The 57,592-nt window shown below is 43.0% G+C and carries 54 protein-coding genes, 8 tRNA genes, 2 rRNA genes, 1 pseudogene and 1 riboswitch (1 of these 66 cut by a window edge); of the genes and pseudogenes, 52 read left to right on the top strand and 13 right to left on the bottom strand.

Annotation, left to right across the window (positions count from 1 at the left end):
• The 10 genes from P6709_RS11500 to P6709_RS11455 all read left to right on the top strand — a co-directional run.
• Positions 1–180, top strand: a 23S ribosomal RNA gene (locus tag P6709_RS11500); the annotation flags it as partial.
• Positions 181–465: 285 nt separating this feature from the next.
• Positions 466–581 (top strand): 5S ribosomal RNA (gene rrf / locus P6709_RS11495).
• Between the two features lie 5 nt (positions 582–586).
• A tRNA-Asn gene (locus P6709_RS11490) sits at positions 587–661 on the top strand.
• A gap of 6 nt (positions 662–667) precedes the next feature.
• A tRNA-Thr gene (locus P6709_RS11485) sits at positions 668–740 on the top strand.
• Positions 741–753: 13 nt separating this feature from the next.
• Positions 754–828, top strand: a tRNA-Glu gene (locus P6709_RS11480).
• A 3-nt stretch (positions 829–831) separates the two neighbouring features.
• Positions 832–907: transfer RNA gene (locus P6709_RS11475), tRNA-Val, on the top strand.
• Between the two features lie 4 nt (positions 908–911).
• Positions 912–987 (top strand) — tRNA-Thr (locus tag P6709_RS11470).
• A 24-nt stretch (positions 988–1,011) separates the two neighbouring features.
• A tRNA-Tyr gene (locus tag P6709_RS11465) sits at positions 1,012–1,095 on the top strand.
• Positions 1,096–1,160: 65 nt separating this feature from the next.
• Positions 1,161–1,235: transfer RNA gene (locus P6709_RS11460), tRNA-Gln, on the top strand.
• Between the two features lie 3 nt (positions 1,236–1,238).
• Positions 1,239–1,311 (top strand) — tRNA-Lys (locus P6709_RS11455).
• A 268-nt stretch (positions 1,312–1,579) separates the two neighbouring features.
• Here the strand turns inward: P6709_RS11455 and P6709_RS11450 are convergent.
• The 7 genes from P6709_RS11450 to P6709_RS11420 form a co-directional block, all read right to left on the bottom strand.
• Positions 1,580–2,191 (bottom strand): precorrin-2 dehydrogenase/sirohydrochlorin ferrochelatase family protein, encoded by a 612-nt coding sequence (locus P6709_RS11450; RefSeq protein ID WP_278241057.1) that lies wholly within the window; start codon positions 2,189–2,191, stop codon positions 1,580–1,582.
• Positions 2,172–2,927: a sirohydrochlorin chelatase gene (locus P6709_RS11445; RefSeq protein ID WP_278241056.1), complete on the bottom strand. Its 756-nt coding sequence runs from the start codon at positions 2,925–2,927 to the stop codon at positions 2,172–2,174. Before P6709_RS11445 ends, P6709_RS11450 begins: the two co-directional genes overlap by 20 nt.
• Positions 2,928–2,945: 18 nt before the next feature.
• Positions 2,946–3,722, bottom strand: a complete 777-nt coding sequence (gene cobA / locus P6709_RS11440; protein WP_278241055.1) for a uroporphyrinogen-III C-methyltransferase — start codon at positions 3,720–3,722, stop codon at positions 2,946–2,948.
• A 78-nt stretch (positions 3,723–3,800) separates the two neighbouring features.
• Positions 3,801–4,400 (bottom strand): adenylyl-sulfate kinase, encoded by a 600-nt coding sequence (gene cysC, locus P6709_RS11435; RefSeq protein ID WP_278241054.1) that lies wholly within the window; start codon positions 4,398–4,400, stop codon positions 3,801–3,803.
• Between the two features lie 10 nt (positions 4,401–4,410).
• The gene (gene sat, locus P6709_RS11430; protein ID WP_278241053.1) at positions 4,411–5,559 is read right to left on the bottom strand and encodes a sulfate adenylyltransferase; all 1,149 of its coding nucleotides are present in this window, start codon (positions 5,557–5,559) and stop codon (positions 4,411–4,413) included.
• Positions 5,560–5,576: 17 nt separating this feature from the next.
• Entirely contained in the window at positions 5,577–6,656 is a 1,080-nt protein-coding gene (locus P6709_RS11425) for an inorganic phosphate transporter (protein ID WP_278241052.1), read from the bottom strand.
• Positions 6,657–6,674: 18 nt separating this feature from the next.
• Positions 6,675–7,385: a phosphoadenylyl-sulfate reductase gene (locus P6709_RS11420; RefSeq protein ID WP_278241051.1), complete on the bottom strand. Its 711-nt coding sequence runs from the start codon at positions 7,383–7,385 to the stop codon at positions 6,675–6,677.
• Between the two features lie 86 nt (positions 7,386–7,471).
• Positions 7,472–7,578, bottom strand: a riboswitch (SAM riboswitch).
• A gap of 275 nt (positions 7,579–7,853) precedes the next feature.
• Between P6709_RS11420 and rocF the strand changes: the two genes are divergently transcribed.
• The 14 genes and pseudogenes from rocF (at position 7,854) to P6709_RS11350 (ending at position 24,733) form a co-directional block, all read left to right on the top strand.
• Positions 7,854–8,756 (top strand): arginase, encoded by a 903-nt coding sequence (gene rocF / locus P6709_RS11415; RefSeq protein ID WP_278241050.1) that lies wholly within the window; start codon positions 7,854–7,856, stop codon positions 8,754–8,756.
• 252 nt (positions 8,757–9,008) lie between these two features.
• On the top strand, positions 9,009–9,572 hold the full coding sequence (gene sigW / locus P6709_RS11410; RefSeq protein ID WP_278241049.1) for an RNA polymerase sigma factor SigW: 564 nt from the start codon (positions 9,009–9,011) through the stop codon (positions 9,570–9,572).
• A 14-nt stretch (positions 9,573–9,586) separates the two neighbouring features.
• A complete protein-coding gene (locus P6709_RS11405; RefSeq protein WP_278241048.1) occupies positions 9,587–10,219 on the top strand; it encodes an anti-sigma factor family protein in 633 nt (210 codons plus the stop codon).
• 192 nt (positions 10,220–10,411) lie between these two features.
• On the top strand, positions 10,412–11,251 hold the full coding sequence (gene cdaA / locus P6709_RS11400; protein WP_278241047.1) for a diadenylate cyclase CdaA: 840 nt from the start codon (positions 10,412–10,414) through the stop codon (positions 11,249–11,251).
• On the top strand, positions 11,244–12,647 hold the full coding sequence (locus P6709_RS11395; protein WP_278241046.1) for a CdaR family protein: 1,404 nt from the start codon (positions 11,244–11,246) through the stop codon (positions 12,645–12,647). Before cdaA ends, P6709_RS11395 begins: the two co-directional genes overlap by 8 nt.
• A 52-nt stretch (positions 12,648–12,699) precedes the next feature.
• Positions 12,700–14,049 carry a phosphoglucosamine mutase gene (gene glmM, locus P6709_RS11390; protein WP_278241045.1) on the top strand — a complete coding sequence of 450 codons (1,350 nt, stop codon included), beginning with the start codon at positions 12,700–12,702 and terminating at the stop codon, positions 14,047–14,049.
• A gap of 495 nt (positions 14,050–14,544) precedes the next feature.
• On the top strand, positions 14,545–16,347 hold the full coding sequence (glmS, locus tag P6709_RS11385; RefSeq protein ID WP_278241044.1) for a glutamine--fructose-6-phosphate transaminase (isomerizing): 1,803 nt from the start codon (positions 14,545–14,547) through the stop codon (positions 16,345–16,347).
• A gap of 295 nt (positions 16,348–16,642) precedes the next feature.
• On the top strand, positions 16,643–18,196 hold the full coding sequence (locus tag P6709_RS11380) for an RNA-directed DNA polymerase (protein ID WP_278241043.1): 1,554 nt from the start codon (positions 16,643–16,645) through the stop codon (positions 18,194–18,196).
• Positions 18,197–18,280: 84 nt separating this feature from the next.
• Positions 18,281–18,520, top strand: a pseudogene (locus P6709_RS11375) (cyanophycinase); the annotation flags it as partial.
• A 126-nt stretch (positions 18,521–18,646) separates the two neighbouring features.
• On the top strand, positions 18,647–19,846 hold the full coding sequence (locus P6709_RS11370) for an MFS transporter (protein WP_278241042.1): 1,200 nt from the start codon (positions 18,647–18,649) through the stop codon (positions 19,844–19,846).
• A gap of 77 nt (positions 19,847–19,923) precedes the next feature.
• Positions 19,924–20,760, top strand: a complete 837-nt coding sequence (locus tag P6709_RS11365) for an arylamine N-acetyltransferase (protein ID WP_278241041.1) — start codon at positions 19,924–19,926, stop codon at positions 20,758–20,760.
• 23 nt (positions 20,761–20,783) lie between these two features.
• Positions 20,784–21,056 (top strand): hypothetical protein, encoded by a 273-nt coding sequence (locus tag P6709_RS11360; protein WP_278241040.1) that lies wholly within the window; start codon positions 20,784–20,786, stop codon positions 21,054–21,056.
• A gap of 344 nt (positions 21,057–21,400) precedes the next feature.
• Positions 21,401–22,453 carry an endo-1,4-beta-xylanase gene (locus P6709_RS11355; RefSeq protein ID WP_278241039.1) on the top strand — a complete coding sequence of 351 codons (1,053 nt, stop codon included), beginning with the start codon at positions 21,401–21,403 and terminating at the stop codon, positions 22,451–22,453.
• Between the two features lie 15 nt (positions 22,454–22,468).
• Positions 22,469–24,733, top strand: coding sequence for a glycosyltransferase (locus tag P6709_RS11350; RefSeq protein ID WP_278241038.1), 2,265 nt, complete (start codon positions 22,469–22,471; stop codon positions 24,731–24,733).
• Between the two features lie 79 nt (positions 24,734–24,812).
• Here the strand turns inward: P6709_RS11350 and P6709_RS11345 are convergent, their stop codons facing one another.
• On the bottom strand, positions 24,813–25,271 hold the full coding sequence (locus P6709_RS11345) for an ASCH domain-containing protein (RefSeq protein ID WP_278241037.1): 459 nt from the start codon (positions 25,269–25,271) through the stop codon (positions 24,813–24,815).
• A gap of 125 nt (positions 25,272–25,396) precedes the next feature.
• On the opposite strand from P6709_RS11345, the gene P6709_RS11340 reads away from it, so the two are divergent.
• The gene (locus tag P6709_RS11340) at positions 25,397–25,747 is read left to right on the top strand and encodes a DUF2200 domain-containing protein (protein ID WP_278241036.1); all 351 of its coding nucleotides are present in this window, start codon (positions 25,397–25,399) and stop codon (positions 25,745–25,747) included.
• A gap of 97 nt (positions 25,748–25,844) precedes the next feature.
• On the opposite strand, the gene P6709_RS11335 is transcribed toward P6709_RS11340, so the two are convergent.
• On the bottom strand, positions 25,845–26,024 hold the full coding sequence (locus tag P6709_RS11335) for a hypothetical protein (RefSeq protein WP_278241069.1): 180 nt from the start codon (positions 26,022–26,024) through the stop codon (positions 25,845–25,847).
• A gap of 170 nt (positions 26,025–26,194) precedes the next feature.
• On the opposite strand from P6709_RS11335, the gene P6709_RS11330 reads away from it, so the two are divergent.
• The 8 genes from P6709_RS11330 to P6709_RS11295 all read left to right on the top strand — a co-directional run bounded on the left by P6709_RS11330 (position 26,195) and on the right by P6709_RS11295 (position 32,810).
• Positions 26,195–26,788: a YdeI/OmpD-associated family protein gene (locus P6709_RS11330; protein ID WP_278241035.1), complete on the top strand. Its 594-nt coding sequence runs from the start codon at positions 26,195–26,197 to the stop codon at positions 26,786–26,788.
• Between the two features lie 36 nt (positions 26,789–26,824).
• A complete protein-coding gene (locus tag P6709_RS11325; RefSeq protein WP_278241034.1) occupies positions 26,825–27,790 on the top strand; it encodes an MBL fold metallo-hydrolase in 966 nt (321 codons plus the stop codon).
• Between the two features lie 162 nt (positions 27,791–27,952).
• Entirely contained in the window at positions 27,953–28,432 is a 480-nt protein-coding gene (locus P6709_RS11320) for a DUF2975 domain-containing protein (RefSeq protein ID WP_278241033.1), read from the top strand.
• Positions 28,433–28,579: 147 nt separating this feature from the next.
• A complete protein-coding gene (locus P6709_RS11315) occupies positions 28,580–29,566 on the top strand; it encodes an aldo/keto reductase (protein ID WP_278241032.1) in 987 nt (328 codons plus the stop codon).
• A 216-nt stretch (positions 29,567–29,782) separates the two neighbouring features.
• Positions 29,783–30,382, top strand: a complete 600-nt coding sequence (locus P6709_RS11310) for a TetR/AcrR family transcriptional regulator (RefSeq protein WP_278241031.1) — start codon at positions 29,783–29,785, stop codon at positions 30,380–30,382.
• Between the two features lie 155 nt (positions 30,383–30,537).
• Positions 30,538–31,206 (top strand): hypothetical protein, encoded by a 669-nt coding sequence (locus P6709_RS11305; RefSeq protein WP_278241030.1) that lies wholly within the window; start codon positions 30,538–30,540, stop codon positions 31,204–31,206.
• A gap of 108 nt (positions 31,207–31,314) precedes the next feature.
• Positions 31,315–32,238, top strand: a complete 924-nt coding sequence (locus P6709_RS11300; protein ID WP_278241068.1) for a TraB/GumN family protein — start codon at positions 31,315–31,317, stop codon at positions 32,236–32,238.
• A gap of 200 nt (positions 32,239–32,438) precedes the next feature.
• Positions 32,439–32,810 carry a VOC family protein gene (locus P6709_RS11295; protein ID WP_278241029.1) on the top strand — a complete coding sequence of 124 codons (372 nt, stop codon included), beginning with the start codon at positions 32,439–32,441 and terminating at the stop codon, positions 32,808–32,810.
• Between the two features lie 74 nt (positions 32,811–32,884).
• Here P6709_RS11295 and P6709_RS11290 read toward each other — a convergent pair whose 3' ends face one another.
• The 3 genes from P6709_RS11290 to trhO form a co-directional block, all read right to left on the bottom strand.
• Positions 32,885–34,375, bottom strand: a complete 1,491-nt coding sequence (locus P6709_RS11290; RefSeq protein WP_278241028.1) for an FAD-dependent oxidoreductase — start codon at positions 34,373–34,375, stop codon at positions 32,885–32,887.
• Between the two features lie 184 nt (positions 34,376–34,559).
• Positions 34,560–36,770: a catalase/peroxidase HPI gene (gene katG / locus P6709_RS11285; protein ID WP_278241027.1), complete on the bottom strand. Its 2,211-nt coding sequence runs from the start codon at positions 36,768–36,770 to the stop codon at positions 34,560–34,562.
• A 204-nt stretch (positions 36,771–36,974) separates the two neighbouring features.
• The gene (trhO, locus tag P6709_RS11280; protein WP_278241026.1) at positions 36,975–37,931 is read right to left on the bottom strand and encodes an oxygen-dependent tRNA uridine(34) hydroxylase TrhO; all 957 of its coding nucleotides are present in this window, start codon (positions 37,929–37,931) and stop codon (positions 36,975–36,977) included.
• Positions 37,932–38,218: 287 nt separating this feature from the next.
• On the opposite strand from trhO, the gene P6709_RS11275 reads away from it, so the two are divergent.
• The 7 genes from P6709_RS11275 to P6709_RS11245 all read left to right on the top strand — a co-directional run bounded on the left by P6709_RS11275 (position 38,219) and on the right by P6709_RS11245 (position 44,634).
• Positions 38,219–38,848, top strand: coding sequence for an HAD family hydrolase (locus tag P6709_RS11275; protein ID WP_278241025.1), 630 nt, complete (start codon positions 38,219–38,221; stop codon positions 38,846–38,848).
• 132 nt (positions 38,849–38,980) lie between these two features.
• The gene (locus P6709_RS11270) at positions 38,981–39,367 is read left to right on the top strand and encodes a hypothetical protein (protein ID WP_278241024.1); all 387 of its coding nucleotides are present in this window, start codon (positions 38,981–38,983) and stop codon (positions 39,365–39,367) included.
• A gap of 236 nt (positions 39,368–39,603) precedes the next feature.
• Positions 39,604–40,362 carry a class I SAM-dependent methyltransferase gene (locus P6709_RS11265; protein WP_278241023.1) on the top strand — a complete coding sequence of 253 codons (759 nt, stop codon included), beginning with the start codon at positions 39,604–39,606 and terminating at the stop codon, positions 40,360–40,362.
• 180 nt (positions 40,363–40,542) lie between these two features.
• The gene (locus P6709_RS11260; protein ID WP_278241022.1) at positions 40,543–41,637 is read left to right on the top strand and encodes a Fe(3+) ABC transporter substrate-binding protein; all 1,095 of its coding nucleotides are present in this window, start codon (positions 40,543–40,545) and stop codon (positions 41,635–41,637) included.
• A gap of 119 nt (positions 41,638–41,756) precedes the next feature.
• Entirely contained in the window at positions 41,757–43,400 is a 1,644-nt protein-coding gene (locus P6709_RS11255) for an ABC transporter permease (protein WP_278241021.1), read from the top strand.
• The gene (locus P6709_RS11250) at positions 43,400–44,110 is read left to right on the top strand and encodes an ABC transporter ATP-binding protein (RefSeq protein WP_278241020.1); all 711 of its coding nucleotides are present in this window, start codon (positions 43,400–43,402) and stop codon (positions 44,108–44,110) included. Before P6709_RS11255 ends, P6709_RS11250 begins: the two co-directional genes overlap by 1 nt.
• A gap of 134 nt (positions 44,111–44,244) precedes the next feature.
• Positions 44,245–44,634: an RDD family protein gene (locus tag P6709_RS11245; protein ID WP_278241019.1), complete on the top strand. Its 390-nt coding sequence runs from the start codon at positions 44,245–44,247 to the stop codon at positions 44,632–44,634.
• Between the two features lie 102 nt (positions 44,635–44,736).
• Here the strand turns inward: P6709_RS11245 and P6709_RS11240 are convergent, their stop codons facing one another.
• A complete protein-coding gene (locus P6709_RS11240; RefSeq protein WP_278241018.1) occupies positions 44,737–45,867 on the bottom strand; it encodes a M14 family metallopeptidase in 1,131 nt (376 codons plus the stop codon).
• 191 nt (positions 45,868–46,058) lie between these two features.
• Between P6709_RS11240 and P6709_RS11235 the strand changes: the two genes are divergently transcribed.
• From P6709_RS11235 to P6709_RS11180, 12 genes are all read left to right on the top strand, one after another.
• Positions 46,059–46,343: a phospholipase gene (locus tag P6709_RS11235; RefSeq protein WP_336618997.1), complete on the top strand. Its 285-nt coding sequence runs from the start codon at positions 46,059–46,061 to the stop codon at positions 46,341–46,343.
• A gap of 276 nt (positions 46,344–46,619) precedes the next feature.
• On the top strand, positions 46,620–47,201 hold the full coding sequence (locus tag P6709_RS11230; protein WP_278241017.1) for a TVP38/TMEM64 family protein: 582 nt from the start codon (positions 46,620–46,622) through the stop codon (positions 47,199–47,201).
• A gap of 372 nt (positions 47,202–47,573) precedes the next feature.
• A complete protein-coding gene (locus P6709_RS11225) occupies positions 47,574–49,670 on the top strand; it encodes an acyltransferase family protein (protein ID WP_278241066.1) in 2,097 nt (698 codons plus the stop codon).
• 416 nt (positions 49,671–50,086) lie between these two features.
• On the top strand, positions 50,087–51,007 hold the full coding sequence (locus P6709_RS11220; protein WP_278241016.1) for a DMT family transporter: 921 nt from the start codon (positions 50,087–50,089) through the stop codon (positions 51,005–51,007).
• 70 nt (positions 51,008–51,077) lie between these two features.
• A complete protein-coding gene (locus P6709_RS11215; protein ID WP_278241015.1) occupies positions 51,078–51,263 on the top strand; it encodes a hypothetical protein in 186 nt (61 codons plus the stop codon).
• Positions 51,264–51,400: 137 nt separating this feature from the next.
• Entirely contained in the window at positions 51,401–52,936 is a 1,536-nt protein-coding gene (locus P6709_RS11210; RefSeq protein WP_278241014.1) for a flotillin family protein, read from the top strand.
• 93 nt (positions 52,937–53,029) lie between these two features.
• A complete protein-coding gene (locus P6709_RS11205) occupies positions 53,030–53,284 on the top strand; it encodes a hypothetical protein (protein ID WP_278241013.1) in 255 nt (84 codons plus the stop codon).
• Positions 53,285–53,391: 107 nt separating this feature from the next.
• Positions 53,392–54,177: a molybdate ABC transporter substrate-binding protein gene (modA, locus tag P6709_RS11200; protein ID WP_278241012.1), complete on the top strand. Its 786-nt coding sequence runs from the start codon at positions 53,392–53,394 to the stop codon at positions 54,175–54,177.
• The gene (modB, locus tag P6709_RS11195) at positions 54,178–54,834 is read left to right on the top strand and encodes a molybdate ABC transporter permease subunit (protein WP_278241011.1); all 657 of its coding nucleotides are present in this window, start codon (positions 54,178–54,180) and stop codon (positions 54,832–54,834) included.
• 109 nt (positions 54,835–54,943) lie between these two features.
• Positions 54,944–55,612: a response regulator transcription factor gene (locus tag P6709_RS11190; protein WP_278241010.1), complete on the top strand. Its 669-nt coding sequence runs from the start codon at positions 54,944–54,946 to the stop codon at positions 55,610–55,612.
• Complete coding sequence (locus P6709_RS11185) at positions 55,609–56,973, top strand: sensor histidine kinase (protein ID WP_278241009.1); 1,365 nt, start codon at positions 55,609–55,611, stop codon at positions 56,971–56,973. Before P6709_RS11190 ends, P6709_RS11185 begins: the two co-directional genes overlap by 4 nt.
• Before the next feature lie 118 nt (positions 56,974–57,091).
• A protein-coding gene (locus P6709_RS11180; protein ID WP_278241008.1) for an ABC transporter ATP-binding protein crosses the window boundary here: on the top strand, positions 57,092–57,592 show its 5' portion. 411 nt of this gene lie beyond the right edge of the window; 501 of the gene's 912 nt are visible here — the first part of the coding sequence; the start codon lies at positions 57,092–57,094; its stop codon lies off the right edge, out of view.

The following is a 57,592-nucleotide window of genomic DNA, read 5'->3' as shown; positions in this document are numbered from 1 at the left end:
GGTAGCTATGTGCGGACGGGATAAGTGCTGAAAGCATCTAAGCATGAAGCCCCCCTCAAGATGAGATTTCCCACACGCAAGTGGTAAGATCCCTGAAAGATGATCAGGTAGATAGGTTCGAGGTGGAAGCATAGCGATATGTGCAGCTGACGAATACTAATCGATCGAGGACTTAACCAAATCGAAAAAGGTGTAGGCGACTGCCAAGCTTTGAGAGGCGTTGGAAGCTCGACTGACGTGACGCATTTTGTCACAGCAGGCGAGGTGAAACGACCGAAAAGCTAGGAGCCGAAACTGGATTCAACATGGTGATTACTCGAAAACGCAGCGTTTGTTTTGATGTCTTATCCAGTTTTGAAAGAATGAGCAGCATAGTTACTGCGTTTTTTATTCTTTCTTGCAACTTAGTATTGAATTTTGAGGCAAAATTGGTATAATAGTTTTTGTCCAAGGCAATAGTAAGCGTCTAGTGATGATAGCGAAGAGGTCACACCCGTTCCCATGCCGAACACGGAAGTTAAGCTCTTCAGCGCCGATGGTAGTTGGGGGTCTCCCCCTGCGAGAGTAGGACGTCGCTAGGCAATGTTCCGCAGTAGCTCAGTGGTAGAGCTATCGGCTGTTAACCGATCGGTCGTAGGTTCGAGTCCTACCTGCGGAGCCAATTACTGCTTCCATAGCTCAGCAGGTAGAGCACTTCCATGGTAAGGAAGAGGTCGCAGGTTCAAATCCTGTTGGAAGCTTAATCTTTTTATCGGCCCGTTGGTCAAGCGGTTAAGACACCGCCCTTTCACGGCGGTAACACGGGTTCGAATCCCGTACGGGTCACCAGATGGAGAATTAGCTCAGCTGGGAGAGCATCTGCCTTACAAGCAGAGGGTCGGCGGTTCGAGCCCGTCATTCTCCACCATCTTGCCGGTGTAGCTCAATTGGTAGAGCAACTGACTTGTAATCAGTAGGTTGGGGGTTCAAGTCCTCTTGCCGGCACCAGTTTCACTTTATGTATACACATATGGAGGGGTAGCGAAGTGGCTAAACGCGGCGGACTGTAAATCCGCTCCTTCGGGTTCGGCAGTTCGAATCTGCCCCCCTCCACCATTTTTTTTACTTAATTGATTCATGGCCTTTATCGATTTTGGGCATACTTAAGTAAATTGACTCATTGGGCTATAGCCAAGCGGTAAGGCAACGGATTTTGATTCCGTCATGCGTTGGTTCGAATCCAGCTAGCCCAGCCATATGAGCCATTAGCTCAGTCGGTAGAGCATCTGACTTTTAATCAGAGGGTCGTAGGTTCGAATCCTACATGGCTCATCATAAAATCTCTCATCCTCATGTGATGAGAGATTTTTTTCGTTTAGAAAAGAGGCTGGGACAAAAAATGTCTCAGCCTCTTTGATCGGTTCGCTGCACTCCAGGCGGACGCAGGGACGGCGCTGAGCCTTTCCAGGACGTTGCCCTGTAAAGACTCAGCTTGCCGTCATCTCCTGCTGGAGTAGCCATCTTCGGCTCCGCTCACCTCTTACTAGTAATAATTACTGTCTCTATTTTAAAACTTTTTTAAAGTTTTGTGCCAACCTCTTTACTTTTTCATGGCATATAACTCATTCCATTTTTTCTTTTGTTCTTCTTCACTTATGCGATAGGGGTCTTCAAGGAGTTCCCACAGAAGGTCGCTTTTTTCTTCAAATGAAAGAGGAAGCTGCTTGATCAGCTCTCGGCATCGCTTTAAAAAAGCAGTATAGGGTTCCCAGCTGGAGTCAAATTGTGCTTCAAGCTCTTTTTTTAGTTTCCGTGTCAGTTTTGGGCTTGACCCATTCGAGGTCACGGCTACCTGCAGATGCCCGCGTCTGATCGTTGCGGGGAAAGTAACATTGCCTTCTTCAAATTCATCCACTACGCAAACGAGCTGGTGGGAGGGAAGGGATGCAGCCAGAGCGTGATTGGCCTCTCGGTTATTCGTTGCGAGAATCACGAGCACCGCTTCAGCAAAATCAGATGGTGTGGCTTTTCTGTAGATAAGCGTATAATTTTTTTCTTCTGAAAGCTGAATGACTTCTTCAGACATTTCTGGTGCAACAAATGTAATCAAAGCATTTTCCCCATGGAGGACCCTGGCTTTTCTAGCCGCAATCCTTCCGCCGCCGGCAATAACTACTTTTTTTTCAGTGAGATTAATGATTAACGGCTGCATAAGGCGCTCCTTGTGTATTGGCCCGGTCAATGACAATCTGCTGGATTACCTTGTGTTTGGCTAATGAATCGGTACAGGAAATCTTATACCCAAGCTTTTGGTTCCGCTTCACTTTCTGCTGCACTTCACTTAACAAAAGACCGCCAAACAATAGATAAGGGACAACGATGATCCGACCTTTTGCTTTTGCAGTAATCATTTCCAGCCCCTGGTCAAAGGTAGGTTCTATCGCTGCAAGATAGCATACATCTATATCTGCTATGCCAAGTCTTGTTTTGATCCCGGCTGTTATTTGTTCAAACGCAATGCGGGTCTGCGGATCACTGCTTCCTCTGCCGACAAGTAAAATAGAATCCGATAAAGAGATGGAATCATTTATATGGCGTTTGACGAGTTCTGCTATAGCATCCAGAATCACTTCCTGAACACCTAGGGCATCTGCAGTTGTGATGGATATGTCAGGATAGCGGTTAAGCAATGGTGCCAGTTCATTTGGTATGTCCTGTTTAATATGGCCGGCTGTGAGGAGGAAAACAGGCACTATTTTAATCTCCGTGGCTCCTCTTTCTACACAGCGGCGGAAGCCCTCTTCAATAAAGGGTTCAGTAAGCTCTAAAAAGCTTATTTCCTGTATGGGCGCGTTTACGTGTTCCATGACTGCTTCTAAAAATTGCCTGGCTTCCTCTGCCCCTTTTTTGGATCTGGTGCCGTGTCCGATGTATAGAATGGCTTTCATCATCATTCTCCTTTTTTATTACCCGTGTACAGCTGGCAAATGTGGAGCGACCTCTTCTTTAAACCAGTTCAGGTTGTGATGGAGCTTTACGACTTCTCCAATAATAATCATGCTGGGATTTGAAATGCCGGATTCTTTGACTTTTTCCTCAATATCAGAAAGTGTGCCTGCTACTGTCTGCTGCTCTGAGAGGGTTCCCCAATGGACGAGAGCAATCGGAGTATCAGGTGATTTACCGTGCTGCATCAGATTGCGGCATATATCCGGCAAATGAGAGACGCCCATGTAGACACAAATCGTGTCCACTGCCTGTGCAAGATGCTGCCATTGATGTTCAGCTTCGCGGTCGCCTGCCTGGTGACCGGTAATAAAGGCGAAGCTCTTGCTTAAGGTACGGTGTGTTACCGGTATTCCGGCATAGGCAGGAGCGGCAATACCCGCTGTAATTCCGGGAATAATTTCATAAGGTACATCGTTTTTTGCACATTCTTCAGCTTCTTCACTGCCGCGGCCGAATACAAAAGGATCGCCGCCTTTTAAGCGGACAACGTTCAATCCCTTCTTAGCATATTTAACAAGAAAGTGGTTGATGGTTTCCTGCTTCATCGTATGATAATGCGGAAGTTTTCCGCAATAAACCAGCTGTGCATCAGGTTTTGCAAAGTCGAGCAATTCGGGATTCACGAGGCGGTCATATAGGATCACATCGGCCTGTTGAAGATAGCGCATGCCTTTGACCGTAATCAATTCAGGATCACCGGGACCTGCTCCTACTAGAAATACTTTTCCTGTCATCCTTTTTCTCCCCTTTCCTTATTTAAATTTCCGTGTCTTTTTAGCTTTAGGACAATTTTAACATATTACAGGGCGTCTTTAGAGGATTGATTTTCTTCGTAAATAATCCAGCACCTGATTTACGGATTCCTCCACCGTCGTCTGGTCTGACCGTATAGTGATTTCCGGTGCAGATGGTTTTTCGTAGGGGGAGTCGATCCCGGTAAAATCTTTAATTTCGCCTCTGCGTGCTTTTACATACAGCTGCTTAGGATCACGCCTCTCACATTCATCCAGAGGGCAGTCGATGAAAACTTCAATAAATTCATCCCTTTCAAATAACGCACGCACTTGATCCCGATCGGATTGAAAGGGGGATATGAAGGCAGTCGTGACCACCTTGCCGCTGTCCACGAAAAGTTTAGCGACTTCTCCAATTCGGCGAATGTTTTCAGTACGATCTTCATCTGTAAAACCGAGGTCTTTATTAAGCCCGTGCCGGATATTGTCCCCGTCCAGTACGTATTCACTGATTCCATGCTTATATAATGCGGCAGAAACAGCATTTGCGATCGTGGATTTGCCTGAACCTGAAAGGCCTGTAAACCAGAGTGTGCAGCTGCCGTGCGCATGTTGAACACGCCGGTCGAGCTTCGTAATGGCGGCTGAATGCCAGGTAAGATTCGTTGATTTTGTCATGCTTTCCCTCCTATGAAATGGCTTCTTGCCTGATTCCTTCTATCAGTACATTGACTACTTCTTTTCGGCTGAAAGTGGAAGGGGGGAGTTCGCCGGCCCGTAACATTTCCCTGACCTTCGTTCCCGAAAGAATGACTCGGTCTTCTTTTCCGTGCGGACACGTTTTATCTGAAGCCATTCCTTCACACTTGTTGCAGTAGAAGCTGTGTTCAAAAAAGAGCGGTTTGATGCCAAGTTCTTCTTCTGTGAACTCGCTGAAAATATGCTGGGCATCATACGTTCCATAATAATCCCCAACCCCTGCATGATCCCGTCCTACAATAAAATGGGTGCACCCAAAATTTTTGCGGGCAATGGCATGGAAGATGGCTTCTCTTGGCCCTGCGTATCGCATAGCAGCGGGATACACTCCGAGCTGAACACGTTCCTTTGGATAATAATGATCAAGCAGCACCCTGTAGCTTTTTAAGCGGATATCTGCTGAAATGTCGTCTGATTTTGTTTCCCCAACTAGCGGATTTACAAAGAGTCCATCCACTGTTTCAAGTGCCGCTTTTTGAATGTATTCATGAGCACGGTGAATGGGGTTGCGGGTTTGAAACCCGACTACTGTTTTCCAGCCTTTTTCTTTAAATAAAGAACGGGTTTCTTTTGGCTTAAGCCATACATCCCCAAACACTCCTTTTTCAGGGTGCTTAGTCAATACCACATCGCCTCCAACATATACAGGGCCGCGCTCAAATAGCCGTTTTACGCCTGGATGAGCGGGGTCGTCTGTTTTATATACCTGAAGAGCTTCTTTTTTTAAATCGGGGGTGAACCATTCTGAAACTGTTATGACTCCGTACGTCTGGCCATTGTGAACCAGCTCAATTTGTTCTCCCTTTTTTAACGTTTCTGCATAAGCGGCGGAAACAGGAAGCGTAATGGGGATGGACCAGACTGTGCCATTTTTCAAACGCATATTCCGGACGACCGATTCATAATCCTCTTTTCCTAAAAACCCGGTCAACGGACTGAATAAGCCGACACTGATCCCTTCTAAATCGCTTAATGAAATACTGTCAATTTGAAGCTCCTTCTCTATAGGCGATAAATCCTTCGTTGGTTCATAGGCTTGAATGAGGGTTCCTCCATGAGGCTCAGGCAAGTATGTCATTTTACATCACCATTCCTTTATCGTTTATTTTCTGCTCCGGCATCAGCCGGGATGGTTAAGACAGGAGCCGGACGTTTTAATAAAAACAGTACACCCAAAACCGAGATAATCACTCCGACCAATGCGACGACGGGGTAAAAATTCTGTTCAATAAGCAGTAAGATCATCGTATAAGATAACACCATCGACAGAACCGGCGATACGACCCAAACGGTGAGCATCTGTACGACAATTGATTTTTTTAACACCGCTTTTCCATGCTTGGCAAAACCGATGCCAATAATGGAAGAAGTCGTGATTTGTGTTAAGGGAACCGGAATTCCAAACAGGGAAGCGGCTGTTACAATGCTTGCCCCGGTGCCTGAAATCACACAGCCTTCTTCAAGCTTGAGGGATGTGATCTTTTTTCCGTTGGTCTCCATCACGCGGTGGCCAAGAAAAAGTGCGCCGAGTGCGACAAACAAACCGCCCCATAAAATTCCGTCGCCTGTGGTCAATAAACCGGCTCCGACAAGAGGCCCCACTGCATTTGCGACATTATTCATTCCTGCTGAAAAAGCTTCAAATAAGCCCATAACAATTACGGCAGGCGCTAAATATTTTGCTGCATTAGGCTTTGCTATCCAGCTCTTTACTTTTTTCAATTCCAGGCATTTTGCAGCGGCAATCGCAATGAAGAATGCTGCAACGGGTGTCAGCAGCCAGAAGGACATAATCCATAAAAGCTTTCCGAAAAATACAGAGTGGTACACGATCCCGGCGCCCACAACAGATCCAACAGCTACTTCGCTGGTGGAGAGCGGGATGCCAAAGATATTTGCTAAAAATAACGAGAGGGCAGCGGATGCCAGCACGATCACCGCAATGGTCACAGTAAACGTATCGCTTGGAACGATGCCGCTGCCGATGGTTTTTACTACTTCCCCACCACCGAGCCATGCGCCAAAAAAGACCGTTACAGCGCATAAACCAAGTGCAATTAACCGGCTTTTAATGACACCCGAACCATAGGCAATCCCCATGGTCGCGGCTGCACCGCTCGCTCCGATGTTAAAAGCAAAAAACAGTCCGATTGAGATCGCGATGACAGAGAGCATCGCACCGACCTCCTTTCATTAAGTATGCAAGCCGCATTCTGTCTTGCTGTTTTGCTGCCATCTGCCGGCGCGGGAATCTCCGTCTGCTGACACGGCACTTGTACAGGGGAAGCAGCCAATGCTTGGATATCCTTGTTTATGCAGTGCATTGAAGGGTAAATCATGTGCCTCAATATATGTCCAGACTTCTTCCCAAGTCCAATGGATAAGGGGACAGATTTTAATGTTTTGAAATTTCTCGTCCTTGTTAAGAAATTCGGTATGTGCTCTTGTCGGCGATTGTTCCCGTCGCAGACCCGAGATCCATGCTTTCTTTGACCCCAGTGCTTCTTTTAACGGAAGAACTTTGCGGATATGGCAGCATTGATTCGGGTCTTTTTTCCATAAGGCTGAACCATAGGCTTCACGCTGCTCATCAAGGGTGAGTGACGGTTTTTTAAGCTCAATATTCAGGGTTGGAAAACGCTCCTTTATTTTAGCGATGACGTCATAGGTTTCCTGAAAATGAAGGTCGGTGTCTAAAAAGACAATATGAGCATCAGGTTGTACTCCGGCAATAAGATCAATCAATACAACCGCTTCCGCCCCGAAGCTTGAAGCATACACAATGTCCGTTTCCGTATAAGCTTTATACGCCCAGGTCAGTACTTCTTTTGCCCCTTTTGTCTCCCGGTCAATGATGAAGGCATCCGAACATGGCTTCCATTGTTCGTAGCTGACAGCATTCATATGCGCCGCTCCTTTCCTTTATAGAAGGATAAGATTCAATAAAAAAACGCTTTTCCATTAAGGAAAAGCGCATGATCTATGTCTGCACCTTATCTTCCAAAATGGCTTTCATTTTGCTGGAATTGGCACCTTGCAAAAATAGCAGGTTGCCGCGGCATCGACGGGCCAGTCCCTCAGCCGCTCTGGATAAGCTAGTTATGAAGTTGTTGAGAATAATCCTACCATACCACTATGAATAGTCAACCTTAAATAAATAGTAAATTTAAAATATTTTTAAATTAAGAATATAGACCCAGCTATTTAGCTGCTCTCTTAAAGTCCTTTATATCCTCCCTAAATACTATGATTTTCTTTTACACTATGTTCCTGCCGCATATATATGCATGACTCTGCTTGGTTGAGTCACTTGTGGTGAAAGCGTTACAATGACAGTGGTTAAAAGAAATAACGTTAAGGGGGATCCGTTTTATGGAAAAGAAAAATATTTCACTCATTGGAGTACCGATGGATTTAGGGCAGATGCGAAGAGGCGTCGATATGGGCCCGAGTGCAATCCGGTATGCTGGTGCGATTGAACGTTTGGAAAATCTGGGTCATAAAGTGGAGGACCTCGGCGATATCCGCATTGACCAGCCGGAGCGTGTACATACTGCGGACACCAATTTGAGGAATTTAGATGCAGTGGTAAAGGGCAGTACAGAACTGGCTCAAAAAGTAAAATCCGTGAAAGATAAAGGAGATTTTCCGTTGATTCTCGGCGGGGATCACAGCATTGCAATTGGCTCACTTGCCGGAATCAGTCAGCGCTACGATAATCTTGGCGTCATCTGGTATGATGCGCATGGCGATTTGAATACAGGGGAAACTTCACCATCCGGAAACATCCATGGCATGCCGCTTGCAGTAAGCTTGGGCATCGGTCATCCTGATCTTGTGAACATTTTGGACTACACGCCAAAAGTCAGACCGGAAAATATTGTGATTATCGGTGCACGGTCTCTTGATGAAGGAGAGCGGGAGCTGATAAAAGAAAGAGGCATGCGCGTCTACACGATGCATGAAGTCGATCGCATGGGTATGACCCGTGTGATGGAGGATGCGATTGAGTACTTAAAAGAAAAAACAGACGGCGTTCATTTATCTCTTGATCTCGACGGGTTAGATCCAATGGATGCACCGGGAGTGGGAACACCGGTTATTGGCGGAATCAGCTATCGCGAAAGCCACCTTGCGATGGAAATGCTGGCGGAATCAAATATCCTGACGTCAGCTGAATTTGTGGAAGTGAATCCTATTTTGGATGAAAAAAATAAAACAGCACGTGTGGCAGTTGCCTTAATGGGTTCTTTATTTGGTGAAAAACTGCTGTAATAAAAAAAGCTGGCCTGCGGGTCAGTTTTTTTTGTATATTTTCTGAAAAATCTTCTGTGCTTTTTGTAAAAAATGGGATGACTAGGGTCTTTTGTAGCTGTATAATCAAATAGGTATACATCGACACAACAGTCAGAATCCAAACTGCATACATACATTTATATTACAAAAATATTTCAAATAAATTGTGTGAAACCTTTTGCGGACAAAATACGTACATAGGGTAGAGCCGCTGAAGCGGAGGTAAGAGAAATGGAACTCATTGTGAAAAAGAGAATAAAACAGGTACTCAAAGGTGATCAGAATGCATTTGGGGAAATCGTGGAACTATATAAAGACAAAGTGTTCCATGTTTGCTACCGAATGCTGGGCAATCGGCACGAAGCTGAGGACATTTCTCAGGAAGCGTTTATTCGGGCGTACACAAATATTCATACATTCGATATTGACCGTAAGTTTTCCACCTGGCTTTATCGGATCGCCACTAATTTGTGCATCGACCGCATTCGCAAGAAAAAGCCCGATTACTTTTTAGATGCTGAAGTAGCTGGTACGGAGGGGTTGACGATGTACTCCCAGATTCAGACGGATGAACCGCTGCCGGAAGAAGAAGTGGAGTCAATGGAATTACAGAGCTCAATACAAAAAGAAATTTCGTTGCTGCCTGATAAATATCGTACCGTGATCGTTTTAAAATATATTGAAGAACTCTCACTGAAAGAAATCAGTGAGATTCTGGATCTGCCGCTTGGCACCGTCAAGACCAGGATCCACCGGGGGCGCGAAGCACTCCGAAAGCAATTAAGAACATTGTAGAGAGGGTGAGTTCTATGAACACTTGTCCTGAAGAAATCGTGCACTTAATGCATGAATATCTAGATGAAGAGTTGTCATATGAAAAGGAAAAGGAGTTAAAGCAGCACCTTCAGAGCTGTGAAGCGTGCCGGACTCATTTTCAGGAATTAAAACGGACGATTGCTTTTGTACAAAGCACTTCTCATATAGCAGCACCAAGCGGCTTTACTCAAAATGTAATGAGCCGCCTGCCGAAGGAAAAGAAAAAAGCAGGAATGCAGAGATGGTTTCATAATAACCCATTTTTTGCAGCTGCAGCGGTCTTTTTAATTTTAATGGGCGGAAGTCTCCTCACAGCATGGAACAGCGATGATAAATTTGCTTTTACTAATAACGATAACGTTGTGGTAGAAGGCCATACAGTGGTTGTGCCTGAAGGTGAAGTGGTTAAGGGCGATATGGTCGTCCGAAACGGGGATCTGCGGGTTGAAGGTCAAGTAGATGGCGATGTAACGGTTATTAATGGAGAACGTTACCTAGCAGGCGCCGGCTCCATTACCGGACAGATTGAAGAAGTGGACCAGGCCTTTGAATGGCTTTGGTACAATATTAAATCAGCTTTCAATGAGCTGGGCGATATGTTTGAATCAGACGATAACAATGAGTAGCTGTTTTAAAGAGGATGCATCTGAACGTATTCAGGTGCATCCTCTTTTTTGTGCTGTCTAATAATTTTCCTGCTGCCGGGAGAGAATGCGGACTTACCGTATAAGGTGTGTTATAATGACATAGTTTAAAGCAAATTCAACGTTAATTTCCTGTAGTGGGAATGTTTCAAATACATTAGTGGAGGAAGTCATATGCCGTTTGCCGATCAATTCACAGATTTAGCGGTATTGGATCTTGTGATCAACGCAGTCGATATTTTACTCGTCTGGTTCGTGGTTTATAAATTAATCACTGTGATCCGCGGGACGAAGGCTGTGCAGCTCTTAAAAGGGATTTTTGTTATTGTCATCGTCCGGGGGCTCAGTGAACTCCTTGGCTTTAATACGTTAGCATGGATGATGTCCCAGGTTATGCTCTGGGGGGTTCTTGGGGTCATTATCATCTTCCAGCCGGAATTGCGAAGAGCCCTTGAACAGCTTGGACGCGGCAAGATTTTTGCCAGAGGCAGTCTCCAGGAAGATGAAGAGCGGGAACGTCTTGTAGAGGCGGTTACTAAATCCGTCAGCTACATGGCTAAACGGCGGATTGGAGCGCTCATTACGTTTGAAAAAGAAACAGGCATGGGTGACTATATTGAAACGGGAATTCAAATGGACTCCCATTTAACATCTGAGCTCTTAATTAATTTATTTATTCCAAACACGCCTCTACATGATGGTGCTGTGATTATTCAAAAAAGCCGGATTGCAGCGGCTGCCTGCTATCTTCCTCTTTCAGAAAGCCCCTTTATTTCAAAGGAGCTGGGTACAAGGCACCGTGCAGCACTTGGTGTAAGTGAGGTAACCGATAGCATCACAGTGGTCGTTTCTGAAGAAACAGGGGCGATTTCATTTACAGCCAACGGAGAACTGCAGCGCAATCTGGAGCTTGATGAGTTCAGCTCCCTGCTTCGCCGAGAGTGGTTTGGAGAAAGTGAAACCGCCGCTGCCTCGACGCGTTGGAATTGGAGGGGTAAAAAGAATAATGGATAAATTTCTGGAGAGCCGATGGTTTCTAAGAGGTTTTGCGTTATTAATGGCAGCAATTATGTTTGCGACCGTCAACAGTCCTGATGACCAGCAAAATGAAAATCCGAATCCGCAAAGTACAACAGAAGTAATCGAAAATGTACCGGTTGATACGATTTATAACCAGGATTCACTAGTCGTGACTGGCGTGCCGAGTTCTGTTAATGTATCCATTTCCGGTCCTTCACAAATTGTTGCGGCAACAAGAGGACTTAGAAATTACAGAGTTTTTGTAAACTTGAGTGAACAGGAAATCGGTACGCACGAAGTACAAATTCAATATGAAGGTTTTTCCCAGCAGCTTGACGTTACTCTGTCCGAGCCTTACGCAGAGGTTACAATTGATGAGCGGGTGACGGAAGAATTCTCCGTGGATACAGAATTTAGTGATAATATTATTCCGGATGGCTACGAGCTTGAAGAAGTAACGGTAAGCCCTGAGACCGTTGTCGTAACCGGAGCGAAAAACATTATTGATGCGATCAGGTATGTCCGTGCAACCATTAATGTGGATGGTGAAGTGGACGGGGAAGAGACCGTTCAATCAACCGTTCAGGTAATGAATGCGGATCTTGATAAATTGCCGGTTTCCATTGAGCCAGCTACAGTTGATGTTACTATCAGCGTGACGCAGCCAAGCAGGGAAGTCAGCATTGTCCCCATCCAAACGGGTACTCTTTCAGAGGGACTTGAGGTGGACGAGCTGACACTGTCAAATGACACCGTCACCATTTTCGGCCCGACGGATGTTATTGATGCGATTGAGGAAATAGAAGTGCCATTTGACTTAACCGGTATTGAAGAAAGCGGTTCGCGGATTGAAGTGCCAATCCCGATTCCGGATGGAGTAGGCGAGCTGTCCGATCCATCAGCCGCAGCAATCGTCACATTTACGACGGATCCGGAAGATGCTGCCGAAGCCAATGAGCCAGTTTCTGAAGAACCAGATCCGCCTTCAGAGGAGCCGGAGGAAACACCGGAGGATGCATCTGAAGAAGCACCAGATGATACAACGGATGAAAACAATGAAAACAATGAGAACGATGAAAATGCAAGTACAGAATCGAATACAGAAGAAGATAAAGAGCTGACTCTGTCGGCTCTTCCTGTCGAAGTAAGAGGTTCCGGCGATGATCTGCAGGCGGCGTTTCAAAATCCGCCGAGCGGGGAGCTTAATCTGCGTGTGACAGGCGAGTCAGACGAGGTGGAAGCTTTAACAGAAGAAGATGTGACGCTTTACGTAGATGCAGCGGAACTCGAAGAAGGCGAGCATGAAGTGGAAGTTCAAGTCGAGGGTCCGCCTGAAATGGTGTACGTGCTGTCTCAATCAAACGTCACCATTCAGCTATCACAAGCATAAAAAAACAAAAGACTATTGGATTAGGCAAAGATAAGAAGGAGCGATGAATGCAATGGGTAAATATTTTGGAACAGACGGTGTTCGTGGCGTAGCAAATGCGGAACTGACGCCAGAACTGGCTTTCAAGCTTGGACGCTTTGGGGGCTACGTGCTGACAAAAGAAACCACGAGACCGAAAGTACTAATCGGCCGTGATACAAGAATTTCAGGACATATGCTGGAAGGCGCACTTGTAGCAGGCCTTCTTTCAATAGGTGCAGAAGTGATGCGCCTTGGTGTGATTTCAACACCTGGAGTTGCATTCCTGACAAAAGCAATGGGTGCTCAAGCGGGCGTCATGATCTCTGCTTCGCATAACCCGGTACCGGATAACGGCATTAAATTTTTCGGACCTGACGGCTTTAAGCTTACAGACGAGCAGGAAAATGAAATTGAAGCGTTAATCGATGGGGAAAAAGATGAAACGCCGCGTCCTGTTGGAGGAGATCTGGGAATCGTTACGGACTACTTCGAAGGCGGGCAGAAATACCTTCAGTATCTGAAACAAACTGCAGATGAAGACTTTTCAGGTATTCACGTAGCACTTGATTGCGCACACGGAGCGACTTCCACACACGCAACACACTTGTTTGCTGATTTGGACGCTGACCTGTCCACAATGGGGGCATCTCCAAACGGCTTAAACATTAATGAAGGGGTTGGCTCGACTCACCCTGAAGCTCTTGCTGCCTTTGTAAAAGAGAAAAATGCGGACGTAGGACTAGCGTTTGATGGCGACGGCGACCGTATTATTGCAGTTGATGAAAACGGAAAGATCGTAGACGGCGACCAGATTATGTTTATCTGCGCGAAGCATCTGAAATCAGAAGCGCGTCTAAAGCATAATACGCTTGTTTCTACTGTTATGAGCAACCTCGGCTTTTACAAGGGGCTCGAAGCAGAAGGAATCACCAGCATCCAGACAGCTGTTGGCGACCGGTATGTAGTAGAAGAAATGAAAAAGCATAACTATACACTTGGCGGCGAACAGTCCGGACATATTATCTTCCTTGATTACAATACAACAGGAGATGGTCTGCTGACTGGGCTTCATCTTGTTAACATTATGAAGGTGACAGGCAAAAAGCTTTCTGAGCTTGCAGGTGAAATGGAAATTTTCCCTCAAAAGCTTGTAAATATCCGAGTAAGTGACAAGCATGGTGTAACGGATAACGATCGTGTGAAATCCGTTATTCAGGAAGTCGAAGCAGAGATGAACGGCAACGGCCGAATTTTAGTCCGTCCTTCCGGCACTGAGCCGCTTGTACGTGTCATGGCGGAAGCGCAAACGGCAGAGTTATGTGAATCATACGTAAACCGTATTGCAGAAGTCGTAGAAGATGAAATGGGCATTAAAGCATAATCACAAACGGCCGAGCATCAAAAAACCTTTGATGCCCGGCCGTTTTTTTGTATTCAAACTGTTAATCGGCCGTAACCCATGAAACAAGGAAAACTGCTAAACTAAACCTTGTGCTCATTTTACAAATTCTGTTGACGGATTTCCTTTTCATCGAGTATGATGTAGTATGTGTTAACTTTCCAAAAGAGGGTATACACAGGTTGGTTGAGCCAATAATAGAAAGGTGGATCGCAGGAGAACCACTTAATAAAAAGCGCCAGGACTGCCCGGATCACGTTCGGCAGTTGACGAGGAGGAGGAGCATCGAGTTTTCGGCGGATGCCTCCCGGCTGAATACTGCACAGTCGTATACCCGCACTTGAAATCATGAAGGCGACTTCGTGGACAAAAGAACGGGAATGCAGCCCAAAAAAATAACTAATTGAGAGATAAAGGGGGCCAAGTCGTCCCCTGACGACCTCTGGACCTCCTTTATCCAACAGGAGGAAAAGAATTATGTGTGGAATTGTAGGTTATATTGGATTAAATGACTCGAAGGAAATTTTGTTAAAAGGTCTTGAAAAATTAGAATACCGCGGATACGATTCAGCAGGAATTGCTGTGAAAAATGAAAATGGTGTTGCGGTATTTAAGGAAAAAGGCCGGATTGCAGATCTTCGTTCAGTTGTCGACAGCAGTGTGGAAGGATCAGTCGGAATTGGTCACACACGCTGGGCTACACACGGCGCACCAAGCCATGTAAATGCTCACCCGCATCAAAGTACAACAGCGCGTTTCACCCTTGTGCATAACGGAGTAATCGAAAACTACTCTCAGCTTAAGCGTGAACATCTTGCATCTGTTGAACTTGTCAGCGAAACCGACACAGAAGTCATTGTTCAGCTGATTGAAAGCTTTGTGAATCAGGGCCTTTCAACAGAAGAAGCCTTCCAAAAAGCATTGAAGGAACTAAAAGGTTCTTACGCCATTGCTCTTTTAGATAATCAGCAGGAAGACACAATCTTTGTTGCGAAAAACAAAAGCCCGCTGCTCGTCGGACTTGGAGAAGATTTTAACGTCGTTGCATCTGATGCGATGGCAATGCTTCAAGTAACCGATCAGTACGTAGAGCTGATGGACAAAGAAATGGTCATCGTAAAGCAGGATGAGGTAATCATTAAAAACCTTGACGGTGAAACGATGACACGTTCTCCATATAAAGCTGAGCTTGATGCAAGCGACATCGAAAAAGGAACGTATCCTCACTACATGCTTAAAGAAATTGATGAGCAGCCGCTGGTTATGCGTAAAATCATCCAGGCGTATCAGAACGATTCCGGTGAGCTTACCATTGACGAAGGCGTCCTGAATGCTGTGAACGCTGCAGACCGCATCTACATCGTAGCCTGCGGAACAAGCTACCACGCTGGACTTGTAGGAAAAGAGTTCCTTGAAAAAACAGCAAAAATCCCAACAGAAGTACATGTAGCCAGCGAATTTGTCTACAACACACCGCTTCTGTCTGACAAACCGTTATTTATCTTTATCTCTCAAAGTGGTGAAACAGCGGACAGCCGCGCCGTACTTGTACGCGTGAAGGAGCTTGGACACCCGACACTAACGTTAACAAACGTGGCAGGCTCTACGCTTTCCCGTGAAGCAAGCCATACACTGCTATTGCATGCAGGACCAGAAATCGCTGTAGCGTCCACGAAGGCCTACACAGCTCAAATTGCCGTGCTTTCCATCCTTGCAGAAGTAGCAGGTAAAGCAAAAGGCTTTGAAATGAGCTTTGACCTGGTTCAGGAGCTTGGAATCGTAGCAACAGCAATGGAAGCACTGACGGACGACAAAGAGGCATTTGAACAAATCGCACGCGACTTCCTTAGCGTGACACGCAATGCTTTCTTCATCGGACGCTCAATGGACTACCATGTGGTACAGGAAGCAGCTCTTAAGCTGAAAGAAATCTCCTACATCCAGGCAGAAGGCTTTGCCGGAGGAGAACTGAAGCACGGTACGATTGCTCTGATTGAAGAAGGAACGCCGGTCTTCGCTGTCACTACACAGGAAAATGTAAACCTAAGCATCCGCGGAAACGTAAAAGAAGTAGCAGCACGCGGCGCTCACACATGCACCATCTCCATGAAAGGCATGGAAGAAGAAGGCGACAGCTACGTGATCCCTCACGTTCACGAACTGCTAAGCCCGCTTGTTTCCGTCGTGCCAACTCAGCTAATCGCATACTATGCAGCACTGCACAGAGACTGTGATGTAGATAAGCCGAGAAACCTGGCGAAGAGTGTGACTGTTGAGTAAGTTGAGTTTTTAAGTGATTATGTAGTACATTAATGCCCTTTCCGTTACACTTATTATGAGTGCAATGGGGAGGGTTTTTTCTTTTTCCAGGGGTTATTTATGATACTGAAAAAGTTTAAACTTAATAATATAGATCAATTTTCCATAGGAAATTCAAATATTTGAAAGAAGGGTTAAATGTTATATATATAGAAAATCTGGTAAAAGTAAAATACCATTGTGAGCTATAGCAAAGGGTTTACTATTTATATATTAAATATGCACTTATAATAATATTTTACTAGTGGAGGTTTGTATGAAATTAGCCAATGAATCAATTTTATGGGGAATTGAACATATTTTTATGGACAGTGATACTGATTTGTTTCCTAAACCGGAAGAGATTAAGGTTATTTACAAAGATAAAGAACATGTAGCGAATGAGATAGCTAAAATTGATATAAGCAATTATGCTTGGAAACCCTGCAGAAGATTTATTATTCCAAAGTCTGAGTTATCTTATAGAGTAGCCACACAGCTAGATCCGTTGGATAGTATTTTATTAGCATCGATAATATATCAGTTCGGTCAAAACATTGAAAATAAAAGGATACCAAAAGGGGATCAAAGGGTATTTAATTATAGGTTTAATCCAAGTTCAGATGGATATTTTTATAATAATTATAATTCTTGGAATCAGTTTTGGGAAACGTGCAAGAACAAGGCTCAAAGTTATGAGTTCGCGATCTATGTAGATATTGCGGATTTTTACAACCAAATTTATCACCATACCATTGAAAATCAATTAATAAGTTGTGATTTTCCCAATCCAGCTAAGAAATCGATTATGAATCTCTTAGAATCGATCACTCAGCGGGTATCGCGGGGTATACCTATAGGCCCACACTCAGTTCATCTTTTAGCCGAGATGTCTTTAATACCAGTTGACAACAGTCTTTTAGCAAGAGGTATTGAATTCTGCCGATATTCTGACGACATTGTAATGTTTTGTAATGACCCTATAGAAGCAAAAAAACTAGTTTATGAAATGGCAACAATATTGGATAAACAACAAAGGTTAATTTTACAAAATCAAAAAACAAAAATATATTCTTCGACACATTTTATTAATTATTGCAATGAAAACTTAAAGGATAATCCTATAAATAAATTAGAAGAAGATATAACCGAAGTGTTGAAAGAATATACTTCAGGAGGCTATGGGGCGATTCGTGCTAAAACAATACCGGACAAAAAAATGGAACTTTTCACCAAAGAAAACCTTGCTCAATTATTGGATAAATACCTCCAACAAGATGAGCCGAATTATAGTAGAATTAGGTGGCTGTTTAGGAGGATTTCGCTAATTGGTACTCCTAATGCGATTGAATATGTGTCTAAAAATTTCACTAAACTTGTACCTGCTATAAGTGATATTTCTAGATATTTTATTTCAATAGCGAACAATCAAAATGTAAAAATGTATGATGTTGGAGAGGAACTTATCAATTTATTGGACACAGAAGTTTTTAAAGTTAATGAATTTTTTCAGATCTCAATTTTGAGTCTTTTTGCTAATACAATTCATTTCAATCATATTCAAAAAATTATAAGTAAGTATAATAGCTCGTCTGAAAATATAAAAAGGGAAGTTATTTTGTGTGCTAATATTTCTAATCAGACAGACTGGTTAAGAGAGTTAAAAGAAGACTACCCAAGATTAAATGTATGGAGTCAACGAGCTTTTTTAATAGCTTGTAGCAGTTTTCCAGCAGATGAAAAGAAATTTTATCTGCAAGGTATTAACAAAAATTTAGGTTCTGGAGATATACTTGAGAATCTATTGATTAAATGGGCAAAGTTAAATTGATTAATAAGAAATATCTGCAGGGAAAAGAAGGAGTTACACGTATAAATCATTAAATTCATGCTGAAGAAATTCGATTATAAATTTGAAATGTGCTCTGTTTACGAAGGAATTGGCCTTGATCACTTTTCCGTCCTTTCTCATTTTGATCTAGAAAATAACCTTGAGCTGGTTCAGGACGAACTGTCTTCTTTATCGGAAGAAATAGATATTTACGCGTCAAATAAAGATTGTGCTGTACGTGTACAAGGAAACAAGATCGACATACTGGGCGATGTGTTTTTACTTTCCAAGTCAAAAATTCATAAATTGGATGAGACGCTCTAGCTGAATCGTGATGCATGATGTTTAGGGTACAGGAGCTGGGCAGACATCGTCGGTTGAACATCCTGTTCCCCCCCCTCATTCCCCCTTGTTCCTATAAATCTGCTGCATCTTTAGGAGGCAATCTGTATGGCGGTTTTGCTTTTACTTATTATATATTTGGCTTTTATTAGTCTGGGGCTACCGGATTCAGTGCTAGGAGCAGCGTGGCCCGTCATGCAGCGGGACCTTGGAGTGCCTATAGAGACGGCGGGCTTGCTTTTTATGACGATTGCGGGCGGTACGATTATTTCGAGTCTTGTCAGCGGTAAAATCCTGAAAAGGTTTGGAACAGGGAATGTTGCTGCGTTCAGTACACTTTTAACCGCGGGTGCGCTTACCGGCTTTTTCGCTGCCCCTTCAATCAGTTGGTTATTTTTATTTGCTTTGCCTTTGGGGTTGGGCGCTGGAGCGATTGATGCCGGGTTAAATGATTACGTGGCAACTCATTATCATGCCCACCATATGAGCTGGCTGCATTCCTTCTGGGGTGTTGGGGCCACCATTGGACCCGTTATTATGGCGCAGTTTATTGCGGGAGAGCCGGCATGGAGAAATGGATATCTGGCAATTGCCAGCATTCAGTTTGCCCTTATGCTGATTCTTTTTGTCACACTCCCTTTATGGGGGAAGGTGAAGTCAAAGCCCTTTGCTCAAAAGGAAATGGCAAAAGAAGAGGTACACACGACGACAGCCAAACCTCTGAAAATAAGTGGAGTCAGGCTGGCACTAACGGCGTTCTTTTTCTACTGTGGAGTGGAAGCGCTGGTCGGACTTTGGGGAAGCAGCTTTCTTGTAGAGGTGAAAAACCTGCCGGCAGCCACGGCTGCAAAATGGGTCTCCTTTTATTTTGCGGGAATTACGATAGGCAGATTTATCACTGGGTTTATGACATTTAAACTAAGCAGCCGCACATTGATTCGCTCCGGCCAGGCACTTGCTTTAACAGGCGCGGGACTTCTTTTTCTGCCCCTGCCTGCCGCGTTCTCACTCGCCGGCTTTGTACTCATCGGACTCGGGCTTGCTCCCATATTTCCATCCATGCTGCAGGAAACGCCTGTCCGTTTTGGTCAAGAGCATTCACAGACCATCATGGGCTACCAGATGGCGTTTGCCTATACAGGAAGTACCTTTCTTCCGCCTCTTTTTGGGCTGATGGCAGCACATATAACGATTGACCTGTTTCCGGCTGTTGTCTTCATGTTTATAGCGGTCATGGTATTGAGCTCTGAAAGGCTGAATGCAGTGCTGAAGCGTATTTGGAAGCAGAGAGAAAAGGCAGTTGTTTAAGATTCTATTAAGCTAAATATACATAAGTCAGTGGCTGCAGCAGGGAAAATAACTAGGTGTTAGGAGTTGAATGGTCTATGCAGCAAATTTCGGAGGATGCAAAAAAGTACTTGCACGATTTAAATGTATCATTAGAGGAACCGTCTTTGCCTTACCTGGAAAGGATTTGTCATGCCCAGTTAAATACATTTCCCTTTGAAAACATAAGCAAACTAATTCTGTTTAAAAAGCATGGATATAATAGCTTTGATATTCCATCATTTAGTCATTTTGTTGATCATCATGAACAATACCAGTTTGGGGGAACATGCTATACCTTGAATTCAAATCTCATGAGGCTATTAAAAGAGATCGGATTTGAGTGTTATCACGTTATGCTTGGAGAAGAGCATATGGGGATTATTGTGGTGATTAATCATGAGCGATTTTATGTGGATGGCGGGGCTGCGGCTCCCTTCTTTAAACCGGTAAGTTTTGAAAGCGATTTTAGAAATATCTCATCTTTCGGCAAAGATGAAGTGTACTTATTACCAGAAGAACCAGGACAAAATTTATATAAATATATTCGTTATGCGAATGGCAGTCAAAGCGGGAAAACGTGGCATTTTCATTCCCGAAAGGAAGCGAAGGTTGAGGACTTTAGTGGAGTAATACAAAAATCGAATGAACCAGCTGCTCCTTTCATGACCATTTTAAGATGCCAGCTCTATCAAACGGATAAAAAAAGAAGTGTGTCATTAGTGAATAATAAGTTTGGCATCCGGTATTCAAACGGAGAAACAGTGGTTCGGAACTTATCAACGGTAGAGGAAATTTGCGACGTTCTTTCAGAGGAGTTTCAACTGCCGAAATTACCAGTAGAAGAAGCGATTGGTGTTTTAAGAAGAAATAAGATAGACATTTTTAAAGATTAATTCATCTATAAGGAGTGTTTATCGTGTCTCTTTGGATCATGCTCGTTTTTATAGTTGTTCTTAATGTCTCAGCGTTTCTTATATGTAAATCCAATCCAGTCAGATGGTTTGCATCCTCACTCATTGTGATGCTGCTGTTATCACCTATTGTTTTATTTGCATCTGCCCGTTGGATTGGTGAAGCGAGCGGGGACGGGATTGCCGTGGCAGCTGCTGGTTTTGTCTATGCGATTGCTACCTTTGTAAATGGACTGTTCTTTCTGTTTGCCGGTTTGTATCATAAATATAATCTTTAGAAAAAGACGAGCGTCTGGAATAAAGAATTCCAAGCGTTATTATTGTTCCTTCAATTAATAGACTCGATCAACCTCAACTGCAGCATTTGCCTATTACCACGGGAGTATGTACATATTCTGACCCACCGCCTCTAATAAAATCTTTCTCCATTCTCCAGTTATACATCACCTCATAACAGCAGCTGTATGGGCCTGCCTGAACAGATCATTTTAAATGGTCTGTTTTTTTATTGTCAAAACATTTCTAAATGCCTGTTTTAAATATAAGAAAAAGGGAATATGTACCTATCGTTTGTTTCTAATATAACCGGTTATGATGGTGATAAAAGAAAGAGGGGCACGGGGTGCAAAAGAAATGGATGCTTGCAATGGGATTGATTCTGTTTTTACTGGCAGGAGGCTGGCTGATGAATGACGATAAAAAATCATTAGCGGAACATGCAGATAGAACAGGACATTATATTGGATCTGCTGTCCGTTTTGAACCGGCTTTTCAAGATGAAAAATACCAGGAGATTTTATTGAGAGAATTCAATCATTTGACGATTGAGAATGAAATGAAAATGGCTGCGATTCATCCTGAAAAAGATCGTTTTTCATTTGACAGGACCGACGAACTGATTGAACTAGCAGAAGAAAATGACATGGAGATCCGAGGACATACGCTTGTCTGGGGAGAAGAAATACCTCAGTGGGTCTATGAACAGGCAGTGGATGAAGAACGTACAAAGCAAGTGCTAAAGCTACATATTCAAATGCTGGTTGAACGCTATAAAGGACGTGTAAATGAATGGGATGTGGTGAATGAAGCATGGAACGACGATGGGACCTTCAGAGAAAATTTCTGGTACCGGATGATGGGACCATCCTACATCCCCCTTGCCTTTTCCTGGGCGTCTGAAGCGGATCCCGAAGCTGTTCTGTACTACAACGATTATGGGATAGAAAAAGAAAATGTGAAGGCCGCATCTATGTTCAACTATTTAAACAAATGGAAGCGGGAAGGCTACCCAATTCATGGGATAGGTGTTCAGGCCCATTTGGATGCTGCGGATCCTGGAATTTCAATTGAGGAGATGAAGACTAACTTTGCAAAGTGGGGACAAGCAGGGTTTGTTACTGCTGTTACAGAGCTCGACATTAAGCTTCAGAATATGGGAGAACCGAGAAACGAAAGACTTGATACACAAGCTGAACTTTATGGTGACATAACAGCAATGTGCATGAAAGAGTCATCATGCCAGGGAGTCACCGTGTGGGGAGCAGGAGACGCGGAGAGCTGGTTGATCTCACAGGAGTCTGAAAAAGCCGAGCCATTGTTATTTGATGATAATTGGGTGGAAAAGCCAGCTTATCATGCTGTAAAAAAAAGTTTATTCAGTGCACGTTTTAAATAGATTGGAGGAAAAATAATGGCAGATACTGTTTGGCTTGTTTTGGCTGTTGAAATCATGGTTCTGTTTCTATTATATAGAGCTGCCAAAAGAGGAGGGGTGCACCGCCGCATCTTGCTTTCACTCTTTTTATTATTGAATGCGGTTTACTTGATTTGGAGAGCAGTTGAGACACTGCCTACATTTGGCATCATTAGTCTCGTATTGGGGATTTTACTGCTGGCCACAGAGATTATGGGGTTTGTGCAGTCCATTGTATTCACGATTCTTTCATGGAAACCATTCAGGCGGAAGCACATTCCTTTAACAGATCTTGATCAGCTTCCTTCTGTGGATATTTTGATTGCCACTTACAATGAACCGGAGGACTTGCTCAAGCGGACAATCGTGGCATGTACGATGCTCCGCTATCCGGAACATTTACTTCGTGTTTATGTTTGTGATGATGGGAAGCGAGAATCTGTGCGTGAGCTTACGGAGTCACTTGGAGCTAGGTATATTTCCCGCACAGGCAATGAACATGCAAAGGCAGGAAACCTGAATGATGCAATGTTAAAAACAAAGGGCGAAATTATTGTTACGATGGATGCTGATATGGTCCCGAAAGAAGAGTTTCTTGAACGGACAGTGGGTCATTTTAAAGATGAACATGTATCTTTCGTGCAGGCGCCTCAAGTATTTTATAATGCAGACCCTTTTCAATACAATTTGTTCTTTGAAGATAATATTACAAATGAACAAGACTTTTTTATGCGCAGTCTTGAGGAAGGGAAAGACCGATTTAATGCAACCATGTATGTTGGGTCAAACGCATTGTTCCGGAGGTCAGCGCTTGATGCAATTGGAGGGTTTGCAACAGGGGTTATTACGGAGGATATGGCAACTGGGATGCTTTTGCAGACGGGGAAACAACGCTCTGTTTTCGTCAACGAAACACTCGCAGTCGGTCTGTCGCCGGAAACGTATGCAGACCTTCTTAAACAACGGGATCGCTGGTGCCGAGGCAATATTCAAGTAGCAAGGAAATGGAACCCGATGACAATAAAAGGTCTAACCTGGATGCAGCGATTGCTGTATATGGATGGAATTAATTATTGGTTTTTCGGTGTTTATAAGATGATTTATTTGCTTGCCCCTTTGTTATTTCTGGTATTTGGCATTTATAGTCTGGATACAGAATTTTTAGCTCTGCTTGCGTTTTGGCTTCCTGCTTTTATATCCTCACAATTAGCCTTCAGGCTGCTGTCGGATCAAAAACGAACGGTGCTCTGGAGTCATGTATACGAAGTGGCATTGGCACCTTATATGGCCCTATCTGTTTTGACGGAATCTTTTTTAAAGAAAAATGTAAAATTCAATGTAACAGCAAAAGGGATTCAAAGCGAAAAAAGACAGTTTTTATGGCGTGTAAGCATTCCCTACTTTGTACTGATTGGATTTACAGCCATGGCATTTGCTCAAGTAAGTCTCCATCTATTCACGCCATTGGAGATCTATGAAAATAACGATATGCTTTATATTAATATATTCTGGATTCTCTACAATCTTCTTGCCCTTGTACTTGCACTGATGATCTCGGTGGAGAGACCGCGTTTTCGTGGAGCGGAGCGCCATAAAGTAGATCTTAATGGGATGATCCGCGCAGGAGGACAGGAGTTTGAATGTGTGATTAAGGATATGAGTGAGACAGGATTTCGCTTTGAAATTACTCATCCAAATGCGGAAAAATGGCTTTCAAAAGAACAAAACTTTTTATTAAACGCAGGGGAAATTAAGGACCTGAATTTTGAAAAGCTTTGGGTGAGCGATTCCCGCGGGGGGCCTCTCAGTGCTGGAGGGAAGTTTAATTCGATCGATCTAAACCAATATCGAAGTATCGTAAAAATTCTATACTTAACGATGGTCGATCGCTATACAAAAAGGATCTACAATCGTTCTTCTATATGGAGAGTATTTGTTCAGTTCACCCGCGGAACAGAGTATCGCCCTAAACGTTTTGAGAGGTCAGCAGTCAGGGAAATGGTTTCCATCCCTGCGTCCTTATCGCTCGAGGATGGAGAAGTGAAGTCAATTATCACGGATTACAGCATTGGCGGCTGCAGAGTAGAACTCAAGCGAACACGACGCATAAAAGCAGGTGACAGCGTTGAAATTCACCATACAAATGCACAGCTCGCACTTGATGAAGGGCGTGTTCAATGGGTGCAGCAGCGGGGACGCAAAACACTAATCGGAGTACAATTTATAGCGGATGTACAGTATGCAGCATCTTCGACTGGGTGAGTTAATATAAGAGACGCACAATACATAGAAGTGTATTGTGCGTCTCTTATTATGCCTGCGGAAAGATGCATCAGGTTTTCTAGCTATTATTTCTAACATCCACTAATTCAAAACGCTCACAAACCAGCATCATATCCTCTGTAAACTCCAACCCTGCTTCTCGCAGTTCCTTTGTGAAAAAAGCGGTATGAACCTCTTTCCAATGACGATAGGTTCGATCTCCTTCGCCTTCAGCAATCGCAAATTCCTCCGGGACCTCATTCATCGGCATTACTTGGACGTCTGCCGTTCTGATGATCGCTGCAGGTTCATCTTTGCTGTTTAAAACTATACTGTAATCCTCAACGGCAGGAAGCGGTTCATTATCAAGTTCATAAAAAACCAGTCCTGAACAAGTCGCTGATTTCACACCATCTATGACTAATTGAGCCAAGTAATCCGGTTCAGCGCCAAACTGCCACGCTGTAACGTTCTTCGGTTTTTCTTTGTTTTTTGAATGCCAGTATTCATCCCAGTAGAGCTGTGATGCTTGATTCATATCAGATCTCCCCTAAAATATCATTTAAATAAAGTATATCATTTGCAAAATTAGAAAAGCAGGACTTGTTTTGTGCGTGCGATAGGTATAATAACAATATAAGAAATTGTGAAAGGAGAGTCATAATGACTAAGCATAAAATTTACACCATGAGTTTTGCCAGTGTTTACCCGCATTATATCGCAAAGGCGGAGAAAAAGGGACGGACTAAGGCAGAAGTGGATGAAATTATCCGCTGGCTGACAGGGTACAGTCAGGAAGAAGTAGAAGAGCAGCTGGAAAAGAAGACCGATTTTGAAACCTTCTTTGCGGAAGCACCAGAGATGAACGCATCACGAACACTCATTAAAGGGGTCATATGCGGGATAAGGGTAGAGGATATTGAAGAACCAACCATGCAGGAAATCCGTTACCTGGACAAGCTGGTGGATGAACTGGCAAAGGGAAAAGCAATGGAAAAGATATTGCGAAAATAAGCTGGAACACAGTCCGATTTCCGCATTATACAAATCCACACAGGGATGCCTCTTCTGAACCACAGCCATGCCATGGCGAAGAGATCTCCCTATGCATTTAGCGGTCATCCATTTTACTGCTTACTAAATGTATTCCGCTTGAAATCTTAGCTAAATGTTCATTCTTTTCCTTCTGCAGCTTAATCAGTGTGACCATAAACCATATGACAAAAACAAATGCTGCAATATATAAAATAAAGATCAGAATTGGAAACCATTCAATAGCCATATTATTCAAAAACCTCACACCTCCTTGATTTGCACGTTTAATATTTATAAAATTAAATCAATTTAACGTTAACATAAAATGGTAGATTAAATCGAAGAAACTGTATAAATGAATGTTCAGTTGAATTAAAAAGTAAATATATTCAAATACATTAACAGGCACAGGAAAGGAGCTTGTACATGACGAAAAGCATCGCAAGCCGCAAAGTGGATGGCTTTTTAAAGAAAGAGAAAAAGTGGCAGGCTGAGTTTCAAAAGCTGAGGGAACTGATGCTTGAATGCGGTCTGACGGAGGATTTTAAATGGATGCATCCCTGTTACACAGTTGACGGGAAAAATGTGGTGATCATTCACGGCTTTAAAGACTACTGTGCGATTATGTTTCAAAAAGGGGCTCTGATGAAGGACCCGGACCACCTCTTAATCCAACAGACGAAAAATTCCCAGGCCGCCCGTCAAATTCGCTTTTCTCAGGCGGAAGAAATTACAGCTCTTGGAGAAACGATAAAGATGTACATTCAAAACGCGATCGAGATCGAAAAAGCAGGCTTGGAAATCGATTTTAAAGACACGTCTGAGTATACTGTACCTGAAGAGCTGCAGCATAAATTCGAAGAAATGCCTGAATTAAAGACAGCGTTTGAAGCTTTAACACCAGGACGGCAGAGAGGGTATCTACTTTATTTCTCTGAAGTAAAACAAGCAAAAACCCGGGAGTCCAGAATTGAAAAAGCGATGGAGAAAATCATGGACGGAAAAGGGTTAAGAGATTAAAATCGGTCGTACTTATGAATAACTAGGAGCATATTTATGAAAAAATATAAAAACCAAATTCCCACAAATATGAATATGGGATGGAAGTCCTTGCTGAGCATGGTAAAGGATTCGGTTAAAGGAATAGCGGATCAGAGGCCTTCCAAATCTATTTCCGCAACGTCTTTTAAACAGGATAAAACCCTTCCGCCCTCCGATGTCTCACGAGTTACATGGTTCGGTCATTCAGCTTTTTATATGGAAATAGAAGGAAAAAGAGTTTTAGTTGATCCGATGTTGGGTTCACGTCCTTCTCCATTTTCCTGGGCAGGAACGAAACGTTATGAACGAGAGGTTCCAGTAAAGCCTGAGCACTTTTCGGAAGTGGATGCGATCATCCTTTCCCATGACCATTATGACCACCTGGATCGTGATTCTATTATACAATTACAGACTAAAACGAAGCGATTTATCGTTCCACTCGGTGTGGGCAAGCGCCTAACGAAGTGGGGTGTTTCACATGAAAAAATCACGGAACTTGGCTGGTGGGACGAGCTGCAATGGGAAGGTCTAAAACTCGTTTGCACCCCGGCGAGACATTTTTCCGGAAGAGGATTATTTGACCGGAATTCGACCTTATGGTGTTCATGGGTCATTCTCGGAGACGAAACAAAAATATTTTACAGCGGAGACAGCGGCTATGGCCCCCATTTTAGAGAAATCGGAGAATCATACGGTCCATTTGATCTGACCTTGCTCGAGTGCGGTCAATATGACGAGCGTTGGTCGGCGATTCATATGCGGCCGGAAGAGACGGTGCAGGCACATCTTGATGTCAGGGGGAGAGTGTTAATCCCGGTTCACTGGGGAGCCTTCACGCTGGCTTTTCATTCGTGGACGGATCCGGTGGAGCGGGTGACAAAAGCAGCGATCAGTCATAACATAATCATTTCAACACCTAAGATGGGAGAGTCAGTGCTGATTCAATCTGAAAATTACCCTTCTTTTGAGTGGTGGAGATAACGAGCATGTAAAATAAGACATTACTCTTGAGCATTTCTTTTCATTAAGAAGTGTTTTTTCTTTGCTCAATTTCATAAAATTATTATAATCAATAAAAATTTATTGATAATCAATAAATAAAGTGCTAGAATCTTTTTAAAACATACGTGAGTGAGGTGCTTTATGTTTAAACAGGGATCAACGCTATTTCTAAAAGCTGCTGTCATTCTTATGGGCATTCCGGTTCTTGTTTTGGGGGTCATCGCCATTCCATGGTTAGCAAATAATCCCGTCAACCCGGACTATTCCCACATTTTATATCCCATTGTCATAGGGCTGTATATTTCAGTTATTCCGTATTTTATTACGTTATTCCAGGCTTTTAACCTGTTAAGCTATATCGACAAAAATCAGGCATTCTCTTCATTGTCCGTTAAAGCGCTTAAAAATATTAAGCACTGTGCTCTTATGATCAGCGTGGTGTACGCGGCTATTCTTCCATTTGTTTTTCTTGCAGCAGAACTCGATGATGCCCCCGGGCTCATTCTAATTGGAATGGTGCCTATTGGTGCATCACTTGTCATTGCCATATTTGCAGCAGTGCTTCAACGGCTTTTAAAGCAGGCGATTGGGATGAAAGCGGAAAATGATTTAATGGTCTGAAGCGATTATGGATCAAACGGGTGAAAGCAGCCGATCAGTTTATCCAGCCTCAAAAAAGGGTACAAAACCGTATGGCCGAAATGAATGAATCAGCGCGCAAATACGCTTAGTTTCATAGGGTCAATCGTTATAAAAGAGGTGTTTTTAATGGCAAAAGAACTTACTATAAAAAATAAAATTGGCTTAGGTACAGCGCCGCTTGGAAATATGTTCAGGGAAGTTCCTGAGAAAGAAGCGATGGAAACGATTCAATCTGCCTGGGATGAAGGTGTCCGGTATTTTGACACAGCGCCTTTTTATGGTGCTGGTCTAGCCGAGTCTAGACTTGGAGAGGCATTATCAGCTTATGATCGAGATGAGTATGTGCTGAGCACGAAAGTCGGCCGTATTGTGCTTGATGAAGAAGAAGAAAAAGAGGGTCTGTTTGAGTACGGACGAAAGAATAAAATTAAAACAGATTATACGGAAGAAGGAACACTTAAATCGATTGAGGAAAGTATGAAGCGTCTGAAAACAGATCGACTGGATATTGTGTATGTCCATGATATTTCACCTGATTTTCTTGGAGATGAATGGATCACAAAGTTTGATGAAGCACGAAAAGGAGCCTTCAAAGTGCTCGATAGACTGAAAGAAGGCGGTTATATTTCAGCCTGGGGTCTTGGTGTGAATACCACGGTTCCAATCGAAGTGGCTCTGGAGCTCGAGGAAGCCCATCCTAATTTGAGCCTTTCTGCAACCCAATACACGCTCTTGCAGCATGAGCGGGCATTGGAAAGAATGATGCCGTTAGCAGAGGAGAAAAATGGCGGTCTGGTAATCGGAGGCGCATTTAACTCCGGTGCTTTACTTGGAGGAGACTTTTTTGATTATCAGGAAATCACTCCTGAAATCAAGGAGCGGGTGAAACGCTTTAATGAAGTTGCGCAAAAGCATGGCGTTCACTTGAAAGATGCTGCGCTTCAGTTCTCTACAGCACATCCTGCAGTAAAAGCGGTTGTGACGGGATCTACAAGACCTGACCGTATTAAAGAAGATCTACAGGCGCTTAAAGCAGACATCCCGGCTGCTTTTTGGGAGGAGCTTGTTAATAAAGAGCTGATATCGGCTAACGCTCCGCTGCCTCAAAAGTAAAAGTTGAATAATTAAGAAGCAGTCCCTGTGCTGAGGCGCAGGGGCTTTTTTATTCCAGAGGCCTGGCAACAGCTGCTGCTTACTCTTATCAAGGGATTGTCTTCAGCAGCATTGATATTACATAAGCTTGACAGCATTAGATGATCGGTTTACAATAAAACTGATCATCCAGTCAAAATAAAGAATAGGTAATCAAAAATCAAAGGCAGGTTAAACATGAAAAATAAACAATATTATATAGCTGATGCACGTAAAGAACAAATCATTATAGCCGCTGTCGAAGTATTAAAGGACTATGGTTATATCAACACAAGTCTTTCTAAAATAGCCAGTAATGCAAAAACGAGTACAGGATTAATTTCGTACCACTTTTCAGGCAAGGAAGATTTGATGAATAATACGCTGCTTTATTTGGCGGAACAAGAGCAAGCTTTTATTAAGGAAAAAGTAGAAAAAGCACAAACGTATACGGAAAAATTAATGACATTTATAGAAGAAGGCATTGCTTACCGCGGTATAAAACGTGAAAATACCACTGCATTATTAGAAATTGTTTTTAATGTGCGTCCGCCGAACAATGTACCTTATTTCAAGACGGAAATTAATCCTGAAGAAGAGCTGAATGTATTACTGGAAGAGATCTTAGCCGAGGGACAAAAATCTAATGAGTTCAGCGACTTTGATTGTAAAGTAGTTGCTTTAATCATTAGAGGGGCCATCTCGCTATCCATGTCTTTACCTCTAGATGATAACGATCCAAGATTAGAGGATTACAGCGACAAGGTGAAAAAGAATATTTTAAAAATGATTAAATAACATAGTACTAAAGATTTGCATAACGGGTGCAAGACCTTCTTGCATTCGTTATGAATAAATAGTTAAGTTTACCGTTATATTTTTTTAAGTGAAAACTGATTGATTAGTCAGTATAAAAAACATTTAATCAACATCCAGAGAGGGGAGAATGAAGGATGCTCCGGTCTATACAAAAGAATAAACGTCGTAGAAAATTGAAAAAAGTAAAAGAGGGGGATGGGCATCGTTTAAAAGAGTACCGAATTTGGAATATATTCACACACTCATTGTTTCATATAGAAATCATAAACGACAGGGATGGGAAAAGAACAAACTATGCCATTAAGTCTAACTACTTTGTTGAAGAGCCCAGAGTTGATTTGTACAAGGAGGGCAGGCATGTAGCCTTCTCAAAGCTTCCGGCAGTTCTGCCAACCGATCGCGGGGCAATAGAAGTAAAGACAAGTTCAACTGGAATCAGCGGCATTCATTATTTTACTGAACATGAAGATGCGTTTTCAGTATTTCCGGATAAACGTTCGATCAGAGGTTTCCGGTTGTGGCTGCATAAACAATTTCCGAAAATTAGCGGATTTATCGGATTAATTGCAATCGTAACCTTATTAATTTCCTTGACGTTAGGACTAACTCAAGTAATGGAATCATTTTCAGACATCCCATGGATATCCCAAAATATAGGGACATTCAACTCGCCAATCAATTTGTCAGTTTGGACAAATTTTGCAATCGGTATTGCAGCGGCTTTAGCTGGAACAGAACGGGCTCTCATGATGAAGAATCATTGGTTGATTGACATTGAAAATATCAATGCGGGGGAAGGTTAATTCGGGGTTACACTCAAGCTGATGTTTTGAAAGCATAACACGCACCCATTACAAGAGAGGATGAAGATCAATGAAAAAACGAATCATAGGAATCTTTTTTTGTCAGTGATGCTTTTTGCAGCCGGTTGTTCAAGCAATGATAATGATGCAGAACAAGGTTCAGAATCGCCATTGCAAGAGACCGAAGAGGAAACGAGTGGAACGGGTCAGGACTATGAAGGAGATGGAGGACTCTTATGGAAAGTGGTTCATGGCGAAACGACTATGTACGTTCAAGGAACCATACATTTGGGTCATGAAGACTTTTATCCTCTTGCGCCTGAAATTGAAAAAGCTTATGAGAGTTCAGATGTTGTTCTTCCGGAAATTAATATGTTTGAAGCGGAAGTGAATGAAGAAGAAATTAATGAAATGGCATTGTTCGAAGGTGATACAAATTTAGATGACGTTTTGTCGGAAGAGGCTTATGCGAAACTCTCCGATCTATTTGAAGAAAACGAAATGGCAATAGAAAATTATGAGGATTTTGAGCCATGGTTCATAGGAATGCTATTAGGAGAATTCAGTCATAAAGAAAGTGATTTGGCACCAGAGTATGGCGTTGATTTATATTTTCTTCAGCGGTCTTTAGAGGACAATAAAGAAATCGTTGAATTAGAAACCATTGAACTGCAATATGATGTTCTAAGTGGCAACAGTATGAAAACACAAGTGGAAATGTTAGAAAGCACCTTAGAGAATTTTGAAGAAACGGGGAGCTCGCTAGATGAGTTGGGATATGATTGGATTCATGGTGATAAGGATGGTCTTGTTGATCAGCTGTCAGAGGGTTTTGGAAGTTTCGATGAAGAGTATCAACTGGGGTTGAATGATAACCGCAATATAAATATGGCGAACAAGCTTGATGAGATCCTGCAAAGGGATGATGGGCAGACCTACTTTGTGATCATCGGTTCAGCTCACGTTGTCATTGAACCAAGTGTACTAAGTGAGCTTGAAAAGGATGGATATGAAATCGAACGAGTCTATTAATCAACATATTCTAGCATTCTATTATTTGATTTAAAAGAAATCTTTCTAAGCAGCTTGATTTTAGACCTTTCTGCCTCAAAAGCTTTTTTTATGTATTCTGATCTCATAATTAAAACTTATGATAAATAAGAAGAAATAGCGATTATACTTATCAAATACTTAGCTGTAAACTAAAATCAGAAGGAAAAGGGAGGGTTATCATGTTATTTACATTTAAACGAATTGATCATGTTCAGTTAGCCGCACCAAAAGGCTCGGAGGGGATGGCAAGAGCATTCTATACCGGCATTCTGGGTTTTGAAGAAGTAGAAAAGCCAGAAGTGCTGAGGGCTCGCGGGGGCGTTTGGTTTAGAGCTGGTGAAAATCAGCTTCACCTCGGTATTGAGGAGCCTTTTATCCCTGCCAAAAAAGCGCATCCTGCTTTTGAAGTGCAGAAGTTGGAGGAGCTGAAAAAGCATTTAATCCATCATGACATTTCATTTGTGGAGGATGATTTGCTTCCAGGCGCAAACAGAATCTATGCAGAGGATCCATTTGGAAACCGCATAGAGTTGCTGGAATGGAAGAGCTAGAAAGAGACAAAAGCTACCCCTGGAAGCTTTTAATATTCTACTATTCTTGAATTGATAACTCCATTGAACAACACCTACTGAATCAGTTTACGTCCGGTAATCGAATGAAAGCAGTGGTAGCCGCTGACTGATACTCCAATGGTGCCGCCGCCCGGGAACACAGAGTCTCCGCAAAGCCAGAAATTTTCAAGGGATGTGCGGTGGGATAGGCTGAGAAAAAGAGAATGGGACCTCGTTTGCGGAAACCCGCCGACCATGCCTGACGGACGATGCGTAAACCGTTCCCAGGCTTTAGGCGCACCAGGATACAGCTCCACGACAGCCTCATCAATTGAAGGGTAATACGCTCGAATGGTTCGAAGCATTTTTTCAGTGAAAAGGGCTTTGTTTTCCTCGTATTGTTCATCGTTTTTCCAGTGGTCGAGGTTGATATGTGTGCTCACGGTTAACGTACGATAGCCTTCAGGCGCACGCAGCCGGTCATTAGGATCAGAAATCGATAAAAATAAGTGGTCGCCTTCATCGTGTCCTTTGCCATCCGGATTCATCAGCTGCTGAAACAGCGGGAAGTCAGCAGGCAGATCAGCATCCTTTAAAGACAGATAGGCGGTCATGGTGCCCCATGTATCCTTTTTCGTCCGTTTTTTTAATCCGGTTGAAAGCTGATGAAATGACGGCTGGTCCAATAGTCCAGAAAGGGCTTGAATGGGAGCATTGCAAATAACATGATCAGCTGTTCTGATTTTACCGCGATGGTCTTCCACTTCAAAGAGATCCCCGACTTTTTTAATAGAGTTTACCCGCCGCCCAAGAATGGCATGAGCGCCATTTCTTTTTGCTGCATTTACCAGTTCATAAGCAAACTGATACAATCCTCCCTGCACGTAATAAGCACCTTCATGGTAAATATCCAGAGCGAGAACCCCCATGAGAAGGGCGCAATCCCTGCTTGTTGTCTGCATGCTGTCAATCAGCTGGCCGTCAATAAAAGAAACAAAATCAGGGCAGGTATGCAAATCATGCCTTTTTAAAAGTGAGCTTATCGTTTTAAAAAAGTCCGGTGTTAAGGACACGTGGACCGGACGGAGGGAAGAGAGAAGCTCAAACGCCTCTTTTCCTGTTTTCACTGGCAGGATGGGAAGCTTTTTCATGAGCAAGCGGATTTTCGCTGCTTTTTGATAAACTTCTTCATAGAATGCAGCAATCTCGTTCTTTTTCTGAGGGAACGCCTGCTGAAGTGCCTGCACATGGCGGCGCCGGTCTGCATGAAACGTTAACGTTCGGTCACCTTGCTTTATTTTCATCACAGATTCGAGTCTCTTTGCATGGAGTTTAACCCCTAAATGACGAAAGATCCTCTCATGAATCCCGCCTTTTTCAAGCCCCATGCCGAGTGTCGCTCCGGCTGCAAATAAAAACTGATTACGCTGGAATTTTCCGGCGCAGCCGCCCCATTCTCTTGAAGCTTCGAGGATCGTCACACGACATCCTGCCTGAGCAAGCATGGCGCCTGCCGTAAGTCCGCCTATTCCGCCACCAACTACAATGATTTCTTTTTTCGCCATTTGCCGTTCCCCCCAGTTAATTTAAATTTTAAATGCCACGATCTGGGTGAGCAATTTTGAGTGCGTTGGAAAAAGAGTGAAATGGTTGTTTAAGATAAATAAAAAACAGGAGCTTCCAAAAGGGAGGCTCCTGTTCTGTAACTTCTATTGATTATTCTGCTTTTTTAGACGGATAATTAAGCTCTTAGTTCAGATCAAAACGATCTGCATTCATTACTTTCACCCATGCCGCTGCAAAGTCGCGTACAAGCTTTTCTTTGTTGTCGTCTTGTGCATACACTTCTGCGATGGCACGAAGGACGGAATTTGAACCAAATACAAGGTCAAAGCGTGTCGCTGTGCGCACGACTTCACCTGTATTGCGGTCTTTTCCTTCATAAAGGTTAAACCCTGCTGGTTTCCACTCGATGCCCATATCTAGCAGGTTCACGAAGAAATCGTTTGTGAGTGTGCCGACACGGTCGGTGAATACGCCATGTTTGGTTCCGCTATGATTCGTTCCAAGTACACGCATACCGCCGATCAGGGCCGTCATTTCAGGTGCAGAAAGGTTTAACAGCTGTGCTTTGTCTACCAGCATTTCTTCCGGGCTGACACTGTATTCCTTTTGCTGATAGTTGCGGAAGCCGTCAGAAACTGGCTCCAGTACGTCAAAGCCGTCTACATCCGTTTGTTCCTGTGTGGCATCCCCGCGTCCCGGAGTAAAAAGGATCGAAAGGTAAACCCCTGCGTCTCTTGCTGCTTTTTCTACCGCTGCTGTTCCGCCAAGTACGATCAAATCAGCGATGCTGACGTTCTTATCAAGTTCTTTTTGAATGTTTTCATAGACAGATAAGACTTTAGCCAGCTGCTCAGGTTCATTTGCTTCCCAGTCTTTTTGCGGTGCAAGACGGATGCGGGCGCCATTTGCGCCGCCGCGGTTATCTGAGCCGCGGAAGGTGCTTGCAGAAGCCCAGGCCGTTGTCACAAGCTCACTCACTGTCAGCTCTGAGTTTAGGATCGTTTCCTTAAGTTCGTTCACTTCTTTTTCCGTTAAGGTATAGTCAACTTTTGGCACCGGATCCTGCCAGATCAGTTCTTCCTCAGGAACTTCCGGACCGAGATAGCGATCTTTTGGTCCCATGTCGCGGTGAAGCAGTTTAAACCAGGCACGGGAGAAGGCTTCAGCAAATTGATCCGGATTTTGATGGAATCTGCGCGAAATTTTTTCGTAATCAGGGTCCATGCGCATGGCCATATCAGCCGTAGTCATCATTGTAGGAACCTTGATGGACGCATCTTCTGCATCCGGTGCAAGATCCTCGTCCTTCGGATTGACTGGCGTCCATTGATAGGCACCTGAACGGCTCTTCGTCAGCTCCCACTCATAGCCAAATAATAGATCATAATATCCGTTGTCCCATTGCGTCGGGTTCGCAGTCCATGCACCATCGATCCCGCTTGTGATGGTATCGCGTCCTTTACCGCTGCCGTGTGAACTCAGCCAGCCGAGCCCTTGTGTTTCAATATCAGCCGCTTCAGGTGCAGCGCCTACTTTTTCAGGATTTCCTGCGCCGTGCGCCTTGCCGAATGTATGACCGCCAGCAGTCAGCGCAACGGTTTCTTCATCGTTCATTCCCATGCGGGCAAAGGTTTCACGGATATCACGCGCACTTGCAAGAGGGTCGGGCTTGCCGTTAGGACCCTCAGGATTTACATAAATCAATCCCATTTGAACGGCTGCGAGAGGGTTCTCGAGTTCGCGGTCGCCGGAGTAGCGATTGTCACCGAGCCATTCTTTTTCGTTCCCCCAGTAAATATCTTCTTCAGGGTGCCAAACATCAGGGCGTCCGCCGCCAAAACCAAATGTCTTTAAGCCCATGGATTCAAGCGCAACATTGCCTGTTAAAACAAGCAAATCGGCCCATGAGATCTTATTGCCGTATTTTTGCTTAATCGGCCATAGCAGACGTCGTGCTTTATCCAGATTGGCATTATCCGGCCAGCTGTTTAATGGTGCAAACCGCTGCTGACCTGTTGCACCGCCGCCGCGTCCGTCTCCTGTTCGATACGTACCGGCTGCATGCCAGGACATACGAATAAAAAATGGACCATAATGTCCGTAGTCAGCAGGCCACCAGTCCTGGCTGTCTGTCATCAGAGTATGAAGATCCTTTTTCAGTGCTTCATAATCCAGTTTCTTAAATTCCTCAGCATAATCAAAATCTTCTCCCATTGGATTCGTCTTTTTATCATGCTGATGAAGGATGTGCAGGTTTAATTGATTCGGCCACCAGTCTTTATTGGAGGTTCCTACCTTTGCGGTTGTGATGGCACTTTCTTCATGCGTTTTCTCTTGAGATTGTCCTTCAGAAAAAGGGCATTTCCCAGCATTGTTATTTTCGTTGTGATCCATTCTTCGATCTCCTCCCGAAATAGTAATATAGTAAATAAATTTTATAAATAATCGTCTAATAATCGTTCTTACTTTATAATTATAATAAACTAGGAAAGAGAAAGTAAAGAGAAATGTTTTCATTCATTCTCAATTCCTTCTATCATTGAAAATAATATGCAAATAAAAAGAACCCCACTTCTTGTGAGGTTCCGGCATTCTAACTTATTTAGCTGTCAATTCTTTTTCCAATTCCGCGATGCGGAAAGCGGCTTCTTCTTCAGAAAGCTCATGACGCACAATGTAGCGGTTGCGTTCATGCTTAGTGCATTCCATCGTACATCCGCCAAGGTGTTTGGCTTCATTTTCTTCTGATGTAATAATTTGTTTATTACACTCAGGGTTTGCACAGTTGATATATCGTTCGCAAGGTGTACCGTCAAAGTGATCTTTCCCAACCACCACATGTTCAACCTGATTAATCGGAACCGTCAGGCGCTCATCAAATACGTACATTTGACCGTCCCATAGCTGTCCTTTTACTTCAGGGTCTTTTCCGTATGTGGCAATGCCGCCGTGCAGCTGGCCCACATCTTCAAAGCCTTCGCGCACCAGCCAGCCGGAAAATTTTTCGCAGCGGATGCCCCCTGTACAGTAGGTGAGGACCCGTTTGCCATCCAGCAGTTCCCGGTTATCACGCACCCAATTTGGCAGGTCGCGGAATGTTTCCACATCAGGCCGGATCGCGCCGCGGAAATGACCGACATCATATTCATATGTGTTTCGAGCGTCGAGAACAATGGTGTCCTCACGCTGCATTTCTTCGTAAAATTCTTTTGGAGACAAATAATTCCCGGTTAATTCATTTGGATTTATATCATCTTCCAGACTTAAATGAACTAGTTCCGGACGGGGGCGGACATGCATTTTCTTAAAGGTATGCCCTTCAGCCTCATCTATTTTGAAAACAATTCCTTCAAAAAGAGGATGATTTTTCATTGCTTCCATATAGGCTTCAGTCTGCTCAATCGTACCTGAGCAAGTCCCGTTTATTCCTTCGTTCGCTACTAAAATACGGCCTTTGAGACCAAGCTCTTTACAATAAGCTAAATGCTCTTCAGAAAAAGCAGCCGGATCTTCAATCGTTGTGTAATGATAATATAATAAAACTCGATAATTCACTTTTTTTTCCACCTATCATTTTATTTTGCAGGAATAACCTGATGGGTTTGAACCGTCTTTTACTTTACCTTATTTAAGGCGGTGCAGTAAAGAGTAAACGATCAGGAAATACGGCCATTTTCTACTAACCAGTATGGACCGTCACCAGTTTTTCAAACTTTTTAAGAAATGGTTCATTATTCCGTGCTTCTGGATGGTCTTTTTGAAGGAAAAAGTTGAGCCGGGGGATATAGACCGGTGTTAAAAGGGTAAAGAGTGAACATCTGATATATAAAGGAGAATGTTCAATGGACAGTATTATTTTTGACCTCGACGGCACCCTGTGGGATCCAAGAGAGACCGTTCTGACGTCGTGGAACCAGGCGTTAAAAGAGCAGGGATACAATAAAGTGCTGACAAAAGAAGATTTGACCAAAACAATGGGGCTTCAAATGCATGAGATTGCGAAGATTTTATTCTCAGAATTAAATGAGCAGGAGCAAATAAAACTGATGGACGACTGCATAGCGATTGAGAATCCGTACGTGGCAGAGCATGGAGGAGAACTGTACCCGGAACTGGAAAGCACCCTCAAAGAGCTGCATACATCCTACCGTCTCTTTATCGTAAGTAATTGCCAGGATGGCTATATTGAAGCTTTTTATCACTATCATAAACTGAATCACTTTTTCACCGACTTTGAAAATCCGGGAAGAACCGGTCTGTCAAAAGGTGAAAACATTTCCTTAATCATGCAGCGAAATGGGCTGGAAAATCCGGTTTATGTAGGGGACACACAGGGAGACCGGAATGCTGCCCGCGCCGCTGGAATCCCCTTTATTTATGCAGCGTACGGCTTTGGTGAGGTGGAAGATTTTGAGGGGAAAATAAATGGATTAGCAGAGCTCCCTGAGTTGCTTCAGACATTTAATGGGTAAGCGGAAAGAAGAGCAGTTTAAGTTTTCTGGTAATGGAGCTTCCTGTCTGCGGGTTGAAAACCTGTAAAAGAGCGTTTACATTATGTTTTTGCATCAGGTATACTCAATGTAAATGCTTTGGGAGTTGAATTCATGCGCAATCGAAAAGGCTCTAAATTGTTTGGTAATCAAGACCCTATTGAAGAAACAGAAAATGTTTATGCCATATTGCCTCCTCCGGGAACCATTATTGGAGAAGCAACAGAAGAAGAAATGGAAATAGCCGCTGCACTTGAAATCAGACATATGGCGTTTATGAGACTGCAGGACATGAATATTCGTTTTGATGGGGTTTCCTATAAGGAGATTTTAAAAGAGTTTCGTGAGTTTGAAACCGATTCAAGCGCATTTTGGAGAGGTGTGTGCAGACGACTGTCTGTTCCTTACGAATGGGCAATCCGGATTGATCACGCGAATGGCCCTATCTATATCGGGGACACTGGAGAACACGAGATTTTGGAAATAGAGGAAACAGATTAAGTATACGTTGGGCACATTCCTTGGAGGGATATGTGCTTTTTTTGAACAGTCTATAGGAATGATTCTATATAAATATTTTGCGAGATTGAAAGGGGTGGCCATCTATGGGATGGATTCGAGGTAACGGCTTGGTGCAGTAGATCTGATAGCAGATTGTACCAAGCTTTAGAATAGAAGGCTGTCAGGCTGCTGTGCCATTTCTGTATTTATAAAAAATAAGAAATGGAGTGGCAGATATGAGAGAAACAGAGTTAAAGAAGGAATGGATGGTAGCACAGAAAGCCGGTTTTACCGGATGGGATTTTTCCAGAATTGCGGCAAGTGTGTCAGAAGATCCACTGCCATGGGAGTACAAACAAATCGTTTTGGCTCATATAAAGCCGAAAGATCAGCTGCTGGATATGGGAACGGGCGGCGGTGAATTTTTACTTGAGCTCGGTCATCCATATGACAATACGACGGTTACGGAAGCGTGGGAGCCAAATGTAAAGCTTTGCAAGGAAAAGCTTGCACCGCTTGGTATTCGGGTGGAGCAGGTGTTTGAGGATGCAGTGCTGCCTTTTGAAGACAATGCATTTGATCTGGTTATCAACCGGCACGAAGCCTATGATATCTCGGAAGTGCGCCGTATCTTAAAACCTGGCGGCCGGTTTATTACCCAGCAGGTAGGCGGCCGAAATAATGAGTGGCTATCCCGGTTTTTAATTGAAGATTTTCAGCCGGAATACCCTGGTCTTTTTCTGCAAAACGAAAAGGAAAAATTTTTGGCTCATGGGTTTATCATAGAAGCCCAGCAGGAAGCATTTCCTTTTATGCGCTTTTATGATGTGGCAGCGATCGTCTATTATGCGAAAATCCTGGAATGGGAGTTTCCGGGTTTTTCAGTTGAAACTCATTTTGAACGATTAAAAAGCCTTCAGGAGATGCTGCTTGAACGGGGGTTTATTGAAACGCTCGAGCACCGCTTTTTCCTGGTGGCCAGGAATACAAAATAATCGATGTAAAAAGAGGCTGGGACGACTACAAAGTTCCAGTCTTTTTTTTTGATAATTTTCTCCCAAGTGTAATTGACAACCTTTCTCAATTAAAGGTATACTAAACTTGCTTGTGATTTTGATAATCATTCTCGATTAACGTGTTCAGAAGCACTACTACACCAATAGGAGGATTACATAATGACTAGATTTGTACGTATGTCTTTATTTGCATTGCTTATTCTTTCACTATCTGTTGTTATCGCAGCTTGTGGAAATAGTAATACAGAAGAAACGGATTCTGAGGATACGACTGCTTCAGATGATGCAGGATCTGAAGAGGCTGGCGAGGTTAACTTGTATACAAGCCGTCACTACGAAACGGATCAGGCTTTATATGATGCCTTTACAGAAGAGACTGGAATTGAAGTAAACGTCGTTGAAGGAAGCGGCGATGAGCTGATTGAGCGGTTAAATCAGGAGGGGGAGAGTACAGAAGCTGATTTGTTTATTACCGCTGATGCAGGAAATCTCCACTCAGCAAGTGAGAGTGAGCTGTTGCAGCCGGTAGATAGCGACGTACTGGCTGAAAACATTCCTGAAAAATTTCGTGATGCAGACAATGAATGGTTTGGCTTAACAAAACGGGCGCGTGTCATCGTGTATGACAAAGAGCGTGTAGATCCATCAGAGCTATCCACTTATGAAGCGTTGACGGAGCCTGAATGGGAAGACCGGATTGCTGTCCGTTCTTCAAGTAATATGTATAATATTTCTCTTCTGGCTTCATTCATTGAACTAAATGGTTCTGAAGAAGCTGCTGCATGGGCAGAAGGGATCGTAAACAACATGGCGATTGAACCTCAGGGCGGGGATCGTGATCAGGCAAAGGCAGTCGCAGCCGGCCAGGCGGACGTTGCTATTATGAATACGTATTACATTGGAGGCATGCTTAATTCAGAGGATGAGGAAGAAGTAAAAGTAGCTGAATCAGTTGGCATCTTTTTCCCAAACCAGGATACAACGGGTACGCATGTGAACATCAGCGGTATTTCGATGACAAAGCACGCTAAAAATTCGGATGCAGCCATTCAGTTGATGGAATATCTATCTAGCGAAGCATCTCAGGAAGAGTTTGCAGCAGCCAATTATGAATATCCGGTTAATCCGAATGTTGAAGTAACAGGGTTGCTTGAGTCGTGGGGCGAATTTAAAGAACAGGATTTGAATTTGTCTGTTTTAGGGGAAAACCAGCAGGAAGCCATCCGCCTGTTTGACCAGGCTGCCTGGAAATAGGGAAACAATAGACAATAGACCGTGCCGCGTAATTGTGGTACGGTTATATTGGTTTTATTGATAATGATTTTCAATCTCTATTATCTTAATTAATGATGGACAGCATGAGGGTGCGAAAGATGAGACTAGTAGTCAGAACGATTAAATCCAAATTGAATATATGGGCTATTCTCAGCCTGATTTTTATTGCTATCATTTTGATTCCAAACGGATTAATTGCGGTGAATGTTTTCACGGAATCGAATGAAAACTGGCAGCATATTAAAGAGTATTTGTTGAAGGAATACATTACAAATACAGTTATTTTACTAAGCTTTACCGCTCTTTTTTCAATGATGATCGGAGTCAGTCTTGCATGGTTTGTTACCATGTTTGAATTTCCCTTCAAACGCTTTTTTAAGTGGGCGCTGATCTTGCCGCTTGCCATTCCGCCCTATATTGGGGCATATGCTTACCACGGACTAATTAACTATACAGGCATCATACAAAGTACGCTTAGAAATAACTTCGATGTGACGGTGAACCAGGACTACTTTTCAATTATGAATAACCAGGGCGCCATTTTTATTTTTTCTATTTTCCTCTTTCCGTACGTTTATACGATAACAAAAGCATTTCTTCAAAATCAATCTTCTTCAATTATCGAAAATGCCCGTTTACTTGGCAGCAGCTCTTTTGAAACATTTTTTCGTGTAATTTTGCCAATTTCAAGAGCAGCCATTGTGGGGAGTGTTACACTGGTGGTTTTAGAGGTGCTGAATGACTATGGTGTGGCAAACTATTTCGGAATTCAAACCTTTAGTACTGCGATTTTCAGGACATGGTATGGCATGAAGGACCTGGACTCTGCTCTTAAGCTTGCTGGTGCCTTAATGTTTCTCGTGATCTTCATCCTGCTACTTGAAAAATTCAGCAGAGGGAGAAGGCGCTACAGTTTCTCCACGACAAAAGTCAAGCCGATTCAGCCGAAAAAATTAAGAGGTGTTAAAGCCTGGCTGCTCGCAGGATATTGTTTTTTAATTTTTGGCGTTGCTTTTCTAATTCCCTTCACTCAGCTTTTGTACTGGGCGTTTTTAACATTTGAATCAGTCTATAGCAGTGAATTTATTCAGCTGATTTATCAATCTGTTTTTATTGCATCCATTGCTTCGATACTTATTGTGATAATTGCATTGATAATCGGGAATTACACAAGACTTCATAAAAGCCTTTTAACATCATTCATTTCACGAGTCACAACGCTCGGATACTCTATACCAGGGGCAGCTATCGCGATTTCGATTATCACCATTTTTGTTGCACTCGATGGCTATTTGGCTGATTTGTACCAAACCCTTCAGATGGAACCGGTAATCATTCTTAGAACCAGTCTTGTCATGCTGGTATCTGCTTATATCATCCGTTTCCTTGCGATTGGGTACAATGCGATCGACGCAGGCTATGAAAAAATGGGAAATACCTACACTGAAGCCTCACGCACACTAGGGTTTTCTACAGTTAAAACTTTTTTTAAAGTGGACCTTCCCATGATGAAACCGGCGATCTTTGGCGGGTTTATCCTGGTCTTTATTGATGTATTAAAGGAGCTGCCGCTAACGCTCTTCTTACAGCCCTTTAACTTTGCTACGCTGGCTACTCAGGCCTATAAGTATGCAAACGATGAAAGAGTTCATGAAGCGGCTCTTGCTTCTATTTTGATTATCATTGTCAGCGGTATTTTTATTTTTGTTTCCCACAAATTACTTGAAAAGGAGCCGGCGTAATGTTCGTTCAAATAAAAAATCTTCAGTATCAGTATAAAAATGCTGCAGAGCCTGTATTAAAAGATTTTTCATTAACGATTGAGCAGGGGGAAATCATTACGATTCTTGGAGAAAGCGGGAGCGGGAAAAGTACCATTCTGCGTCTTCTGTCAGGGCTGGAAACACCTAAAAGTGGTTCCATCACTATAAATAATGATGTGATTTTCGGTGGAAATCATGTAATGCCTCCTGAAAAACGCGGCGTAGGAATGGTGTTTCAGGATTATGCACTTTTCCCTCATATGACAGTGGAAAAAAATATAAAGTATGGGTTAAAGAAAATGAGCCGCCGAGAAAAACAACAAAGAATGGAAGAAATGCTTGAATTGATCAATATGACCAGTTACAAAAATCGTTATCCATATGAACTGAGCGGTGGACAGCAGCAGCGTGTGGCCCTGGCCCGTGCACTTGCACCTGCCCCTTCACTTCTGATCTTTGATGAGCCATTTTCGAATCTTGATGCAAATCTGCAAATCAAAATAAGAGATGAGCTTCGCGGGATATTAAAAAAGACAGGGATTACCTCTATTTTTGTCACGCATGATCAGGCGGATGCAAAGGCCATTGCTGATCGTGTCGTCTTTATTGAAAAAGGAGTTATCAAACAGGTAGGAAAACCGGAAGAAGTGCTCGGCTGTGCTAGTTTGGTCATGTGGGCAAATTCTTAAAAAATCAGGATAAGACTTACCAACTATAAACTGGTAACCCTTCTGGAAATAAGAAGAGTTACTGGTTATTTTTTTGTCTGACTTCACGACTTTGCTATACTTAGGAAATAACTAGAAAATATAGGAGGGTTTCTATGGAATCTATAACGAAAAAACGCACGAAAGCTATTTTAATTGATCTGGCCATCTCAAGTGTCGTGACAGCGGGGGTTGAATATCTTCTCCGTAAAAAAGTAAAAAACGAGCTGGTTCATACGCTCGTTACCCCAACGGTTGTTATGTGGGGACTTGAGTACGCTCAGCTTCATTGCGGCGGCCAGACAATCGGCTATAAAAAAATGGGAATCGCACTTGAAAGCGAGGAAGGTTCGGATCTGACGACGGAACAGATTTTTAAGAGATTACTGTACCGGGACACGAAAAGCACACTTGACCTGTGGAAGAACCGCTCTTCATTCGAAGGGGAAGCAGGAGCTGTACTTCCTCACGATGTCTTTGCCGGAACCATCGTTAGAGAACGATAACGGAGACAAGGCTTTTTGTCTCTTTCTTTATAAGAATTCGCAAATACTTAAAGTGAAAAATCTCCATTCGCAAGGCGAATGGAGGTTTTTTTTGTTTTCTATTTACCCTCTTATTGTGTAAAGACCTTCTGCTTGAAAGACTCCTTTTATTGCATTGCGTCCTTCTGTGAGAACAGCCATTCTCCAATCATGTTCATCCGGGTAGAACATAGCTTTAAATTCACTGAGAATTTTCTGGCGGTCTTCTTCATGCTCTGCTCCTTCATGATAAAGCCTATTCTCGAGCGTAATCGTTAAGAATTCACGAATGGTGGCAGACATGCTTGTGCCAAAGGTGCCAAATTCAAAAAGAGCAGAGAAAAGCCTTGTTTGGGGAAACTCAAGGTTCTTAACTTCATAAAAATGATTGGTTGAATCGCCTTTCACATCAGCGGGGCTGAATGTTTTTACATTCTTCAGACCGTATTCCTTCTTCAGCTCTTTTTCACTGCGGCCATCGGTTTCGCTCATGACCATTGTGACTTCCTTCGTAGGTCCAAGAGCTGTGTGCCAGTCCATGTGTATGACCTTGCTGAATGTAGACAACAATTTTCGCTGAATGGAACTTAAAAAGATGGCCGACTCTTCTTTTTCTTTTCCTCCATAATAAACCCCTGTAGGAAATTCAAATTGCCCCATGCCTTTTGCTTCCATCAGACCGCTGTAGCCTTCTGCAACAACGCCTTTTGACATATGATTGCGAATTTCTGACTCTTCCACGATGTAACTTTTAATCTTGCCGTCCGGGAGAAATAGCTTAAGTAAACGTTCATATTCTTTATTTATGTCTTCAGGCATGCTTGAATCAACTAAATAATTACGGTTTAAATCTACATTGTTTTCAGTCACACGTCTGAAATGCTTCATTCCCCAGGGATTGAGTGCATGAATTAAGCAGATGCCTGTCCGTTTGGCATCTACCAAATCTGCAAGCTCACTGACGAACACATCAAGCATCGCAGCTCCTGCATAGCCTTCAATTCCATGCTCGCCTGAAGTCATAAACAGTACGCGTTCATTCGTTTCAGTACCCTCGGCGTAAATCATATCAATCGTGTTGTCTTCTTCTTTTCCAATAGAGTGCGAAGTCAGCTCCGCATTTGGCCATAGTGCTTTTATGATGTCAAAATTCTTGCGAAAAACCTCGCGTGATTCTTCATAGGTTTTTGGAAAATACTCATCAATTGCCTTCATTGGACAGATCCTCTCCTCATCATTCTTCTTATTACATAGCTTTCCACTTAAGTTGAATCCTGAAACATTACCATACAAAGTGCAAATTCTTGTAAACGTAAAAATAAGACTTTCGAATAGGCAGATGCACAAGGCAGATTCTTGATCCATGCATATAGTAAAGTAGTACCGTTAAATAGGGGAAGTGAAATATGATGGATAGAAAAAGGAACCGGCCAGGCCTGTGCCTCTTTCCTGGATACAACTGGTGCGGACCAGGATGCAGCGGTCCCGGAGCACCGGTTAACGAAGTCGATGCCTGCTGCAAAGCCCACGATGAATGCTATGAACGAGGCGGCTCGAGATGCGAGTGTGACCGTGCGTTTCTCGAGCAGCTGTCAAAACATGCAAACCCTCATACAGAACAAGGCAGAAAAGCAGCTTTGATGTATGACTTTATCAAATTTAGAATGGCGTTTACTTGCGGGAGAAGATAGAGGGAAGTTTAAATTGCATGTCCAATCCAAAAACCTTTTCATTACAAGAGTTGTAATGAAAAGGTTTTTTATTTGAAATTAGAAAAGTATTTGAGTATGAGCTATTAATATAGAGCATACGACTGATCAGTAGAATAAACTCATTATTTGAGTGGAGTAGAAATTTTAAAGAAATCGTCCCCGCCTGAAGCGAAGTGACACACAATTGTTCCAGGTTATTTATTATTCTTTCAATAATCCCCCAATCAGTTTGTTATTGTGTAAAATAAATACGAAGTGATTTTTAGAAAGGGTGAAAGAAACCTGGATACGATTTTAATAGAATGGTTTCAACAGCATCCTTCGCTGGCTATTGGCATCAGTCTGCTTGCAAACGTAGTGATAAGTGTGTTCGCCGTTATCCCCAGTTTCTTTCTTACAACAGCGAATATCGCTTTTTTTGGTTTTGAGCAGGGCTTGTTTATTTCATTTGCAGGAGAGGTTTTAGGAGCAATTGTCAGCTTTTATCTATATAAAAAAGGTATTCTGTTATTGAAAGAGCGTGGAAAAACCAAATATGTTAAGTGGTTTAAACGATTTGAGCAGTTGAAGGGGATAAAAGCATTTGGTTTAGTCCTAGCCCTGCGCTTGCTGCCTTTCATGCCTTCAGGACTTGTTACATTGCTGGCAGCAACAAGCTCCATGGGGGCTCTGTCTTTTATTGCGGCAAGTGCTATAGGGAAAATACCGGCTGTTGCATTAGAAGCGTTTGGTGCAAATCAGCTGCTGCTTTTAAATGAGAATATGATTTGGTTTGTGTCAGCGATTGCCTTGATACTAATCTTTGTATCTCTCAGGGTGTCTTCACGTCCACAATAGCAAATAAGAGGATTAGCAGAAAGACCAGGTACATGAAATTTTTTGTGCTATGAATGTAAACCTTTGGATACAGAGGTCTACGTTCATGGCTTTTTGGCTTTTAATAATTTTCGTTTTGATGATGTGGCAAGTGGTGACCACGACCATAGTGAGATACAGAAATAGTTCACCAACATAATCAAATTTTCATGAAAAAGGTTTGATAGATTAAGTCTAGCTAGTAGATTTGTTAACTTATCAGTCATGTAATTTCTCTGCTATTCTTCAAAAATTGATAAATCTTCATACATATTATGACAACATGTATTAAATATGATACCATAAGTAACGTGTTTGTTATTATTGTAATGGGAGTGAAATTATTTGCAGGACATGCCTAAGCAAAGAAAGATTCGTGCGGAGCTGGAGGGCTTGCGTGCTATAGCGGCCATACTGGTTGCCATTTATCATATATGGTTTAACCGTGTTTCTGGCGGAGTTGATGTATTTTTTGTAGTCTCTGGATTTTTAATAACCACCTCTCTTTTATCCATGTACAAGAGAAACGGAAAGATTTTATATTTTTCATACGTAGTTAAACTGTTAAAACGATTAATACCAACTGCATGGGTGATTGGTATTATTACTTTTTTAGCAAGCTTGGTTCTGCTGCCGCTTTTTACAAGATACCAAGTTTTAAGTGAATTTTTAGCATCTGCTTTTTATTTTCAAAATTGGAGATTAGCGATCGATGCAGTTGATTATTTAGCACAAAATAACGACGCTTCACCCTATCAGCATTTTTGGGCATTGAGCATACAGTTTCAATTTTACTTGCTGTGGCTGATCCTGTTTTTTGTTGCAGTTTCTTTAAGAAAACTCTTAAAAATCGATATGAAAAAAATACTTATTGCTACAATTAGTATTGTAATTGCAGCATCACTTACTTATTCCATTTATTTGACAAGCGTTAATCAACCAGTGGCTTACTATCACACCTTTACACGAGTGTGGGAATTTGGTATTGGCGGGATTCTGTCTTTAGTCATTCATAGAATTACTGTGAAGAAACCAATTGCCTGGGTGATGGGCTGGGCTGGATTGATTGGCTTACTTAGTGGTGGAATATTATTTCAGGTATCAGATGTATTCCCGGGTTATGCAGCATTGTGGCCAGTTTTATCTGCAGTGTTCATTATTATTGCAGGAAATCACGCAGAACGATTTAGTGCATATAAAGTGTTGAGCTGGAAGCCGTTTGTTAAATTTGGCGGGATATCATATGCATTTTATTTATGGCATTGGCCTCTATTAATCTTCTATTATGCATATTTTGATGTAGAAAATGTTTCTATCTTAAATGGATTAGCAATCATGGTGATTGCCGCAATTTTAGCTTATTTAACCATAGCACTGATTGAAAAACCAATTCGAACGGCGGAAATTCCTGTGTGGAAAACTGCTGGGGCTATTCTTGCGTTCTCAAGTATATTACTCATCTCAACTCAGCTGTATCAAAATAACGTATTAGAACAAAAAGAAGCAGAGGATGTTTCTGGTTCAATAGAGATTGCAGCGGAGGATACGGACTTAGTGGAAAATGAAGAACCAGTAGTTGTTCCTTCAAATCCAGGGGCCTTAATCAAAGCGTATTCCGACGATCTGCAAGGAGATCAGCCATTTGATGCTGGCTTTTTGCCAAGGTTGGATAATGCTTCTCAGGACAGAGCAGATATCTATCCTGATAGCTGCATTCTAGGTAATAAAGCCACGGATCCAAGAGTTTGTGAATATGGAGACGTTGAAAATTACACGAAAACCATTTCACTGGTAGGCGGGTCACATGCTGCTCATTGGCATCCCATGCTAATGGAAGCAATGAAAGACGAGAATATCCGAATAAAAACGTATCTAAAGGGAAATTGCCGGTTCACAACAAAAGTAGAATCAAAATACACGGAGTGCAACGATTGGTTCGCCAATGTTACGCAATTACTGATAGAGGATAAGCCTGATTTAATCTTTTCAGTAGGTGACGCTGGTAAAGGCGATGATCACTTCGACGTTGTACCAGAGGGCTTTATAGATGCATGGGAATTATTCGATTCTCATGACATACCACTCTTCTTAGTGAGAGATACACCGTGGTATAGTCAAAGTGTATTAAAATGTATTAATGATAACGTGGAAAACCCTGAGGAATGTAAAGAGGATCGGGATGAAGTGATCAGAGACCCAAGTCCGATGTCTCTAATTGAAACGTTCCCGGATAATGTGACAACCATGGATCTGACGGATTACTTTTGTGATGAAGAGTACTGCTATTATGTAGTAGGAAATGTCATTACACATTTTGATAGTAACCATTTAACTGCAACATTCTCCAGGACGCTTGCTCCAATAATGAAAGATAAGGTAATGGAAGCTTTAGGAGAAACAAGTACAGTAACCGATACGGATGAATCGGATTTACCGATAAGTGAATCATAAATGAAAGAGGCTGGGTCACAACTCATAAAAGTTTAAAAAAAGAGGATATATTTATTACTAGTAGTAGGTGAGCGGAGCGGAAGGTGGCGACTCCTGCAGGATATGACGGCAAGCTGAGACTTTACAGGGCAAGGCCCTGAAAAGGCTCAGCGCCGTCCCTGCGGAAAGCGTACGCCTGAAGCGAAGTGAACCGGTCGTAGAGCTTGAGACACTTATGTCCCAAGCTCTTTTTTTACATATGCCATAATCTTTAACGTAAGCAGGTTTCCCTGATTGGTATTTATTGTATAATGAGTAAAGAAGATCACGGCTTTGTTATTAAAAAGATCCTGATTAAAGCAGATGGAATACAACTAAATAATAGATTAGTAGAATAAAGAAGGTAAAAGAACTTATTTGTTTAAAGGAGAATCATCATGAAGCTATATGGGGCACTTATTCTATTGAGTTTAATTTGGGGTCTTTCGTTCGTCTTTATAGAAGAATTGATTTCAAGTGCGGGAGTGTGGGGGACCGTTTTTATCAGGTGTCTTGCAGGAGCTGTTATCCTGATTCCCGTTCTTTTTCTAAAGAAGAAACCTGTAAAAAAAGCGGGTCCCCTTCCATGGAAAGCAATTATAACCGTTGGTGTGTTTAATGCAGGGCTGCCCTGGGGATTAATTGCGCTAAGTCAGACTGAAATTACCAGCAGTGCTGCTGCAGTATTAAATGCCTCAACGCCTATTCTTACTGCGCTGATGGGGTTTGCTGTTTTTTCTGTACTGTTGAATAAACGGCAGTGGGGCGGCATTGTCTTAGGCTTCATTGGGATTTTGATCCTGATGGATTTTCAAGTTGGAGAGATTTTTACAGGACATTTTATCGGGATCGGTACAATGATTCTCGCAGCCGCCTGCTATGGGTTTTCTTCTCAATTTTCCAGAAGGTATTTAAAAGAAGTAAACGTATTTGTGCTGACCGCTTTATCTTTGCTCGTTGGTGCTGCGATCGGCGGGATTGGGGCTTTCCTTACCACTCCATCTTTCTTTGCTGTATTAATTGAAGCAATTGATCCGGTGTTTATTGCTGCTGTGATAGGGCTTGGATGTCTGGGATCCGGAATTGCTCATCTGCTTTTCTATTACTTAATTAATGAGGGCGGCGCTGAATTTGCGACTACTGTAACGTATCTTGTTCCCCTGACTGCAATCCTTTGGGGGCATGTTCTGCTGGAAGAGGCGATTTCGAGGAATTTAATGGTGGGTCTGGCTGTGATTTTCCTTGGTGTTTTTCTTGCAAATCAAAAACCAAAATGGAACAGGCAGGCAGATAAAACGCTCGAAAGAAAACAGGCATAAGCACCCGCTCAAAACGTTCTAATCCGAAGAAAAAAGGGTATTTCAATTTTAAAACGGAGGAGGAGAAAGAATGGACGTGTCTTTTTGGCTGTCAGTTTACTTCATCTTAGTTGGCTTTGTTATTCTCGTGTTTAGCAAATGGATCGTTGAAAAGAAGCAAAAAGCTACCACTCCTTTTATGGTAGGGTGGATTATGGCCGCTTCACTTTGGGGATCCGTAAGTGTTCTTCTGGTTCCTTTTTATCTTTTTAAATAGATTCTATCTGTCATTCGTTTGGAAAAGTTGACTTAAATTTGGAACCTTTCTCCTTTTGTTCCGTAGATATAGTCGGAATCATTTATTTTTTCTGAAGGATATCTTTAGAAAAACAAATAGAAGGAGGAAAATACATAATGGAAATGCTTCAGGCACTCTCGATTATTATTCCCATTTTGGTCGTGCTGGCGATTGTTGGAGTCATCGTATTTATTTACTACAAAATTCGCTACAGAACGGCACGATCGAATCAGGCACTTATTATTACAGGACCTAAATTGGGGGATACAGAGAAGGAAACGAATATATTTACCGATTTAGAAGGACGTTCAATGAAAATTATCCGGGGCGGCGGTCATTTACTACGAATGCACCAAACCGCTACGCCTGTGGAACTGACGTCCTTTCAGCTCAAACTGACCACTCCCCGAGTGTATACAAACGGCGGTGTTCCGATTGTGGCGGACGCGGTTGCGATGGTCAAGGTTGCCGATACGCTCAAAGGAATCGCTAACTATGCGGAGCAGTTTCTCGGAAAAAAATCAGAAGAATTGGAAGAAGAAATCTCAGAGGTTCTGAGTGCGAACCTGCGGGCTATTTTATCAAAAATGACGGTTGAGCAAATTAACGAAGATCGGGAATCGTTTAATGCACAGGTAACAGACGTGGCTCAAAAGCAGCTTGACGATATGGGATTCAGGATCACATCACTTGGGCTGACAGATCTCCGTGATGCAGACAGTGAAAATGGTTATCTTGAAAATCTTGGCCGTCCACGAATTGCGGAGGTTCGTAAGCTGGCAGAGATCGCAGAAGCAAACAGTGAAAAAGAAACACGAATTCAGCGTGCGAACTCTGATAAAGAAGCAAAAGAAGAAGAATACAAGCGCGAAACGGAAATTGCCGCTGCACAAAAAATTAAAGACCTGAAAGATGCGGCTATTAAGGAAGAAACCGAACGCGCACGGGCAAAATCAGAACAATCCTACACGCTAGAAAAAGCAAAGCTTGATAAACAGGTGCAGGAAGAGGAGCTTGGGCTGGTAGCTAAGCGCAAAGAAGAAGAGCTGCGCATCCAGCAGTATGAACGTTCCCGTCAGGTAGAAATCGAAGAGGAAGAAAACAAAATCCGCAGAGCAAAATCAGATGCGGACTACTATACGGTTACGAGACAAGCAGAAGCAGACGCGCGCAAAGCTGAAATTGACGGGGAAGCAAAAGCGAGAATCAAGCGGGAAGAAGGTCTTGCTGAAGCACAGGTTATCCTTGAACGCGGTAAAGCGGAAGCGGAATCAAGACGTCTCCTGACTGAAGCGATTGCCCAGCATGGAGAAGTTATTCTGGCAGAGAAACTCATTGAAATGCTGCCGGTTTATGCAGAGAAAATTGCACAGCCATTATCCAATATTGATTCGGTGAAAATTATTGATACAGGCAACGGGGACGGTGTCTCAGCTTATGGAAAAAGCATCACTCAGACAATGGTTGCTCTCCAGGAGCCATTAAAGGAACTCGTAGGAATTGATGTTTCCAAGCTTCTTTCGGATGTAGTGAACCGTGGGAATACCCATACAGTTGTTTCTGAAAAAGAAAAGGGACAAGCCTCTCAAAATGATGCCCAGCCTCCTGCAGCTCAGGGGCCGCAGCCTGAAGAGACAAATAGAGAAGACTGAACACTAACTACTTCATAGAAAATAAACTTGGAAGAGGTTGAGACTCAAAAGTTCTCAACCTCTTCTTGTACTTAACGTGAGGGAGGATACGATATGAAGTTGGTGACGCTGCTTGAAATAATCGCTTTTATGGTCATGTTTGGCTGGTTTCTCTATACAGTAGACACGATGATGGAAAATCGCTTGATTGCTTTATTTACTTACATGGGGATTAGCGGAGTCATTGTAATCGTTTTCAATCAGCTCGGAGAAAAAATTCCCTTCCTGCAAAAGCGATTGGATAAAAGGATATGTTTGCTGCTTATCTTTTCACTCATCTTGATTCCAATCTTAGTATTAATGAACTAACTGAAGGCTGTCTTTCAGGTGCAAAATCAGTACCGCGGCTTCCCGTTGTCCAGACAGATGTTCTTTCGCTATAATTAATTATATCAACCAGGAAGGGAAGAACCTGCATGATGATACGAATTCGGCCAATGCTCCTGCTTGTGTTTGTCGTGCTGGTGACAGCGGCCTGCTCGCCTGAAACAGAAAATCAGGAGAAGGAATCCGTTGAGCTGACCATTTCAGCAGCTTCAAGCCTTCAGGATGCATTGAGAAAAATCAAAACAGAATTTGAGCATGACTATCCATACATAACCATTCAGTATAATTTTGCTTCTTCCGGAACGCTTCAGCAGCAGATCTCTCAGGGGGCGCCAGTCGATGTGTTTCTATCTGCTGCAGCAGAAACATTTGATCCGCTGGTGGAAGAGGGACTGATTGATTCAGATCAATCAGTTGATCTGCTGGGCAATGAAATCGTCCTCATCGTGCCAAAAGGGGCGCAAGGTAAGTTTGCGTCGTTTGAAGAAGTCGTTCATGCAGAGCGAATTGCCATTGGCACTCCTGACTCTGTCCCCGCAGGCATCTACGGGAAAGAGGTGCTTGAAAGTGTATCTGTTTGGAACCAGGTTGAAGGCAGCTTAATCTTTGCCAAAGATGTGAGGCAGGTTCTGACGTATGTGGAAACGAATAATGTGGATGCAGGCATCGTGTATAAAACCGATGCACTTCGTTCAGACAAAGTCGAGGTTGCTGCTGAAGCGGCTGAACAAGACCATTCTCCAATCGTATATCCGGCTGGGGTTGTGAGCTCGGGTAATCATCCGGAGGAAGCAGCGCTTTTCTATCATTACATACAAAACGATCAATCAATGAAGATGTTTAAAGAATATGGATTTAAGGATTTGAGTGAATAAATGACACAGGATTTCTGGGGACCCGTCCGATTATCAATTGAAATAGCCTCTGTATCGAGCTTGTTTGTCCTGATCTTTGGGCTGCTGCTCGGAAACTTTATGGCAAATAGAAAATTTAAAGGAAAGACGCTCGTTGAAACTTTCTTTCTTCTGCCTCTGGTCCTGCCCCCCTCTGTCGTTGGTTTTCTGCTGATTGTCATTTTCGGCCGCAGCAGTCCGGTTGGGCAATCGATAGAATGGCTGTTTGATCAACCTGTCATGTTTACCTGGTGGGCCGCCGTGATCGCTTCCTCTGTGGTCGCATTTCCGCTTATGTATCAATCATCGAAAACCGGTTTTGAGTCGATCGATGAAGATATTCAGCGGGCAGCACGAGTCGATGGTGCGGGGGAGTTGGCGCTATTTTTTTATGTTTCAGTGCCCCTTGCCGTAAAAGCCATTGTTGCAGGCGGCATCTTAAGCTTTGCCAGAGCTTTAGGCGAGTTTGGAGCGACGCTGATGTTTGCGGGCAATATCCCGGGAAGGACCCAGACCGTTCCGACTGCCATTTATATGGCGATTGATTCCGGGAACATGGAGCTGGCCTGGCTCTGGGTGGCCTGTATGGTGGGACTTTCATTTTTTATGCTCATCCTGGTCAATCTCATACGAACGTAAAAAGCAATCAGATTTTGTCTTGCGAAAAATCCGATTGCTTTTTCGTTTACATTTAATAGAAAAATGGTAGGTTAGAAGAAAGGGAAATATAGTAAGGGGAGTTTGCGGGATGGTTCATATTTTATACATAGAGGATGAACGGGAAATTGGCGGCTGGGTTACAAAAGAGTTAACAGAAAAAGGATACATGGTCACATGGCTTGAGTCGGGGGAGCAGATAGAAACACACCTCAAAAAAGCGGATCTCGCTATTCTTGATGTGATGCTTCCGGGCCTTGATGGATTCTCAATTGGAAAACGCATCAAAAAAGAGAATGCTTCAATACCCGTGCTGATGCTCTCTGCACGAACCGCGATGGAAGATAAAATAGAAGGATTAAGCTTTGCAGATGACTATTTAACAAAGCCTTTTCACCCTGATGAGCTTGTGGCGCGGATTGAAGTGCTGCTGCGGAGGTTTCAAAAGCATGATGACGTTCTGAACTTGAAGCATCTGACTTTATATACAAAAGATATGAGGGCTGTTCACAAGAAAACAGGTGAAGAGATCCAGCTGACAGGAAAACAGTATTATTTATTTCAGTTTTTTATCCGTCATTTAAATCAAATTCTCACCAAGGAGCAGCTTTATGAAGGGGTATGGGGTGAAACGTACATTGAAGGGGACAAAACGCTGATGGTGCACATTCGATATCTTCGTGAAAAAATCGAGCAGAACCCGGCGCGACCTGAAATCATTGAAACAATCCGTGGGATCGGATACAGGGTGAGGGGATGAAGAATTTTTTCCGCTCTCTGTTAGCTAAATATATGCTCATTATTTTAATGGCCCTGTTTCTTTTTCAAGCAGGATATATTCTGATTGCCGCCTTTGCAATGGGGTTAGAAGAAAATATAACAAGTGAAACACGCTCTGAAATGAAGAACGAAACTGAAGTTGAAGAAAGCTGGCATGTGGATGCGAACAGCTTATCACCTGTTTCTGCCCAAACGGTGGGAGAGCTATTTGCAAAATGGAAGAAAGAGTACCCTGAGGCCTCCATGTTCTGGGTAGACGGTGAAGGTCAGCTGGCGGAAGAGCTCGACACCGATGACTCACTGCCTGCTCAATGGTCGTCCTCTTATACAGCCCAGTTTATAAAGGATCGTTATGATAGAAACCCCTATACGGTCCTTGCACTGATTGGAGAAGAAGCTGATCAGGGGTTTCTTGTGTTTGAAATCCCGAGATCGGTCTTTAACCCGCCAATCACGCAGGTCTATGATCAATATGGAACTTATTTAGTGGGTGGCTTAGTGATCCTGGTTCTTGTGTTTATTTCCCTGTCATTTCTCTTTTTTCGCGGAATACGAAAAAGGCTGCTTCATCTTCAGTCTGCGATGGAACTGAGAGATACAGACGGGCTGCCTGTCCAGCTTGAAATAAAAAAGAAAGACGAAATCGGACAGCTGGAGGAATCCTTTAACCAGATGGTGCAGGAGCTGAGAGAAAGCAGAAAGCGGGAACAAAAGGAAGAGCAGCTGCGAAGGGAGCTGATCGCCAATTTGTCGCATGATTTAAGAACGCCGCTGACGAAGCTGCGTGCGCAAACCTATTCACTTGCAAAAGAAGAGCTCAGCTGTGATGGGACCAAGGCTGTAAAAGCGCAGGAAGTATCGATTGAGACAATTGACCAGCTGATTGAAAATCTGATGTCCTACACGCTTCTGATGGCGAGCAAGTACAGCAGCGAGCCTCAGGAAATCGACCCTGTACGGTATGTTCGGGAAAGTCTTGCGTTATGGTATCCCGTTTTTGAAAAAGAGGAGTTTGAAATAGAAGTGAATTTGTCGCCGTTTAAGGATGCCGTCTGGATTGTTGATCCGATCTGGCTTGGCCGCATTATCGATAATCTTTTGCAAAATATATTGCGGCATGCAAAAGACGGCAGGTTCGTAGGAGTGGAAACGGAATCAACCAGGGACTATGATGCATTTGTTATTTGGGATAAAGGCAAAGGAATGGGCGGGGAATCCGAAGAACGAGGGGCTGGAATCGGCCTATCCATCGTTGATCTGATGGTAAAGGGAATGGACCTTAAATGGGACATTGAAACAAGCATCCAAGGAACTCACATTAAAATTATAAAAGATAAATAGAGCTTCCGGGAAACGACTTTAGTGTGTTTCCCGGAAGCTTTTTTTAAACAAAATTTAACCTTCGCTCTTACCTGCTTTTAACCTTGCTTCTTTAACATGGAAAGAGAGGTGATGAGAGATGGAATATATCGTAGAAACGAAAAATGCAACAAAGAATTTCGGAAAAGAAAAAGCGGTAGTTGGACTTGATCTGCAGATACCAAAAGGAGAAATTTATGGCTTTCTGGGCCCTAACGGATCTGGCAAAACCACCACTATCCGCATGCTGTTAGGTTTAATGAAGCCGACCTTTGGCTCAGTGCGTATTTTTGGAAAGGACATTAAAAAAGAAAAGATTGAGATACTAAAAAGAGTGGGATCGCTCGTAGAGAATCCCTCCTACTATCCTCATTTAACGGCCTATGAAAATTTAGAAACAAGCAGAAAGATTTTGGGTGTGCCTAAAAAAAGAATCCATGAAGTATTAGCGATTGTCCGCTTGTCAGATGCAGCAAATAAGAAGGTGAAGGGGTTTTCTCTAGGAATGAAACAGCGCCTTGGAATTGCGGCCGCTCTTCTTCACCAACCGGACCTGCTGATTCTCGATGAGCCGACAAACGGTCTTGATCCGTCCGGAATC

It is taken from the genome of Jeotgalibacillus sp. ET6, from assembly GCF_029667115.1.
Lineage (GTDB): Bacteria > Bacillota > Bacilli > Bacillales > Jeotgalibacillaceae > Jeotgalibacillus.
This window is presented reverse-complemented; position numbering and strand designations above follow the sequence as displayed.

What these genes read in the sequence shown, in the direction of transcription:
- P6709_RS11185 (WP_278241009.1), top strand. Translation starts at nt 55,609, where the DNA reads ATGAAGAATTTTTTCCGCTCTCTGTTAGCTAAATATATGCTCATTATT.
- P6709_RS11330 (WP_278241035.1), top strand. Translation starts at nt 26,195, where the DNA reads ATGACGAAAAGCATCGCAAGCCGCAAAGTGGATGGCTTTTTAAAGAAA.
- P6709_RS11380 (WP_278241043.1), top strand. Translation starts at nt 16,643, where the DNA reads ATGAAATTAGCCAATGAATCAATTTTATGGGGAATTGAACATATTTTT.
- P6709_RS11260 (WP_278241022.1), top strand. Translation starts at nt 40,543, where the DNA reads ATGACTAGATTTGTACGTATGTCTTTATTTGCATTGCTTATTCTTTCA.
- modA (WP_278241012.1), top strand. Translation starts at nt 53,392, where the DNA reads ATGATGATACGAATTCGGCCAATGCTCCTGCTTGTGTTTGTCGTGCTG.
- P6709_RS11420 (WP_278241051.1), bottom strand. Translation starts at nt 7,385, where the DNA reads ATGAATGCTGTCAGCTACGAACAATGGAAGCCATGTTCGGATGCCTTC.
- P6709_RS11190 (WP_278241010.1), top strand. Translation starts at nt 54,944, where the DNA reads ATGGTTCATATTTTATACATAGAGGATGAACGGGAAATTGGCGGCTGG.
- P6709_RS11315 (WP_278241032.1), top strand. Translation starts at nt 28,580, where the DNA reads ATGGCAAAAGAACTTACTATAAAAAATAAAATTGGCTTAGGTACAGCG.
- P6709_RS11370 (WP_278241042.1), top strand. Translation starts at nt 18,647, where the DNA reads ATGGCGGTTTTGCTTTTACTTATTATATATTTGGCTTTTATTAGTCTG.
- P6709_RS11250 (WP_278241020.1), top strand. Translation starts at nt 43,400, where the DNA reads ATGTTCGTTCAAATAAAAAATCTTCAGTATCAGTATAAAAATGCTGCA.
- P6709_RS11205 (WP_278241013.1), top strand. Translation starts at nt 53,030, where the DNA reads ATGAAGTTGGTGACGCTGCTTGAAATAATCGCTTTTATGGTCATGTTT.
- cdaA (WP_278241047.1), top strand. Translation starts at nt 10,412, where the DNA reads ATGCCGTTTGCCGATCAATTCACAGATTTAGCGGTATTGGATCTTGTG.
- rocF (WP_278241050.1), top strand. Translation starts at nt 7,854, where the DNA reads ATGGAAAAGAAAAATATTTCACTCATTGGAGTACCGATGGATTTAGGG.
- P6709_RS11215 (WP_278241015.1), top strand. Translation starts at nt 51,078, where the DNA reads ATGGACGTGTCTTTTTGGCTGTCAGTTTACTTCATCTTAGTTGGCTTT.
- P6709_RS11305 (WP_278241030.1), top strand. Translation starts at nt 30,538, where the DNA reads ATGCTCCGGTCTATACAAAAGAATAAACGTCGTAGAAAATTGAAAAAA.
- P6709_RS11325 (WP_278241034.1), top strand. Translation starts at nt 26,825, where the DNA reads ATGAAAAAATATAAAAACCAAATTCCCACAAATATGAATATGGGATGG.
- P6709_RS11365 (WP_278241041.1), top strand. Translation starts at nt 19,924, where the DNA reads ATGCAGCAAATTTCGGAGGATGCAAAAAAGTACTTGCACGATTTAAAT.
- cysC (WP_278241054.1), bottom strand. Translation starts at nt 4,400, where the DNA reads ATGACAAAATCAACGAATCTTACCTGGCATTCAGCCGCCATTACGAAG.
- P6709_RS11405 (WP_278241048.1), top strand. Translation starts at nt 9,587, where the DNA reads ATGAACACTTGTCCTGAAGAAATCGTGCACTTAATGCATGAATATCTA.
- P6709_RS11245 (WP_278241019.1), top strand. Translation starts at nt 44,245, where the DNA reads ATGGAATCTATAACGAAAAAACGCACGAAAGCTATTTTAATTGATCTG.
- sigW (WP_278241049.1), top strand. Translation starts at nt 9,009, where the DNA reads ATGGAACTCATTGTGAAAAAGAGAATAAAACAGGTACTCAAAGGTGAT.
- glmS (WP_278241044.1), top strand. Translation starts at nt 14,545, where the DNA reads ATGTGTGGAATTGTAGGTTATATTGGATTAAATGACTCGAAGGAAATT.
- P6709_RS11350 (WP_278241038.1), top strand. Translation starts at nt 22,469, where the DNA reads ATGGCAGATACTGTTTGGCTTGTTTTGGCTGTTGAAATCATGGTTCTG.
- P6709_RS11395 (WP_278241046.1), top strand. Translation starts at nt 11,244, where the DNA reads ATGGATAAATTTCTGGAGAGCCGATGGTTTCTAAGAGGTTTTGCGTTA.
- P6709_RS11255 (WP_278241021.1), top strand. Translation starts at nt 41,757, where the DNA reads ATGAGACTAGTAGTCAGAACGATTAAATCCAAATTGAATATATGGGCT.
- katG (WP_278241027.1), bottom strand. Translation starts at nt 36,770, where the DNA reads ATGGATCACAACGAAAATAACAATGCTGGGAAATGCCCTTTTTCTGAA.
- P6709_RS11275 (WP_278241025.1), top strand. Translation starts at nt 38,219, where the DNA reads ATGGACAGTATTATTTTTGACCTCGACGGCACCCTGTGGGATCCAAGA.
- P6709_RS11220 (WP_278241016.1), top strand. Translation starts at nt 50,087, where the DNA reads ATGAAGCTATATGGGGCACTTATTCTATTGAGTTTAATTTGGGGTCTT.
- cobA (WP_278241055.1), bottom strand. Translation starts at nt 3,722, where the DNA reads ATGACAGGAAAAGTATTTCTAGTAGGAGCAGGTCCCGGTGATCCTGAA.
- P6709_RS11210 (WP_278241014.1), top strand. Translation starts at nt 51,401, where the DNA reads ATGGAAATGCTTCAGGCACTCTCGATTATTATTCCCATTTTGGTCGTG.
- modB (WP_278241011.1), top strand. Translation starts at nt 54,178, where the DNA reads ATGACACAGGATTTCTGGGGACCCGTCCGATTATCAATTGAAATAGCC.
- P6709_RS11295 (WP_278241029.1), top strand. Translation starts at nt 32,439, where the DNA reads ATGTTATTTACATTTAAACGAATTGATCATGTTCAGTTAGCCGCACCA.
- P6709_RS11270 (WP_278241024.1), top strand. Translation starts at nt 38,981, where the DNA reads ATGCGCAATCGAAAAGGCTCTAAATTGTTTGGTAATCAAGACCCTATT.
- P6709_RS11450 (WP_278241057.1), bottom strand. Translation starts at nt 2,191, where the DNA reads ATGCAGCCGTTAATCATTAATCTCACTGAAAAAAAAGTAGTTATTGCC.
- P6709_RS11345 (WP_278241037.1), bottom strand. Translation starts at nt 25,271, where the DNA reads ATGAATCAAGCATCACAGCTCTACTGGGATGAATACTGGCATTCAAAA.
- P6709_RS11225 (WP_278241066.1), top strand. Translation starts at nt 47,574, where the DNA reads ATGCCTAAGCAAAGAAAGATTCGTGCGGAGCTGGAGGGCTTGCGTGCT.
- P6709_RS11340 (WP_278241036.1), top strand. Translation starts at nt 25,397, where the DNA reads ATGACTAAGCATAAAATTTACACCATGAGTTTTGCCAGTGTTTACCCG.
- P6709_RS11235 (WP_336618997.1), top strand. Translation starts at nt 46,059, where the DNA reads ATGATGGATAGAAAAAGGAACCGGCCAGGCCTGTGCCTCTTTCCTGGA.
- P6709_RS11320 (WP_278241033.1), top strand. Translation starts at nt 27,953, where the DNA reads ATGTTTAAACAGGGATCAACGCTATTTCTAAAAGCTGCTGTCATTCTT.
- P6709_RS11265 (WP_278241023.1), top strand. Translation starts at nt 39,604, where the DNA reads ATGAGAGAAACAGAGTTAAAGAAGGAATGGATGGTAGCACAGAAAGCC.
- P6709_RS11310 (WP_278241031.1), top strand. Translation starts at nt 29,783, where the DNA reads ATGAAAAATAAACAATATTATATAGCTGATGCACGTAAAGAACAAATC.
- P6709_RS11290 (WP_278241028.1), bottom strand. Translation starts at nt 34,375, where the DNA reads ATGGCGAAAAAAGAAATCATTGTAGTTGGTGGCGGAATAGGCGGACTT.
- P6709_RS11300 (WP_278241068.1), top strand. Translation starts at nt 31,315, where the DNA reads ATGCTTTTTGCAGCCGGTTGTTCAAGCAATGATAATGATGCAGAACAA.
- P6709_RS11240 (WP_278241018.1), bottom strand. Translation starts at nt 45,867, where the DNA reads ATGAAGGCAATTGATGAGTATTTTCCAAAAACCTATGAAGAATCACGC.
- P6709_RS11445 (WP_278241056.1), bottom strand. Translation starts at nt 2,927, where the DNA reads ATGAAAGCCATTCTATACATCGGACACGGCACCAGATCCAAAAAAGGG.
- glmM (WP_278241045.1), top strand. Translation starts at nt 12,700, where the DNA reads ATGGGTAAATATTTTGGAACAGACGGTGTTCGTGGCGTAGCAAATGCG.
- sat (WP_278241053.1), bottom strand. Translation starts at nt 5,559, where the DNA reads ATGACATACTTGCCTGAGCCTCATGGAGGAACCCTCATTCAAGCCTAT.
- P6709_RS11425 (WP_278241052.1), bottom strand. Translation starts at nt 6,656, where the DNA reads ATGCTCTCTGTCATCGCGATCTCAATCGGACTGTTTTTTGCTTTTAAC.